We start from the raw sequence: 57671 nt of genomic DNA, 5'->3' as shown, positions 1-57671 counted from the left end.
TCCTTCCAACATGGTCTGGAGAGCTTTTAGATAATATTATTGATTATGTAACTTATGTTTTAATTCCTGCTTTTGCCCTTTATCAAAGTGGTTTTATGGGGGTAGGGTTATCATTTGCATTGAGTGCAATCATTGTTATTTCATCGGCTATTTATTATGCCGATACTGGTATGAAAACCAAAGAAAACTTTTTTAAAGGATTTCCTGTTGTTTGGAATATGATGGTTTTTACACTTTTTGTCGTAAGACCAGAGGAATGGATTACTTTTATCATCATTGTTTTATCAGCAATTATATCTTTCTTGCCAATTTATTTCATCCATCCTGTAAGAGTCCTTCGTTTACGGAGAATTAATTTTCCAATTTTTCTTTTATGGTGTTTCTTTGGTATTGCAGCCTTCTTTTATCAATTAGAGGCTCCATATTGGGTTAAAATAGGGATTTCAATAACAGGAATTTATATATATTGTATTGGCGCGATCATGCAAATATTTCCTCAACTTGGGGCAAAAAATATAAAAAAAATAATAGATTAATTGTTTTTAAGAAGGGTGTGAAATGCAAATTGATTTTGGAGCGGGGAATGATATTTCTTTTACGAAAGAAGGGTGTGCTGGAATTATAAAACTCTCACGCCCTTTAGCATTAAACGCTCTTAATCAACGAATGGTTTCCGCTTTAAAAAAAGCTCTAAAAACTTGGGAAACAGATAATGATATTTCTTGTGTTTTAATTGAAGGGGAAGGACGTGCTTTTTGTGCTGGTGGAGATGTTGTAGAAATCTATCATATGGGGAAAAGTGCCTCTGCTTATCAATATTTTAGGGATGAATATAGTTTAAATGCTTATATCAAACGTTTTTCAAAGCCTTACATTTCTTTCTTAAACGGTATTTGGATGGGAGGAGGGGTAGGCATTTCTCTCTATGGTTCACATCGAATTGTTACAGAAAAGACCGTTTTTGCTATGCCAGAATCTGCGATTGGATTTTTTCCAGATGTTGGTGCAAGTTTTTTCTTACCATCTCTTCCCAATCATTTTGGCATTTATCTTGCATTGACTGGTGCCCATATAAAATGGGGAGATTGTTTAAATTTAGGATTAGCAACACATGCCGTTCCTGAAATTGAATTTGATACAATTAGAAAAGCTGTTATTGAGCAAGGAGATCCTACTTTAGCTTTAGAGGAGTGCGCAATTACAAAAGACTATGAAACGACTCATGAAATACGTTGTATCATTAACACTTGTTTTAGTGCTCAGACATTAGAAGAATGTCTTGAATTGCTTCATAAAAAAAGTAATGAAGGCATTTTATTTGCTAAAGAATGTTATGATATTTTGCTGTCACGTTCTCCGATAAGTTTGAAAGTAATCTGGAAACAGATGAAACAAAATACACCTCGAACTTTAGAAGATTGTATAAAAATTGAAAACCGCATTGCACACCATATGATTAGTGCACATGATTTTCATGAAGGGATACGAGCTATGTTAATCGATAAGGACAAAACGCCTCAATGGCAGCCAGATAAACTTTCAAATGTAACAGATGAAGTGGTCAATTCTTACTTCCAACCTATTGAACAAGAGCTATTATTGTGAAAAATAGTGCACAAAAACGGATTTCAAAAATCGACTTAATTTATAACTGTTATTTACGATTTTTGGCGCTTATTTGCTTAAGTTTGAGTATTTTTTATTGGATACGCCTTGTTGGTGTTTTTCCAGGTGTTCTATGGCGCTTTGACCTTATGCCTTGGCAGTGGCAATGTGCATCAGCCATGTTGGCTATTCTCTATCCTGTTGCTTTGATCGGACTTTGGATGTATTCGCTATGGGGCATTATTTTATGGTGTAGTGCAGCATTGATTGAAACAATAACAATCTATTATTCCAATTTTATTGATCAGCCATTTGTACCATTATTTCATGGAATAATGTTTTTAGCTTTCGTGATCCTACAAATTATGATGATTTTTTTTAAAAGAGTAAAAAATAAAAAATGAGTGTGATCAAAACTTTCTAGCCAGAATAAAACAAGATCGATTTTCAATCTAAATCATCAAGTTTTTAAAATTTAAAAAGATAAAAGATACGCGCTACAATTGTCCAACAACTCATATGTTTAATGGAAAATATTCATAGAGGAATGATCCATTCATTTTCCAATTCCAAAGTGCTGATGCTATAAAGCTCTCCAAAAAAAGTTCCATAATATATATTATGCGATAATATGACATAAAAATAAAGCTTCTAACCCTCATAAAAACATCCAAACTCTAACTCTAGAACATATATATCCTTCGCCAAAAATTTATGAAAGATTTGGAGAAAATGGCAAACGAATTTGACTATATTTTTTAAAGAGCGTTACTGCTTAAGCTTTAAAGTATATCTCTTAAAGACCAAAATAGTTATTTGGTTCTGGGGCTGGAAGATCAAAACCTTCTTGTTTACAACGTTTCATACGCGCAAGATCATTCAAAACAGCATTACGATTATCTAAAGCTGGAATTTTATTACTTTCGCTTGATTTTACATCCATTAAAGCTACGTTTTTGTTGTTTGATTTAGAACGCTCTACAATTATATCATTAATCTGACGTTTATTAGCAAAAAACTCTCGTTGAATATCGGCACAACTCATTGTTCCGTCATGCAATGTTGTCGTTGAAATATTTTTTTCTAGACGCTCCCCACATGCTGTCAAGGAAACTGCTAAAGCCACAATATATACAGCCCGCTTAAAATTCTTATACATAAAAGCCCCACTTTTAACATAAATTAATTTAGATAATGTTTTTTCAGAAAATTCACTAACATCTGTACAAATAGGCAACATTCCCAATACGAAAACCTAAGGAATGAATGTTTCCGTGGTATTGTAAATGCGTATTAACGCTTATTGCTCCATCCTGCCTGCCCCTGACTGAATCATAAATTGGCTATCTTCATCGATAAGATGCTCTTTTAAGATAGGTGAATAAAAGAATCTTTTTATGTTGGAAAACAATATCCGAAAGCATTTTTGAGATTCTTTTAAACATTTTTGTGCAAGTGCATAGCTACTAAATCATCAATACCGTGATATGATCTGCATGAGAATGTGTATAAAGAGCAGCATCAAGATGGCTTACACGCATGCGTATCGATCATTTGTGAGCAAAAGTTTGGACCTGTATCAATAACGACCGTTGTTTTTATATTGTACAATTCACTTATCATTTTAAAATTTGGTCTTTAAAATTAGTTTTTTCAAAGACCAAAATTAATATTACCTATAATAAAATCAGAAAATCATTGCATTATTTTACAACGTTTCATACGTGCAAGATCACTCAAAACAGCATTACGATTATTTAAAGCTGAAATTTCATTACTTTCGCTTGATTTTACATCCATAAAAAACAAAGCAGGTACAAATACAACACCTGCGGCTGCTAAAGCTACATTTTTGTTTCTTGCTTTAGAGCGCTCTGCAATTGTATCATTAATCTGACGTTTATTAGCAAAAAACTCCCGTTGAATATCGGCGCAACTCATTGTTCCGTCATGTAATGTTGTCGTTGAAATATTTTTTTCTAAACGCCCCCCACATGCTGTCAAGGAAACTGCTAAAGCCACAATACATACAGCCCGCTTAAAATTCTTATACATAAAAGCCTCATTTTTGACATAAAAAAGTACCAATTACGACAAAAATGAAACAAAATAAAGGATAATTTTTAAAAAGAGTTTTTATTGAACGTGAAATATTGCGTTATAATAAGCTTATGCATCCGTTTCAAAAATAAGCCCTTGATATGCCGGCTGAACATGTGATGGAATGTAATTGACAACCTCATTGTAATCTAGCGATCTATCCATATGTGTGAGCACGGCTTGTTTTGGCTTTAAATATTCTATCCATTGTAATGCTTGATCAACAGAAAAATGACTCGGGTGAGATTTAAATTGCAGGGCTTCAATAATGAGAACATCCAAGTCCATTAATTTAGATAATGTTTTTTCAGGAAACTCACTAACATCTGTACAATAGGCAACATTCCCAATACGAAAACCTAAGGAATGAATGTTTCCGTGATATTGAAGATGTGCATTGACGCTTATTGCTCCACCCTGCCCCTGAATCATAAATTGGCTATCTTCATCGATAAGATGTTCTTTTAAGATAGGTGAATAAGATGAATCTTTTGCTGTTTGAAAACAATAGCCGAAAGCATTTTTGAGATTCTTTAATGTAAACTTGTCTGCATAGATATCGATTAAACATTTTTGTGCAAGTGCATAGCTGCGTAAATCATCAATGCCGTGGATATGATCTGCATGAGAATGCGTATAAAGAGCAGCATCAAGATGGCTTACACGCGCATCGATCATTTGTGAGCGAAAGTCTGGGCCTGTATCAATAACGACCGTTGTTTTTTTTCCTGATGGTTTAATGCGTTCAACTAATAAAGAACTTCTGTAGCGTTTATTTTTAGGATTATTCGGATCACAAGCTCCCCAATCACCATTAGGTCGCGGGACTCCTGGAGAGGGACCACAGCCTAATATTGTAAATCGGTACTGATCATCCATAGCTTTTACCTTATTTCATTTTGCTAAATAAACGAAAAGCATTACGCGTTGTTATTTGAGCTGTTTCTTCAATGCTTAAGCCAATTGTTTCAGCTAAAATAGCTGCTGTATAGCATACAAAAGATGGTTCATTGGTTTTTCCCCGATGAGGAGTGGGAGCTAAATAGGGTGCATCTGTTTCCACTAATAAATATTCATGAGGCACAATTTTTGCTATTTCACGAATTTCACATGCGTTTTTAAAAGTAAGAATACCTGAAAAAGAAATATAACCACCAAGTTCAATGCCAGCACGAGCAAGCTGCATTCCAGACGAGTAACAATGAAGAATAAAGGGAAAAGCTCCTTCCTTTATCTGTTCGCGTAAGATTTTCTCCATATCGATATCTGCATTGCGTGAATGTATAACAAGAGGAATCTGTGTTTCTCGAGAAGCAATGATATGTTCTTGGAAAACTTTCTTTTGCTCTTCTGGTGTAGAATAATCATAATGGTAATCAAGTCCCCCTTCCCCAAACGCAACTATTTTAGGGTGATTCGAGAGCTCTATAAGTTCTTTGGCTGTAATATTTTGTTCTTCATGTGCATGATTGGGGTGTGTTCCAACGGAACAAAAGACCTGATCATAGCTTTGGGCAATGGCTAACAGCTTATCTAACTTACGAACATGAGTTGAAATTGTTATCATCCGTCCAACATCAGCATCTAAAGCTCGCTGGATAACATTATCCAAATCTTGTGAAAAATCTTCAAAATCAAGATGACAATGTGTATCAATAAGCATGATGAGAATCTTCTTTCTTCAAGATATAACGAGGAAAAATTGGTTCTGGTGGTGGAAGATCAAGTCCTTCTTGAATTTTTGCATGACTTATATGATACAACAACCGATCATCTTCAGCAACCGCGAGGCTATCAAGAAGCTTTGCTGCTGATTGGGGGATGAAAGGCAAAAGCATAATTCCTATTCGTCGCAAAATTTCGACAGTTATATAAAGAACTGTAGAAAATCGTTCTGGATCTGTTTTTCGTAAACTCCAAGGTTGTTCGTTGGCAAAATAGCGATTGGCATCTGCTACAGTTGAAAAAATAGCTGAAAGAGCCAAATGCATACTATGAAAAGACATCGCTTGGTGTACCGTTTCAAGCACTTGAAGAGATTGTTCTAAAAGCTGTTGATCTTGAACTAAAAATGCAGCGGGTCTAGGAACCTTTGCATCACAATTTTTGGCAATCATAGATAAAGAACGCTGTGCTAAATTACCAAGATCATTAGCAAGATCGGCATTAATACGGTTTACAAGGCTTTCATGGTTATAACTACCATCTTGTCCAAAGGGGACTTCACGCAGAAGAAAATAACGAACCTGATCAAGACCATAATGATCAATCATTTCAAAAGGATCAACGACATTTCCAACAGATTTTGACATTTTTGCACCACGATTAAGTAAAAAACCATGAGCAAAAATATTTTGAGGCAATTCAATTCCAGCAGACATTAAAAATGCTGGCCAATAGACGGCATGAAAACGAATAATATCCTTACCAATAATATGCGTATTTGCAGGCCAAAAATCCCGTTTTTTTGAATTTTCATTGAAGAAATCAATTGCTGATAGATAATTTGTAAGCGCATCAACCCAGACATACATCACGTGTTTTGGATTCTCAGGAACAGTAATTCCCCAATTAAAACTTGCCCGTGAAATAGAAATATCTTTTAAACCTGATTTGATAAAACTTATAATTTCATTACGTCGCTCAAGGGGAGCAATAAAATCAGGATGTTTTTCATAATATTCAAGAAGTGCTTTTTCATAACGAGAAAGTCTAAAAAAATAACTTTCTTCTTCATTCCATTCAACGGGAGAACCTAATTCTTTCTCGCGACGGATATTATCTGATCCAACTTCCGTATCTTTTTCTTCATAATAGGCTTCTTGGCGAACGGAGTACCATCCCTTATAACGGCCGAGATAAATATCGCCATTTTCTTCCATTTTCTTCCAAATTTTTTGACAAGCTTGATAATGGCGCTCTTCTGTCGTACGAATAAAATCATCGTTAGAACAATTTAATACCGCAAGCATTTTTTTAAACACAGCACTATTACGATCTGCAAGTTGTTGAGGTGTCATGCCCAATGCTGCTGCGGTTTGTTGCATCTTTAGACCATGCTCATCTGTCCCAGAAAGGAAAAATACCTTTTTTCCGTTTAATCGTTGAAAGCGAGCTAAGACATCACTTGCAATGGCACTATAGGCATGTCCAATATGCGGATTACCATTAGGATAAAAAATAGGAGTTGTTATGTAATATGTGTCACGCATGTCATACTCATTGTAAAACGCTATAAATAAAAGATACAATGACATAACGCCTGTTCATCACATTGTCACGGAAAAACTAATCCTCATGAATGATCTTATGAACTCTAAAAAGCAAGTTAATAACAAACTGCTTCTTATCAAGATTAAACAGTTGTATTTCCTCTATTTCCTGATGAATCTCCTGCCATTTTTGCGCATATTTTTTTGAGAGAAATAAATTTCCTTTTTCAACGAGCATGATCGCTTTTTGTTGAATTTTATCAAGAATTTCATCACAAAATTGTTGAAATTGGAAGGGGGAAGAAACAGATGAGAATGTTTGTGCAAGCGTGTGTACAATCGTTGCGTTACAAACAGGTTGTTTTAGAAGAGCATCAATCGTTTTAATAATTTCAAGACCGCCATGGAAAATAAGTAAAGCAGCTTTTCGAGGACTTCCTTTGGATTTTGCAATAATCATTTCAATTATTTTTTCATCAGGTAAATCCTGATTGGCAAAAATATGTGTAATGACTTTTTTCATTTCATCATGATTCAACGGGCGAAAGGAAATTTTTTGACACCGTGAATGGATTGTTGGAAGCAATTTTCCTGAAGAATGTGCGATAATAATAAAGAGCGTCTTTGCAGGTGGTTCTTCAAGTATTTTAAGAACTGCATTTGCTGCATTTCTATTCATATCATCTGCAGAATCAATAATAACAATACGCCATCCATTGTCTTGCGATGTTCGGCTTAAAAAATGCATAATATCACGGATATCATCAATGAGTATTCCTGTTTTAAACTTTTGTGTTTTTACATCAAATCGACGTGAAATATACAAAAGACCAAGATGACTTCCTTGTGTAATTTGGCGCCATGAAATAGAATGAGGATCGGGTTTCAGAAAATTTTCCTTTTGAGAACTTAAAATATTCCAAGCAAGATGAAAAGCTAATGTTGCCTTTCCAATTCCATATTCTCCTTCAAATAATAAAGCATGGTGCAAACGCTTTTCTTTAAGCATTTGGGCCAAAAAGTAACGAACATCTTCATGACCAAAGATAACATTATTCTGGGACGGAGATAAAATTGTATCAATATCATCATATTGTCGTAAGATATTTATTACATCACTCATGAAAATTGATCCAACAATACCTGATGACAAATATTTTTTATTTGATGGGCAATAACTTCCACTGAGCCAGTAGCATCAATGACGCAAAACCTCCGTGGCTCTTGTTTAGCCAACTGAAGAAAAGCTTGACGCCTTTGTTCTTGAATTTCCAATGAGTTTTTTTCAAAATAGTCAATTTCTTCAGTTTTTTTTCTTCGCAAATTTGCACGTTTGATAGCACACGCTGCTGGCATATCTAACAAAAATGTTAAATGAGGCATAATACCATTGAGCGCAATACACTCTAAAACAGAAAGAAGAGAAGAATTGACGGTCTCATTGAGTCCTTGATAAACGCGTGTAGAATCAATAAAGCGGTCACATAAAACGATTTTACCTTTTTGCAAGGAAGGCGCGATAATTTCAGTAACATGGTCAGCGCGTGCCGCTGTAAACAGAGCGGCTTCAATCAACGGTCCATATTGTTGTGCCTGCCCTGATAACAAAATATGCCGGATTGCTTCTGCTCCTGCCGTTCCTCCTGGTTCTCGTGTTGTAACAATATTATAACCTTGGTAAGAGAGATATTCAGCAAGTAAAGCAATCTGCACTGTTTTTCCTACCCCGTCCCCTCCTTCGAATGTAATAAAATAACCTGACACGTATGATCCTTAATCTTATGAGCGCGTAACTACAAATATTTCCGTAACCATCCAATTGTTATTTCATAGAATGCATCTTTTACTTTTGTAAAGAAACTTCCTTCCTGAACATTCACTTTGGCAAAAACTGGTTTTTCCAAAAGAACCTTTTTACCTTCTAATATTTGAATGACGCCAACGGGTTGTCCTGCAACGATGGGAGCTCTCAATGGACCATGATATTTAATTTTTGCTTTAATGTTGATTTCTTTTTCATTTGAAAGCATGAAACTTATTGGTTTTTTAACAATAAGTGAGACAAAATTTTTCTTCCCACCGTAAACAGAAGCACGACCAACCGTTTCTCCTTTTGTGAAAATTGTTTTGAGATCAAAAGCCGCCATTCCCCATTGAAGAATGCGCTCTATTTCCGTTGTATGTTTTTTGCCATCTTGTAAACCATTGATTGCTAAAAAAAGACGCCGATGATTTTTATAAATGGTAGCAACCATTGAAAATCCTTCTTTTTCGCTGTAGCCAAAACCAAATCCTTCTACACCAATTTCCTTAGAAATAAGAGGGTTTTTATTTCGTTGAAAAATATTGTTCCACGTAAAATGAGGCTCACGATAAAGTGCATAGTAATCTGGATATTCCTGAACAATATGACGCGTTAATATAATCATATCGCGTACTGTTACAAATTGCCCCTCTTCGGGAAGCCCTGTTGCATTAACAAAATGGCTCTGAGATAAGCCAATTATTTTAGCGCGCTGATTCATCAGTTGTGCAAAATGGGCCTCATCTCCCGATATCCCTTCAGCCAGAATAATAGCAGCATCATTTCCATTGACAATAATTAAACCACGCAAAAGATCAGAAATACTGATCTCTGTCTTTATTTTTGCAAACATAGTGGTTGTACCAGAAGGAGCCCCACCCTTGCGCCAAGCATTTTCACTGACCTTAAATTTTTGGGTATTCTTTAACAATCCTTCTTTTAATTGATGAAAGACGACTTCTGCCGTCATTAATTTTGCTAATGAAGCAGGAAAAAAAGGAGTATCTCCTTGTTTTTCATAAAGTATCGTCTCTGTATTATCATCGAGTAACAACACTTGTGAGGCAGAAGTTTGAAAATCTTGCGCTTTTCCCCACGTATTAAATGCCAATATCCCCCATAAGATCAATAAGATTCTTAATGCTGTACACATAGCTGCTCCTCCCATTCAAAGATCAGCATAAAGAATCATTATATAGGAAAAAACTTTTTTATTTCCGCACATTGAGGAATTATTGACAACTCAAGAAAAAATTTTATTTTCATTCGGCATGAGTAAAAGTAAAATGATATACTTTTTATCTTTTGTATTTCTAATACATTAAATTATTATTTTTTAGTTTTAAGCTTAAAAAATACTGTGAGATTCTCTCATTTTCTCCCCTCTTTTAAGCAATTTAAATTGCTTTTTCCCTTCAGAAGTAAATTTATTATAGAAATGGAGCTTAAGATTATTAAGGAGAGAGTAAAAATACTTTTTATAAACCTCTCAAAGTCTCAAGGATTATTACAAAGCATAAGAGCTTTTGCAAAGTTTATGATGGCGACGATTTATATTTTCACAGACGTAAAGAGGACGATATCCAATGGCTTTAAAGTTATATTCTTTACGAATGGCTGTCATAAATATGGGCTTGAGAGCCCGATATATCTCTTTAAAATGAGCACTTGTGAACTGGCACATACAAAAATGTATTTTGTTTTCAGTATTTAATTTAACTGAAGGGCATTACTCTACTAAGAAATCGATAAAAAAGCATGAAGCAATGCGTAATCTCTTCATAAAATACTCCCCTAAAGGCTTTCGAAGACTGCAAAGCCGAATTACAAGGAGATATTTTTTCTTTTTAGACTTTATATTTTTCCCAATTAGATTCTATAGCCATTTCAGAGATTACACAAACAGATTCACACAGTTTGCTTCCCTCATTTGGCAAAAGCTGTTACAACAAAAAATACGTAATCTAATTATTAGAAAATATTGTCAAAAAGCAAGAAGATAGGCAATAGATTGGAGAGACATATTAATTCACTATTAATAACACTCAACTCCAACTTTTTTTATCACTTTTTATTTGAAAATGATATCGATTTAAAATCAATACACTGTTCCCTAAAACAACTGTAGCCAATTGACTTTTGTTCTTTTGTTTAGCTTACTTATAGAAGCAACTTGATCAAATGGTACCGGCTTATCAACCATGATAGGACCAATTTCTGGTAATTTTACTACAATAGTTTTATTGCGTTGCTCCTGTGAAACAGAAGCTGTTTTAGCCAATTCTTCTTTGTTTTCTATATTGCTCGCCTTAAACAAAACAGTTTCTCTTTTTTTCGAAACATTTTCTGACGCTAATGAATATGGGGCAGCATTTCCAGGAGTATAAGAGGCCATTAAATATGCACTATCATAATAGCCAACGGGGGCTTCAGCAATATATTCTACTTTAACATCTGCAACCCCCTTATCTACATAACCAAGTATTGTCGCAGCTTGTTTTGATAAATCAATAATACGATCTTTCATAAAAGGTCCGCGATCATTCACCCTAACAATGAGTGAAGATCCATTTTTCAAATTAGTAACACGAGCATAGCTAGGTAAGGGCATTGTAGGATGAGCAGCAGTCAGAAGATTCATGTCATAAATCTCACCGTTGGCTGTTAAACGCCCATGAAAATCTGAACCATACCATGATGCTTCGCCAACACGTTTATACGTCGGATCATTTTCAGGATAATACCACTTTCCCTTTATTTGGTAAGGCTTACCAACAACCGCCCTCCCATACTTCTTTGCTTCTGGTTGATTTTTCTTATTGGATATTTGTTTTGGTAGAGCAGAAGTATTTACGTCAACGGGTTTATTATGATAGGAATCTTTTATTGAAAAATGCGCGGTTTCGCTTGCGCAACAAGATACCAATGACTGAGAAATAACGATCATAGAAAATAATTGAAATGTCGGCTTAATAATAGAAATAAATTTCTTTTTACTATTTGAAGGCATATATTCAGTCCACTTATTTTTGTTAAGCACTACTGTAACAATCACGTCACGCTTTTTGTACGCGAGAGGAGGATTCGCGTTTTCAAATGATGATATCTCTCACGCATATACCACCCTTAGATTCGCTCCTTCTATCAAAAATTTAACATATTGTTAATTTTTTTATGGTTGCCATAAAAAATAAATGCACTATATAGAAGCGTCAAAAAATAAAAAATATATAAATCAATATATTATAGAAAATCATCTTATAATATAAGCTGTGAATAACTATGATGATTTTATCAGCTTGTTTCATGTAATGCGGCGGATATTAAAAAACAGCCTATGAATTCGAAAACAAGCAGGCACACCTTACCATCAATGCAGGTGTAATTATATCACAAGTTCAAAGAAATTTTGGAGTGGATAGGAGAATAATCCGCACCACAACAGCCGATAGAAAACAATTGGCTATAAAATCAACAAAAAAATCCCAAAATAATCAAACCAACAAAGATTCTCAAATTTTGTACAGCCTATTGATTTATTCAAAGTTGGTGAGCGCGCAGGGATTCGAACCCTGGACCTACTGATTAAAAGTCAGTTGCTCTACCAGCTGAGCTACGCGCTCTCACACAAGCTATCTAGTTCATAGACTATCTAATTTGCAGAAAGTGAGGGGAACATACGGTTGACTTTTCATTTGGTCAACACTTTTTAAAAAAATATTATTATTTTTTTCGGTTATCAATAAATTTCCGTTTTTGCTTCTTTCCTCGTCATTGTAGAGTTAGTCTATGATCTTCTTTTTGAAATCTCTATACAAACATCATCTAATTATAAAAATATCTTATAGATTCGAAGGGTAAAATTATAAGAAATAACTCCCCTCTTCCTTCTTACATGGGTTATTGAGAATCATGGGTAGAACAGAAAAAATACTTTCTACGATGGTTTATTTTTATCTTTACGTTTTAGTTTTCAATTTTCAAATATAAATAGAAGTTTATAATATAACATATTTATTTATAATATTTTTCTCACTTTAGCGATAGATCTGAATATCGTAAGATTTTTCATTTTAAATTCTTTTGTTCTTTCATATCAAATTTATAAAAATCATTTTCTTGCTCAACACAAGGAGCAAAATAAAACGCTTAAAAAAGAAATAAAAATGCCTCTTGTATTTTCTTTCAATAAGCAAAAATTATAGCAACATGAGGGGTGAGTAAATTAAGTATGGTGGTGTAGATTGTCGAGATGTGAAGATAGTATTTACTCAATAGATTTTAATTATTTGCAAGATCATCTTGATGAAAGAAAGTGTATTAGAACTATCTTTTTAAAAATAAGTATGTAAATGAGTAATAATGGTATCTTGAGGATGTGAGTTTTATTCACGCACAGTGATTCTATAGAATAAAGCAGACATGACTATAAATGATGCTGCTTATTGTAACTGACAATAATTAAAAGAAATATACAAAATGATTCTAAATACACATAAAGTGATCTATCGCACGATTAAAAGGATGCATTCTATTTAACTTTTTATACAAGAAATGATAAAATACGCAGATATATTTAAAAAACAGAAGGATAATACTAACCATAAAAATTAGTATCGCATAATTCAGGCAAATTTATAAAATATTTTATATATATACTGTTTAATATTAATGTAATTTTATATTATATAAAGCGATACTATGATAAACTTACTAAAGTAAAATTTCATACTTATCATAAATTAAATATGTCTCTAAATAAACATATTGCCTACTTGTAAGATCAAAATAGAGAAAATAATTTTGATTTGGCAAAAAAATTGTAGAAATATTATATATACACGTATTTTTTACTGTAATATTTTTTATCCTCTTGATTGGAACATTGAATGCTAACATGTAAACAATATGAGCTACTCTTGTTTATTCACAGTCATATAAAGGAAATAGGTGTTCCTCCTTCTTTTGAAGAAATGAAAAATGCTTTAGAACTTTCTTCAAAGTCTGGCATCCATAAGCTCATGATAGCCTTAGAACAACGAGGTTTTATACGTCGTTTGCCCAATCGCGCTCGTGCGGTAGAGGTGATTCGACTTCCTGAGAAAATAACATTCAACCTTTCTTTAGCACGTAAGATTTCTCCCAGTATGATAGAAAAAAATAAATGGGAAATATCAGAAAACTTGACTAATCTTGGAAACTTTGAGGCAAAAGAAAAAAAAAATATCACTATTCCCATTATGGGACGTATTTCTGCGAGCGTCCCCGCCTCTGCTATACAGCAACAAACAAGCACACTGTCTCTCCCACACGATATGGTTAATACAGGTGAGCACTACGCATTAGAAGTTAAAGATAATTCTATGGTGGAAGCTGGTATTCTTGATAAAGATACGATTATTGTGAAACGTCAAAATACAGCAATATCAGGTGAAATTATTGTCGCGTTTATTGATAAAAAAGAGGCAACATTAAAACGTTATAGACGCAAAGGAACCTCTGTTGCATTAGAAGCCGCTAATCCTCACTACGAAGTACGTACATACAAATCGGAGCGCATAGAAATACAAGGCAAACTTACCGGACTTATTCGAAAATATTAAAAAACAACCCTATATACATACGCTAATAAAGTGCCGTTAAAAAAGATTATCGAGTATTTTTAATTATGCTACACGCAATTGACTTTCTCCTCACAGCCAAAGGGTGGGCTCAATTCGGTCTATAAACAATTCCAAATCCTTATCGAGCAGATTTCACTTCCCCTTCCCTCTTATATTTTTCACTGATGCAAAGCTGAACAAGTAAGCTTAAAACTATTCACCAAGTCCTTTTAAAAGGACTTGAAGGCTTTGAAGGAGTCTGTCTTATATCATTGCCTTCAATAACAGTATTTGGCAGTATAATAAGATAAAATTGTAAGCATACACAAAATATTGTAGCAAAAAATCAAATAAATTTGTAATGGATTGTTATATATAAAAAATAAAGAGCATTTCTTACTTTTTTAAGTCAATAAAAGCGGGACTCAATCGTTCGTAGTAATTATAGGATTATCATGGCAGCACCTCGTATTAGTTTTGTCTCTCTCGGATGCCCAAAAGCACTCGTAGATTCTGAGCGAATTATTACAAGCCTCCGCTCTGAAGGGTATGAAATTTCACGTCAACATCAAGGAGCTGATGTCGTTATTGTGAATACCTGTGGTTTTATTGACTCTGCCAGAAAAGAATCATTAGCCAATATTGATGAAGCTCTCAAAAAAAATGGAAAAGTTATTGTAACAGGGTGTCTTGGTGCTGATCCTGATGTTATTCGCCAAACATACCCGAATGTATTGGCCATTACAGGACCACAAGCTTATGAAAGTGTTATACAAGCTGTTCATACAGCAATTCCTCCTATTCATGATCCTTTTCTTGATTTAGTTCCTCCCCAAGGTATTCGTTTAACACCTCGCCATTACGCCTACTTAAAGATTTCTGAAGGATGCTCTAACAGATGTAGTTTTTGTATCATCCCTACACTGCGTGGTGATCTCACTTCACGCCCCATTAGTGATGTTCTTCGCGAAGCTGAAAAACTCGTACAAGCGGGTGTAAAAGAACTTTTGGTTATTTCACAAGATACGAGTGCTTATGGTATTGATCTTAAATATCTCGAAAACTCTTGGAAAGATCGTACAATTAAAACGAAGTTTTTTGATCTTTGTCGCGAACTAGGCAATATGGGTATTTGGGTGCGTATGCATTACGTTTATCCTTATCCCCATGTGGATGAAGTTATCGAACTTATGGCTGCGAAAAAAATTCTTCCTTATCTGGATATTCCTTTTCAGCATGCATCACCGACTGTTTTACGTCATATGAAACGTCCTGCTCTTATGGAAAAAACAAACCGTAGAATTGAAAAGTGGCGAAAAATATGTCCAGATCTTACTTTGCGATCAACATTTATTGTTGGATTTCCAGGTGAAACAAATGAAGATTTTAATATGCTGCTAGAATGGCTAGAAGAAGCAAAAATTGAACGCGCTGGATGCTTTAAATATGAAGAAGTAAAAGGGGCCATTGCAAATGATTTGGGATTAGAAAATATTCCTGAAGACGTGAAAGAAAACCGCTGGCATCGTTTTATGGCAAAACAACAACAAATTTCGACACATCTTTTAAAGAAAAAAATTGGAAAAAGACTCCAAGTTCTTATCGATGAAAGCCAAGGAAAAATTGCTAAAGGACGGAGTCAATATGATGCTCCAGAAATAGATGGTGTTGTCCATATATCATCACGACGTCCCTTGCGTGTTGGTGAATTTGTTACCGTTAAAATCGAACAATCAGATGCTTATGATCTTTATGGTATAGCAGTTTGAAAAAATTTAATTTATTCCCAATGACGAAGTTTCTCATCAGAGACAGTTTATAAAAAAGCAACTGTTCATAGGGCACGATCGCTTATGTGATTCACTTCATGAGGATTCACGGAGAATCCTTATCCTTCAGTGCTTGCTATACACTCTAAAAATACTTACTTTTATCAAAAACTTAATATAATTTTGGTTCGCCGTCTTAAATGACGAAACATTTTATTGTACAGTAGGATAAGATAAAATCTAAAAGGCTCTTTCATTTTTACTTAAAATAAAGAGCAAACCAATAATCATGTTATTTTTTCATATCGCGATAGTCATTGGTTATTTAAAGGAAGCTTTTTACATTGTGTTTTATGCATACAAGAGCCTTACTTGTGATATGCAGGGAGATGTTTTTTATGGATGCAATAATGCAATATAAGAAAATTTGAAATAAAACACCTATGCTCGTTAAATTGCAAAGCAATAAATTATCATTATAAATGAGTCTCTTATCTTAAAATCTTCAAACTTATTTTTTATAAAATATCTCATTTTTATTAACACGTTTTAAAATCAAAGAATTTCTTATCAAGCAAATGACTTGGGCGCACATTCGTTAAAGCGCGAATCATTGTATCTTTACGTCCTGGCATTTGTTTTTCGATATTTTTTAGCATTTCTTTCATTGCATTACGTTGTAGGCCATCTTGACTACCGCAAAGATTACAAGGAATAATCGGGAATTGCATTGCTTGAGAAAACTTTTCCATATCTTCCTCAGCAGCATAGACAAGAGGACGTAATACAAAAAGATCTCCTTCGTCATTTTTAAGTTTTCCAGGCATAGCGGCTAATCGTCCACCGTGAAACAAATTCATAAAAAATGTTTCCAAAACATCATCACGATGATGTCCTAAAATTAATGCCGAACAGCCCTCCTCACGTGCAATGCGATAAAGATTACCACGCCGCAATCGAGAACAAAGTGAACAATATGTCTGCGTTTCTGCTAATTTATCTGTAACAATGGAATAAGTATCTTGATATTCAATACGATAGGGAATTTGATAAGAACTCAAAAAGTCTGGAAGAATATGTTTAGGAAATCCTGGTTGTCCTTGATCAAGATTACAAGCAAGAATTTCAACGGGTAAAAGACCACGCCATTTTAAATCTAAAAGCAGTGCTAATAAACCATAAGAATCTTTTCCCCCCGATAAAGCGACAAGCCATTTTTTTCCAGTAGAGAGCATAGAAAAATCATCCAACGCTTGTCGCATATGACGCAAAAGTCGTTTACGCAATTTATTAAATTCCACACTTGAAGGAGCACGCCGAAATATTGGATGACAATCATCTGCTTTGCTTGTCAAAAGATCATCTTTCTCTTCGTTTTCTTCTATTGCCTGATATTCAACGGAGACATCATTCATAAGACCATATCCTGCACAAGTAATAGCTCATTTTGCAAAGACAAAAACGAATATAAAGCAAACTTACATTTATGTTTTTTAAATTTATAAAAACAGATACGAAAAAAAGAAATGGAACTACATAAGCTCATTACACAAGAATAGTGTAATAAACCTAATATAGAACCATTCACAAAATATTTGTTCACTTCAAAGATTATAAAACCAACACGATAGTTTGAAATTATAATAATAGAGAAGCAACTTTTTCATAAAAATTATCGAGAATAAAATTCAACGACCAAATTAGGTTCCATTTGCACAGCATAAGGAACATCTGCAAAAGCAGGAATACGTGTAAAGGTCGCTTTCATTTGTTTATGATCTGCTTCAATATAATCAGGGACATCACGTTCTGCCAATTGTACCGATTCTAAAACCAAAACAAGTTGTTTTGATTTTTCCCGCACCTCAATAACATCACCTGGCTTACAACGATACGATTGAATATTTGTGCGTCGCCCATTTACATTCACATGACCATGATTAATAAATTGGCGAGAAGCAAAAATCGTAGGAACGAATTTTGCACGATAGACCACAGCATCCAAACGAGATTCCAACAGACCAATAAGATTTTCACCCGTATCACCCCGCCGACGAGCAGCTTCCACATAAGTTTTATGAAATTGCTTTTCCGAAATATCGCCATAAAAGCCTTTCAACTTCTGTTTAGCGCGCAATTGCACCCCATAGTCAGAAAGTTTTCCTTTACGGCGCTGCCCATGCTGTCCTGGACCATAATCACGACGATTGACAGGAGATTTTGGACGACCCCAAATATTTTCTCCCATACGACGGTCAATTTTATACTTTGTTGTTTCGCGTTTACTCATCGCATTTCCTTTAAAATAAAACACGAGATCTTTAAGACCCCAAGGAAACGCGCCCTCCTCTGCCTTTAAATACAAAAGACTGACAGAATAGCCAAACATACCAATATGTAAAGCTATTCACGGGACACGTCAATTAATGCCATTTTCTTGAAAGAAAAAGCTGAAGCATCTTTATTGATCTCGTATTGCAAAGTCAACTCTTTTCATAAGTTTTAAGCCAAATCCTTTGAACAAATGCTGCGTTGAAGAAGTAATATTTTTCGACGTCAGCAATGCAAAATCTTGATATTGCTTTATGGGTTTCTGATATATTTTTTCCGACAAGGGCAATAATGATCTGATATGTTTGGCGATCGCTTTTGCCGGATCAATCCATTCAACGGACCATAAAGCTTGTTCACGAAAGAGATTAATCAAAAAAGGATAATGCGTGCAGGCTAAAACAATAACATCAGTATATTTGCCATTTTTTTTCACAAAACATGGCAGAATTTCTTTTCTTAAGGCTTCTGAATCGATAGATTTTCCCCGTAAATAATCTTCAGCAAATCCAGCAAGCTTTTCACTTCCTACAAGCTGAACATGACACTGTCCAGCAAAAGAGTTAATTAATTCATTTGTATAGGCCCGTTTAACTGTTCCAGGAGTTGCTAATACGGAAATAAAACCAGATTTTGTTTGTTCAGCAGCAGATTTAATTGCAGGAACCGTTCCTACAAAAGGGACATGAGGAAAGTTTTGTCGTAAATCTTCCATCATCAGTGTAGAAACAGTGTTGCAAGCAATCACACATAAGATAGGATTATAGCGTGTTAAAAGATTTGTAAAAATCTTTAAAACGTGCTCTTTCAGAATATTTTCTTCCCAATTACCATAAGGGAATCCAGCATCATCAGCCACATAAATAAATTGTATTTCAGGGATAAGAACACGCGCTTCCCTCAATACTGTCAAGCCACCAATACCACTATCAAAAAAAAGAACAGGCCGTTCATCCATTAGTTTTCACACTTGTTTTTAATTTTTTGACGATCGCGCTCTTGGGGCGCTCTACTCCCCCGTGGATATTGTGGAGAAAAATGATCCAATGAAGATATAACGCCTCGCAATAAGCGAACCTCAGATTCACTAAAGTTGGCGCGCGTAAACACAGAGCGCAAATTTGCAAGCATAACCTCTTTTCGTTCTCGGGGTCTAAAATACCCACGAATATCCAAAGCCTCTTCTAATTGAGACAAAAAACCATGAAACACTGTTTTATTTGCAGGCTCCATCTCTGGTGCACGAAATGCTGTATCGCTCACATTTTCTAGACCTGTTTTCATCCATTCATAAGACATCAAAAGAACCGCTTGCGCAATATTAAGTGATGCAAAAGCAGGATTAACTGGAAAAGTGATAATTTCATCAACAAGGCTGATTTCATCATTTTCTAGTCCCCATCGCTCTCTTCCAAAGACAATACCTGTTTTATGTCCGATATTTTCACGCTGACGGAGTACATTTGCAGCTTCGACAGCACTCTTTACAGTTTTAAATCCACATCTTTCACGTGCTGTTGTGGCAAAAACATAGTGTAAATCTGCAATTGAATCACGCAATGTGTCAAAAATCACGGCATTATTAATGACATGATCAGCTTTACTTGCCGCAGCTCTAGCTTTTTCATTTGGAAATGTTTCTCGAGGTTTGACAAGCCGAAGCTTAGAGAGACCAAAATTTGCCATTGCCCTTGCGACCATACCAATATTTTCAGGAAGTTGCGGTTCAACTAAAATAATAATGGGACCATTTGTTAAATTTTCACGATTCTTATTCGTTCCAGCCATCAACTTTCCCTAGTTTCACTTAAACTATCTCCCTCTCTACTATTTTTTAATGCAACCTTTTTCATATTACTCTAATGTTGTTTAATAATAAATTATAGACAATCTTATTTTCTCACTCAAAGAGTGTAGACTTCCTCATAATGAATTTTAAAAGCCATTAAAGTAAACGGTGGAGTTTATAAAAATTTATATAAGATATCGTAGCGTTTTTTACATCAATTTTATCTTTTTTAATAAAGAATAGCTCCTACAAATCATAATCTCAGTTGAATTATAAAATCATAAACCCTAAAAAAGAATATGCACTTTACTCCCAAACTTTTTCCTGCAAAGCTTATCCGTCGTTATAAACGCTTCCTTGCAGATGTTGAACAAGATAATCAACATGTCTTTACCGTGTCTGTGCCAAATACAGGATCAATGCTTGGATTGACAGCTTCCAACGCCAATATTTGGCTTTCATATCATGAAAACACCAAAAGAAAATATGCCTATCAATTAGAAATTGTTGAATCCGATAATACTTTGGTGGGCATTAATACCACTTTACCCAATAAGCTTGCGTTAGAAGCAATTCAAGACGGATTATTGCCAGAATTAAGTGGATATAAAACAATTTTAAAAGAACAACGCTATGGAACACAATCACGCATTGACTTTCTTTTACAGGATGGCATTCTTTCTGATTGTTACCTAGAAGTCAAAAATGTTCATTTTATTCGTCAAAAAGGATTAGCAGAATTTCCTGATACTGAGACAAAACGTGGTGCCCGTCACCTTGAAGAACTCATGCAAGTCGTAAAACAAGGAAAACGAGCTGCTATGCTTTATGTTATTCAGAGAGAAGATTGTGTAGCTTTTACAATCTGTCATGATCTTGATCCTCTCTATGGACGTAAGTTTGATTTAGCATTAAAATCAGGGGTAGAATGTTATGCTGTAAAGTGTCACGTAAGTGCAGAAGGCATTTTTCCGATTCAGAGAGTAAAAATAGAAAACAGAAAAAACAATGATTGAGTATATTGAATATAATAAAACCCCTTTAAAATTTAACGGGAAAATCCGCATTTTTGATGACTATGCTTTTGCTAAAATGCGTGAAGTTGGTCGTATTGCTGCAGAATGCCTTGATGCACTTACGGATATTATTAAACCTGGTGTCACGACGCAAGAAATTGATGATTTTGTCTTTACTTTTGGTGCACAAAAAGGAGCTCTTCCTGCTGATCTAAATTATCATGGATACAGCCATTCATGCTGCACATCTATCAATCACGTTGTTTGTCATGGTATTCCCAATAAAAGGCCCTTGCAAGAAGGCGATATTGTGAATGTTGATGTGACCTTTATTCTTGATGGTTGGCATGGTGATTCAAGCCGCATGTATCCTGTTGGAAAAATCAGACGTGCTGCAGAACGTCTTTTACAAATAACTTATGAAAGTCTTATGAGAGGGATTGCTGTTGTTAAACCTGGAGCAACAACAGGTGATATTGGTGCAGCTATTCAACGATATGCAGAATCTGAACGGTGTTCAATTGTGAGGGATTTTTGCGGACATGGTATCGGTCAAATTTTTCACGATGCCCCCAATATTCTCCATTATGGAAATTCTGGAGAAGGCATCGAATTAAAACAAGGGATGATGTTTACCATTGAGCCTATGATTAACCTTGGTAAGCCACAAGTTAAGATTTTATCTGACGGTTGGACTGCTGTTACCCGTGACCGCTCTTTGACAGCACAATATGAACATACAATTGGTGTCACAAATGAAGGGTATGAAATATTTACACAATCGCCCAAAAATATTTTTTATATTCCAAATTCGCAGACCTAATGCACTTGTAGAGATGTTATGGCTAAAAAATTAAATCAAAAGGAAGATATTCAAAGTAATCACTTTGCATTAACATCAAGTTCTCCGTTCACTCCAATATCAGAAAGAAAAAGTAAAGAGCCTAAAAAAAACGCACAGCTTGATAAACATTATCAAGGACATCGTGAGCGTCTTCGGAAACGCTATTTAAAGTCAAAAGGAAATGCAATTGAAGATTATGAATATCTTGAATTATTGCTTTTTCGCACCATTCCCCGTGCAAACACAAAACCTATAGCTAAAAATTTGATAGCACATTTTGGTTCATTAGCTGATGTATTAGGCGCTGATATTCATCGACTTCAAGAGATTCAAGGATGTGGTCCCGCAACTGCAATTGATTTAAAAATTATTTCAGATGTTGCTGGACGCCTTGCTCGTGCACAATTGTTTAAACGCGATATTTTTTCATCATGGGATAAAGTATTAGCTTATTGTAAAGCGGTTATGGCTCACGAAACACGTGAACAATTTCGTATTTTATTTCTTGATAAGAAAAATGGCTTACTTGCCGATGAGGTACAACAAATTGGAACCATTGATCATACCCCTGTTTATCCTCGTGAAGTTATTTCTCGAGCTTTAGAGTTATCCGCATCAGGACTTATCTTAGTCCACAATCATCCTTCTGGTGATTCTACCCCCTCTGATGCAGATATAACAATGACATACAGATTAAAAGATGCAGCAAATGCATTAGGTATTACGATCCATGATCACCTTATTATTGCACGACACAACCATACAAGTTTTAAAGCATTAAAACTTATATAAATCTTATGGGAAAAAAGGATTCATTTAAGGATGAATAGAAAATCAATTTTCTAAATCAATATCCAATATAGCCATTGAGAAATTATAGGATAGCTCATCTTCATCTTCATCTCGATAGATAACGCCTAAAAACTCATCCCCCATATAAACCTCACAAGAATCATCCTTTTTAGGCCGTGCTCTGACTTGCAATGCTGAGTTTTGGAATGTATTTTTTAAATAATTATCAAGTTTTTTTATTTCATCAGCATTCACTATGCTCTCCTGTTTTTTTGAGACGATTAAAAATAATTGCAGATTGCGCGAATAAGACACTTCTCTGATTCTGTAAAGCCAGTAAAAAAGCTTAATCTAAATATTGACTTAATATTACATATATTTACAGCTCTTTCTTTATATCTTCATAAAGAACTTTTATAAAAGGATTCTACCATTATTAAATATACCCGTATAGATAAAAAAATGGCAGAAAACTGTATATTTTTAGTAATTTTACTTTGTCTCCAATTTTAGCACCTGCATTCATGATGCATGTTGAGAACAAAAAATAATCAATGATTTATAATTTTGTTCCTTCTATAACAAATAAAATAATAATAATTTTTTATTTAAAACGATATTTTTTAGCCAAAAATATTATTACATCATGCAAAAATAATTCTTTTTACTGAATTTTAAAATATATTTATCTAATCTTAAAAGAACTATACGTCTTTAAAAATATACAAAAATAGAAACTCTCTTAAATAAAATTTTCAGTTTATATGCAAAAAATATTGGGTATTTTTGTAAATGCCAAAACCTATGAAAAATTTTTATTTTATAGGATAACGAGAAAGAAAATCGATAACACCTTTTTTATAAACTTTATCGCCTACAGCGAGCATATGATCTCGATTGGGAATTGATAAAGCTTCACCACAAGGCAACAAAGCTGCTAATGGCTCTGCAGCACCGCCAATCTCATCTAATGAACCAACGGCAACAAGTGCAGGTTGTGCAATTTTATAAATTTCAGATGCCGTTAATTCTTGTTTTGATGTGATAATACAAGCAGCCAGAGCACGTCTATCACTTTTCGTTTGATCAGCAAATTTACGAAACATTAAACCACGCGTATTGGTAATGCTAGAGGGATCTTCTGCTAAAAGAGCTTCAGCAACAGGCTCCCAATTTCCTGCTCCCGTTACCATACCAATCCCTAAACCACCAAAAATAACGCTATTCACATATGTTGGATATAAAAGAGCCATAAAAGCACTAATACGAGCTCCCATAGAATATCCCATAACATGGGCTTTAGATAACTCTAAATGCTGTAATAGTCTTACTGCATCGCCAGCCATAGCTTGAGGTGTATAAAAGCTAGGATCATAACTTTTAACTGAATCTCCATGCCCCCGATTATCCAGAGCAATAACACGATACCCTGCTTCAGTGAGAATACGAAACCAACCCGTTGCATACCAATTCACCCGTGCAGAAGAACCAAAACCATGGATCAATAAAATAGGTGCGCCCTGCCCTTCTTCTCGATAAGCAAATCGCAAACCATCATATTCGAAAAAATGAACATCTTCAGCTGTCATTTTTCATTGCACTTTCCACAAACGACAGGGTGAATAACACGCTGCCCTTTTTGTATCTGTTTTTCAGAAACCTCACCAGCGTTAACCTCAAGCGCAAAAGCTGCAGGGACACCTGATGAAATAGTCTTTTTTGAAAACGGAGAAGTGTTCTCAATAATCGATACAATAATCCCTTCAGAGTTTAAAAAAATCATATCTAAGGGTAAAGGTGTATTGGCCATCCACATAAAAAACTTCTGTTCATCTCCCGACGAATAACTTTCCTGCTGCTTAAAAAGCATTGCACGATCGCGTGGAAAGTCAGTCCGATACATTAAACCAGCTGCTGCTTGAGAGGGTGTAAAAGCAATCTCTACTTTATAAGAAACCGTACCGTTCTTTGTTTGTATTTCTAAAGGAATCGGATGAACAGGGACCTTCATGGGCTCCTTCGCGACAACAACGCGCATTTCCAACATAAAAAGTATTGCCAATAAAACAATATGCCCTTTTTTAAAAGGCTTTAACATTCTTGTTCTCCACCACAAAAAAATTTTAAATTTTGTTTCTAAAATAAAAAATATCAGAGTTCAAAAGCTAAAAAACAAGAAAGTTGTTCTCCTGTTTTTATTTATTCTTTTCAATAGAATACGCATACCTTTTCATTTAGTTTCTAGACTCAAGAGAGCCATAAAAAACTACAGATACTTATACAATAACTACCCTAAAAAAAACACAGAAAAATACTGATTTCACGCGTAAAGTCCAATGAGAAGTGATTTAATGTGTTGCAAAAGGAAACCCTATATCTGGATAAATTTCTGCTGTCATCAAACCTTTTTCCCCTTTACCAAAACGGACAAGAACAACTTGTCCTGAACGAAGCTCTGCTAAACCAAAACGGCGCAACGTTTCCATATGAATAAAAATATCTTCTGTCCCCTGCCCACGACTCAGAAAACCAAAACCTTTGTCACGATTGAACCATTTAACAATTGCACGTTCTAGTCCACTTTCTGGAGTAACAACAACATGAGTACGGGCTGGAACTTCTGATGGATGAACCGCTGAAGAACAATCGATGGATTTCACCTGAACGCACTTTAATCCTCGTTCGGTTTTTTCCACAGCACAAATAATCTTAGCACCCTCCAAAGCCGTTTGGAAACCATCCCTTCGCATGACTGTAACATGCAATAATATATCGGGAAAATGAGGTAAATCAGGTACAATAAATCCATAGCCCTTACTACCATCAAACCACTTAATGACACCACTGATTTCGATAATCTCTCCACAAGCACCTATACTATCCTCAGATAGGGAACAATCCTTTAATGCATCCTTACTCGTCATAATAACGTGATCCTGTAGCTTATAAATTGCACGATATTGATTCTCTAGGTTTAAGTAAACATTGCTCTTGTATCAACACGCAAGCCCCAAGATAAGATTTCCCCATATTGTCGTATTTCTTACATGTTAATATCAAGATGAAACTTATAAAAAATATTGATAAAACTATTTGATTGTGCGCTTTACATATCTTACAAGGGGTGCCCTATAAAATAAGGTCATATAAATTTTTTTACATAATGATATTTTCATTAATGTGTAACTTGATTAATGTGAACTTGCATGATGAAGAAGTTCAATATAAGGTGCAAAAATAACAATTCAATTAAGGAAAATGCGCAATGCAATTGAAGAAAATCCTTACGACAATCACAGCTTTCATGGCACTTACAATAAATGTTTATGCGAGTGAACCTATCAAAATTGGTGTTTATCTTCCATTAAGTGGTCAAAATGCTTTTGGAGGTCAGCTTGAAATTCGAGGTATCGAATTAGCGCATAAACAAGTCCCAGAAATTTTGGGACGTAAAGTGGAACTTGTTATTATTGATAATAAATCTGATAAAGTGGAAGCAGCTAATGCTGTTATGCGTTTAACAGCAAGTGAAAAGGTAAGTGGAATCATTGGTAGCTATGGTTCTTCACTCTCGTTGGCAGGTGGTGAAATATCTGAAAAAGCAAAGACTCCAACCATTGCGACTTCTTCAACGAGTCCCCTTGTTACACAAGGTAAAAAATATTACTTCCGTGCTTGCTTTATTGATTCTTATCAAGGAGTAGGAATCGCAACTTATGTAAGTCAAGTTTTACATGCCAAAAAAGCTGCTGTCCTCAAAGATATTTCAAGCGACTATGCCATTGGTCTTGCAAGTTATTTTACGCGTGCTTTTAAAAAATTAGGTGGTGAAATTATCGCAAATTTAAATTATAATTCTGGAGATCAGGATTTTTCAGCCGTTCTCACGCAAATTATCGCACAAAAACCTGATATCTTATTCATTCCATCTTACTTTTCTGAAGGTGCCATCATCATGAAACAAGCGCGTGAATTAGGGGCCAAGTTTCAAATTATGGGTGGAGATGCCATGGACAACCCAGAAACCATTATGATTGCAGGAAGTTCTGCAGAAGGTTTCTTACATACGACACTCCCCTATAGTGAAGATATGCCAAACATGTCAGCAGCTGCGCAAAAATTTACAGAAGAGTGGAAAAAAGCTTATCCTGACAAAGAACCAAATATCAATTCAGTTTTGGGATACACAAGTTATATGATGTTTATGAAGGCTATTGAAAATGCTGGTAGCGCTGACCGTGAAAAAATTACAATTGAATTGAGCAAATTAAAAGATTTTCCAACGCCCTTTGGTGATATGTCAATGGATGAAAATCATAACCCTAAGATCCCGATTGGTATCATTAAAATACAGGATGGAAAACGTGTTTATTTAGAAGAGGTTAAACCTGCTTTTTAATGTAAGAGTTATCGTTATTAAAATGTAAGAATTGGTTGAGAATATCTTTCTCAACCAAAAACTCAAAATTTTCTTATTATCCTATGTAAATTAACGAATGTGGAAGGATGAGAGATGAGCACTGAAATGTTCATCCAGTATTTTTTTAATGCACTGGCATTGGGATCTCTTTATGGGCTTATCGCTATTGGTTATACCATGGTCTACGGTATATTGAGGCTGATTAATTTTGCTCACGGTGATATCTTTATGCTGGGAGCTTATTTTGTTTTCTTTTCCACAATTAGCTTTATGCCTGCGTGGGCAGCACTTCTTCTTTTGTTCCTTGCTGCACTTATTTATTATTCAGTCTTTATAGGGTTTAAAAGGCGCCCTCCCATTTATTGGATCGCTGTTTTTTTAATTCTTGCGCTAGGGTTTATTTATTATTTTAAAATTTCCCCACAAGATTTTACACCGATCTGGGTTTTAGCTCTTTGTTTTTCCATTTTTATTACAAGTGCAGTGGGGATTATCGTTGATCAACTTGCTTATAAACCTCTACGCCATGCGCCGCGTATTTCGGCACTTATCGGTGCAATTGGTGTTTCGTTTTTTATTGAAAATCTTTCTACGGTACTCTTCAGTGGTGTTCCCAAAGGTGTAAAACAACCGGATTTTTTAGTAACACCATTTTTATGGCATTTAGGATCAGAAGCAGGGGGTATCATTAGAATTGCTCCCATGTCTTTGATTGTTCCCATCGTGTCATTGATTCTTATTGTCTTACTGTTATGGATTATCCATAAAACGAAACCTGGTCTTGCTATGCGTGCAATCTCTCATGATATTGAAACGACGCGTTTAATGGGAGTTTCTGTTAATAAAGTCATTGCATTTACGTTTGGGATAGGTTCAGCACTTGCCGCTATAGCAGGTATTATGTGGTCATTGCGTTATCCTCAAATTCAGCCTTATATGGGCGTTCTTCCTGGTCTTAAGGCTTTTATTGCTGCCGTTATCGGGGGTATTGGTTCGATACCAGGAGCAATGTTGGGAGGATTGTTATTAGGGTTTATTGAAATTATGATTATCGCATTTTTTCCCGCGCTATCTGGATATCGTGATGCCTTCGCTTTCATTTTGCTGATTCTGATTTTATTGGTATTGCCCACGGGATTAATGGGTAAAAAAAGTCAGGAGAAAATCTAATGGCAAAGTCAGCGACAACTTTTTTATCGTGTATCAGTATTTTCGTTCTTATCGGTTTTTTATTCTATGCAGATAACCATTTTAATGATTATACACTCCGTATCATAAATTTGATTGCGATTAATGCGATCTTAGCAATTTCGCTTAATTTGATTTACGGCTTTACAGGTATGTTTTCCCTTGGACATGCTGGATTTATGGCTATTGGTTCTTATGTCTGTGCAATTTTACTTCTTTCCCCTGAACAAAAAGAGATGATGTGGATTCTTGATCCTATCGCTGAACCATTGTCTCATCTACAACTCCCTTTTTTCATCGCTGTTGTTGTAAGCGGTTTGTGCGCTGCAATTATCGGTTTATTGATTGCTTTACCAATATTGCGTCTTGGTGGCGATTATCTTGGAATTGCAACATTGGGTTTTGCAGAAATTATCCGCATTGTCATTACGAATGCAACATCGCTTACAAATGGTTCTTTGGGAATCAAAGGAATACCTCAAAATGCAACGTTATGGTGGAACTATGGTTGGTTAGCATTTACAGTTCTCTTTATTGTCTTCTTACTGCGAAGCAATACTGGTAACGTACTGCGTGCTATTCGTGATGATGAAATCGCTGCGAAAACCATGGGAATTAACGCTTTTTTCTACCGCAGTTTTTCTTTTACTGTTGGAGCATTTTTTGCAGGTATAGGTGGCGCATTAATGGCTGCTCTTATTTCAACCATCGATCCGAAAATGTTTAATTTTCTCCTAACTTTTAATATTTTAATGATTGTTGTCGCTGGTGGTCTTGGTTCAATTACAGGAAGCATTATTGGCAGCATTATTATTACAGTTATGCTTGAATGGCTTCGTATTATTGAAAGTCCACTTGACTTAGGTTTTATACATATTCCAGAAACACCAGGACTTCGCATGGTTGTTTTCTCTCTTTTATTACTGATAATTATCTTATTTTGGAGAAAAGGGTTGATGGGACAACGGGAATTCTCATGGAATGGAATTTATAGCTTTTTGACACGCAAAAAACTTTCTAATACTGAGGGAAAGCTATGAACAACACCATTCTTTCACTCAATGATATCGTAATGCGTTTTGGCGGATTAATTGCTGTCAATAATGTTAATATGGCCATTAAACGAGGAAGTATTACAGGGTTAATTGGTCCCAATGGTGCTGGAAAAACAACAGTTTTCAATATGATTTCTGGGTTTTATGCCCCTACAAGCGGCACCATTCTTTTTGATGAACAAAAAATTTCTGGAGAACCTCCTTATATTATCTGTAGGCGTCATATTGCCAGAACATTTCAAAATATTCGCCTTTTTTCAGGGTTAACAGTTTTACAAAACGTTATGGTAGGCGCTCATGTCCGTCAAAAATATCCTTGGTTTTCTTCAGCTCTCTTTTTTTCAAAGGCAATGAAAGAAAAAAGAGAAGTTTATAAAAATTCCATGGAGCTTCTTGAACGCTTACAACTTGATCACCTTGCTAATCAATCAGCAACAGCTTTACCTTATGGTGTACAACGACGTTTAGAAATTGCACGTGCGTTAGCTACAAAACCTAAATTGCTTCTTCTCGATGAACCTGTCGCTGGCATGAACCCACAAGAAAGTGAAGATCTTAGAAAGTTCATAGCAAAAGTGCAAAAAGACTTTGATCTTACAATTCTTCTTATTGAGCATGATATGAAAGTGGTTATGGGACTTTGCCAAAATATTTTGGTCATGGAATATGGCTGTTGCATTGCCAATGGCACACCAGATGAAATTCGTAATAACCCTAAAGTTATTGAAGCTTATCTTGGCGGAGATGTTTATGAATATTCTTAAAATAAAAAATCTTCACGTTCATTATGGTGCCATTAAAGCTGTCCAAAATCTTTCTATGTCCATAAAAAAAGGAAGTATTGTCACTTTAATTGGGGCCAATGGTGCTGGAAAAAGCAGTATTGTACGCTCTATTACAGGACTTAATCGCTCTGTTTACGGAGAGATTACTTATAATGGCGAGTCAATTATTAAAAAATCACCAGAAGATATTTTACGATTAGGGATTGCACTTAGTCCTGAAGGGCGACGTATTATGCCTCATCTCACTGTTTTAGAAAATCTCTATCTAGGTGCTTATATCCGTCATGATAAACAGGGAATTTCTCGTGATATTGAATGGATATTTGATCTTTTCCCGCGCTTACGTGAAAGATCAAAGCAGTTGGGCGGAACAATGTCAGGTGGGGAACAACAAATGGTTGCTGTAGGGCGTGCACTTATGAGCAATCCTGATATGGTTATATTAGATGAACCCTCGTTGGGGTTAGCTCCCCTTCTTGTTCGGGAGATTTTTTCGATTATCCGAAAAATTAATGATATGGGAAAAACTGTTCTTCTTATTGAACAAAATGCATTTGCTGCACTTTCCATTGCTGATTATGCTTATATTTTAGAGGTAGGACATATTTTATTTCACGGTGAAGGAAAAGCGATGCTTTCTGACCCACGTGTTAAGGGAGCCTATCTTGGTGGATAAAGGTAAGAAATTAAGGAAATAGAGTTTATTCCTTCCCTTTTAAAAAAGCATTTCTCACCAGTTATGAGAAATGCTTTTTTGTAAAGTTTGGGTGATTATTATAGCCACCATTTTTCTGCACAGAATATTCCTGCGGCTTGTTCAATAATGTGTGCTATTTGAAAAATGACTTCTTCAGCAAAAGGTTTACCAATCAGTTGTAATCCTAGGGGTAAACCATCTGATGATAGACCAGCAGGAACAGAAATTCCTGGTAACCCAGCCATATTTACGGGTACGGTAAAAATATCATTAAGATACATTGCAACAGCATCATTTTTTATTTTTTCATCAGCAATACCAAAGGCAGGTGTTGGTGTTGCTGGTGTAAGAATAGCATCAACGCCTGCATCAAAACATTGATCAAAATCACGTTTTACAAGTGTTCTTACTTTTTGAGCTCTTAGATAACCAGCATCATAATAACCTGATGAAAGAACATAAGTCCCTATCAGAATACGCCGTTTGACTTCATCACCAAAACCAACAGAACGCGTATTTTCATACATCTCAATGATATCTTTTCCAGGTACACGCAAACCAAAACGCACACCATCATAACGTGCTAAATTAGAAGAGGCTTCTGCAGGCGCTATAATATAATAAGAAGGTAGAGCGTATTTTGTATGAGGCAAAGAAACATTGTGTATTTCAGCTCCTGCTTCTTTTAACCAATTTATTCCCTTTTGCCAAAGATCAATAATTTCTTGAGACATCCCATCGAGGTAGTATTCTTTTGGAATACCAATTTTCATTCCTTTGATTGATTGTCCAAGATAACTTTCATAGTCAGGAACTGGTAAATTCACGGAAGTAGAATCTTTTTCATCAAAAGAGGCCATTGATCTGAGTAAAATAGCACAATCACGAACATTTCTAGCAATAGGTCCAGCTTGATCAAGAGATGAAGCAAAGGCGACAGCGCCCCATCGCGAACAACGTCCATAAGTTGGCTTTATTCCTACAGTTCCAGTAAAAGCTGCGGGTTGACGTATTGATCCACCTGTATCTGTTGCTGTTGCTCCAGCACAAATTTGTGCGGCAACAGCGGCTGCCGATCCCCCCGAAGAACCACCGGGGACAAGTCTCTCATTTGAGTCTTTTTTTCTCCATGGACTAATAACGGGACCATAATATGATGTCTCATTAGAAGAGCCCATAGCAAACTCATCCATATTAAGTTTTCCCAACATCACAGCACCATCTTGCCATAAATTAGCCGTAACGGTTGATTCATAGTTTGGTTTAAAACCATCAAGGATATTTGAACAGGCTTGAGTATGAACACCATGGGTTGCAAAAAGATCTTTAATCCCCAAGGGAATTCCTTCCAAAAGCCCCCCCTCTCCTTTCGCCAAACGGCGCTCTGATTCAGCGGCCATTTTTCTTGCTTGCTCTGCTGTTATTGCTACATAAGCATTCAAAGTTGGATTCGCCAATTCTATTGCTTTTAAATAAGCTTCTGTTAATTCTGTTGCTTTGAGCTTTTTCTTTATGAGAGCATCACGAGCTTGTGCAATTGTGAGGGTTGTTAAATCAGTCATATTGGTTCTCAAATTTCAAAAATATAAAAAGTTACTCAACAATTTTTGAGACAAGAAAAAAATTTTCTTCTGTAACAGGTGCATTGGCGACAATATCTGCTGCTTTATTGCCATCTGTAACATTATCTTCACGCATTCGTAGAGTCATCGGTATCACAGATGTTAATGGCTCAACTTCACTGACATCAACTTCATTCAATTGCTCTACAAAGCCTAAAATAGCATTGAATTTTTTTGTCATAGGTTCCACCTCATTATCGTGGATAGCAATCCGCGCTAAACGTGCAACCCGTTTGACGGTCTCTTGATCAACAGACATATTCTTTACGCCTTTCTGTTTTTTTGTTTATTTATTGATCTTTATCTGGCTATACAAGGCTGCACTTGCAAGCGCAAGAATATTAGATAAGATGAATAGATAATATAATTATAGATCTGAAATATTAAAAAACGTATTATAATCCCTATGGCTGTTATTAATATAAATGAAATTATGACACATCTTTTGCCTGGACAAACAATAGCAGGCTTAGATTTAGGGACAAAAACGATCGGAATTGCGATTTCTGATATGGGGCTGACTGTTTCAAATCCACGCCCTGTGCTCCAACGAAAAAAATTTACAGAAGATGCCAACACACTTATTAAAATTTTTGATCATGAAAATGTAGGCGTTATTGTCATTGGCTTACCTCTTAATATGAATGGAAGTAGCGGCTCTCGTGTTCAAGCAACCAGAGCTTTTGTGAGCAATATGAAAGCTTATACAAAAATTCCTTTTGTTTTTTGGGATGAACGCCTATCAACAATTGCCGCAGAGCGTTCTCTTTTAGAAATGAATGTATCACGGACTAAAAGAGCAAGCAGAATTGATTCGGCAGCCGCCGCTTTTATATTGCAAGGTGCTCTCAATAGAATTCAAAACTTTCATCATATGGAAGGATAGAGGACATTAAGCAAATGCCCTGCATTATAACGAGCAATGAGCATCCCGTAGGAAGATCTCCATTGTCCACCAAGACGGCTTTCCATATAGGCATTTGCAACATGTTCTATATCCGTAGAACGTAATGACGCAGCAGCAGCTGCATAGGCTACTTGTTCAACAAAAAATCTTCCTGCACCTTCATTTGCCGTGGCCATATCACCAGCAGACTTAATAATTTCAATGGCTCTTGGTCCTGCTGGGCCAATATCAAGAGCAATTTTTTCTAATAATTTCTGAAATAATCCTGGAGCTTTTTCAGCAATAAGAATGGCATCCTTTACCAATTGATTAGCAGAACCATTTCTCACAATTCGTGCAGGCCCATTATGCAACATTTGTGATAATGGATTATTCTCTATAAAACTTTCAATACCAACTTGTGCAATAATTTCGCCAATAATAGGCAGAACCAATTGACTGACGTGATAAGTAATAATAGGTGTCATAATGCGCGCAAAAGCTGCTTCAGAACGGTCATTTGCTGCATTGTCAAACGCTCTTGCTAAACGCAAAACCAATGCTTGTGAAGCAGCAATATCTAAGGCAATATCTGCAAAAATCCGTTCTGTCAGGGGTGGCAAAGGCTGATTTGGCATTTTTTTCCGGAAAAAATCTATACCAAATTGTAGAGCAGCTCGCAAAACACCTGCCGATATGACAGATTGATCAAAACGCATCATCGTCTCAATATCTTTAATAACTTTAAGACCTTCTCCAGCATTTCCTAAAAGCCAGCCATAACTGCCTTGAAAATCAACAATCCCCTCTGGTGTTAAAAGTTCTCCAGAACGCTGAATTAAATGACGAATCGATATCAATCCATTTAATGCACCATTTTCCTGTATGCGTGGAACAAAAAAGCAACTTAAGTGACCATTTAAATCTGCACTAACGAGATATCCATCAGCTGTAGGATTAATAACATTGGTTTTTACAACATTTAAACGATACAGATCTCGTTCCATATTTTCATCGAAAGAAATTTTCTTAACACTTGGAAAATTGAAAGCGTATTGTTCAATGTCATCAAAAGCACACGTCAGAGACGCAGATTTTTTATGATGAATAGGCTTTGATGAAGAATCATATTGGCGTGACAAAAGCACATTTTGCCATTTTTTAAAAAGCTCACTATCACTAATTAAGACAGCAATCGCTGCACTGGTTATAGTAACCTCATTCAAATGCCCTGTTTCTAAACCAGCAGATAAAGCCAAACGAATCGCACGCGCTTGATAACGTACCCCATTTTCTGAGCTCGTATTTTCCCAAAGCGAGGTAACCAGCCCCGCTTGTCTAGAATATTGCTGAAGGTCTTGATAGGAAGAATGTATTTCTAATTTTTCTGCCTGCTTTCCCCATTCATCGTTATAACGCAGTAAAGGCTTATAATGATTCGCTGAGCAAGAAAGATTCCATGCTTTTTGACTCGCAGCAAAATCCCCTATTTCTTCAAAGCTTGCTAATAAAGACTTAGGCAAAGTAGAGGCCATACGAAACATAAGCGTATCACTAAGAAATGTATTTTTTCGACGAGCATTTTGCGCAGAGACAGCACTCATAGGTCTATTCCTATATTCATATCATTCATATCATAGACTATTTGTCTTTTTAGAGTTAAGAAACATTTATCATATTCAAACAAATGCTTGTTTAACCTGTTTAGAGAGAGATAAAGAAGAATGCTATGATTCAAGATAAATTTTTTCCACTTTTCCCTCATGAACATCTTTTAGCTATTAAAGATCTGAGTGTACAAGACCTTAATACATTGCTTGATCGTGCAGAAGCAAACGTTATCCTTTCTAACAAAATTGATAAAACAAAATCTATTTTGCGCGGACGAACTCAAATTAATCTCTTTTTTGAAGCCTCGACACGAACACAATCTTCTTTTGAATTAGCCGGTAAAAGGTTGGGAGCAGACGTGATAAGTATCGCGATCGGCAACTCATCTGTAAAAAAAGGGGAAACATTACTTGATACAGCTGCAACGCTTAATGCAATGAAACCAGATATACTGGTTTTTCGTCATAGCAGTGCGGGAGCAGCAGCTTTATTAGCGCAAAAAGTTGATTGTTGTGTCATTAATGCAGGTGATGGTGCTCATGAACACCCAACCCAAGCTTTATTAGATGCTCTCACCATTAAAAGAGCAAAAGGTCGTATTGAAGGATTAACTGTTGCCATTTGCGGAGATATCTTGCACTCACGTGTTGCACGTTCGAATATCCTTAGTCTTAATGCTTTGGGGGCTCGCGTTCGTGCTGTTGCCCCTTCAACGCTCTTACCCAGTAAAATTAATCATATGAGTGTTGAGGTTTTTAACACCATGAAAGAAGGCCTTAAAGGTGCTGACGTTATCATGATGCTACGCTTACAACATGAGCGGATGACAGGCTCTTTTATCCCCTCCACGCGTGAATATTTTCACTATTTTGGCTTACATAAAAAAAATTTAGCCTATGCCAAAAATGATTGCATTATTTTGCATCCTGGTCCCATAAACCGTGGTGTGGAAATTGCATCTGATATAGCCGATGGACCACAAAGTATGATTCATACACAAGTAGAAATGGGAATTGCAGTGCGTATGGCGGTCATGGAGGCTTTATTAGATTCACGTTTGAAGATCAATGGAGAAAAAAAATGATAAAACCACTTGTTTTTCAAAAGGCTCGTATTATTGATCCTTCACGCGCGATCGATGAAATCGGTACAGTTATTGTTGAAAATGGGCGGATTATAGCCGCTGGAAAAGAAGCTCTAAATCAGGGGATTCCTGAAGGCGCAGAAGTTATTAATGCACAAAACAAAGCAATTCTCCCTGGTCTTGTTGATGCACGTGTTTTTGTTGGGGAACTAGGAAATGAAAATCGTGAAACAATTGCATCTGCAAGTCAAGCAGCCGCAGCAGGTGGTATTACTTCCTTTCTTATGATGCCAGACACCCACCTAGTTATTGATAATATTGCCCTCGTTCAATTTATTAAGCGTACAGCAGGGGAAATGTCATCGGTCAGTATTTATCCCGTTGCGGCAATCACACAAGGTTTCAACGGACAAGAAATAACCGAATTTGGTTTGCTCAAGGATGCAGGAGCCGTTGCTTTTAGTGAAGGAAAAAAAACACTTCAAAATTCATCTGTTATGCGACGTGCAATGACTTATGCAGGCGATTTTGATGTTCCATTGATACACGAAACGCAAGATAAAGATCTTACAGGACAAGGCGTAATGAATGAAGGACTGCTCGCCAGTTGGCTTGGTCTTTCTGGCATCCCCCGCGAAGCAGAAGTTATCCCCCTTGAAAGGGATCTGCGCTTAGCAGCATTAACGCAAACACGCTATCATGCCGCCCAGATATCAACAGCACTCTCTGCTGATGCGCTTCGCTTAGGCAAGAAACGCAGTGAGAAAATTTCAGCCGGTGTCTCGATCAATCATTTATCTCTCAACGAAAATGATATTGGTGAATATCAAACTTCTTTCCGCCTCACGCCCCCATTGCGTACAGAAGAAGACCGTATCGCACTGATTGAAGCAATAAAAGACGGGACGATAGATGTCATTGTCTCTTCCCATGATCCTCAGGGTATTGACACAAAACATTTACCATTCAATGACGCAGCAGCTGGCGCTATTGGTATGGAAACCTTATTAAGTGCGGCTTTGCGTCTTTATCATGATGAAAGCCTATCTCTTCTACGGATAACTGAACTTTTGTCAACAGCGCCTGCAAAGCTCTTTGGAATCGATGCAGGAACACTAAAGAAAGGTGCTTATGCAGACCTTATTGTGGTTGATCTTGAAGAGCCATGGGTTGTGTCGACAGATAAGCTCTATTCACGTTCAAAAAATACCCCTTTTGAGAATGCACGTTTTCAAGGACGTGTGCTCCAGACCTTTGTGAAAGGGAAATCCATTTTTAAATTAGATCAACAAACTTAATGAGATTCTTAATGAATGAAGTAAAAATATTTTTCCAATTCACTCCATGGTTTATTTTTCTCGTATCTTATCTCATTGGCTCGATCCCATTTGGTCTTCTATTGACGAGATTGGCCAAACTTGGCGACATAAGAACAATCGGTTCCGGCAATATTGGAGCAACAAATGTTTTACGAACAGGAAATAAAAAAGTTGCTGCTCTAACACTTCTTTGTGATATGTTGAAAGGAGCTATTGTTGTCTTCATTATAAAATTCTTTAGTGATCCGCTCAACAATAGTATCCTTATTTCTCTAGCGGGTTTTTTTGCTTTCTTAGGACATCTTTTTCCCGTATGGCTTAAATTTAAAGGTGGCAAAGGTGTTGCTACCTATCTAGGGGTTTGCTTAGGTGTCTATTGGCCCGCAGCAATTATTTTTATTATTGTATGGAGTGCAATTTTTCTTCTCATGCATTATTCTTCGTTATCTGCGCTTGTTGCAGTTACGATCACGCCGATATTTGTTTTTTATTTTTCCGATACTTATTTCTGTTGTATGCTGATCGCGATGAGCCTATTTGTGTTCATAAAACATTCTGCAAATATCAGTAGATTACTCATTGGGGAAGAAAATAAGATTGGGACACAAAACAGAAATAAATAAAGGAATCCTGCTTACTGATCATCAACGTCTAAACTGGTTACGGTTATTGCGCAGTGAAAATATTGGAGCTGTTAGCTTTCGCAATCTTATTGATTATTATAAAACAGCTGAAAATGCTCTAGCAGCATTGCCAGAGCTTAATAGAAAAGGAGAGGGGACTGCATCACTTAAAATAGCAAGCTTAGAAGATGCAGAAAAAGAAATACAAGAAGCTGAAAGATCAGGTGTTCGGTTTATCGGTATGGGAGAACCAGATTATCCAGCTTTTCTTAAGGTTACAGATTCCCCTCCCCCGCTTATTGCTATCAAAGGTAATGTTTCAATTTTTCAAAGAACTTCGGTTGGAATTATAGGCTCTCGAAATGCTTCAGCAGCTGGAAAAAAGCTTACAGCTCAATTTGCACATTTTCTGGGAAAAGCAGATTTTGTAACAATTTCTGGTCTCGCTCGTGGAATTGATAGCGTTGCGCATCAAGCAAGTTTAAAAACAGGAACAGTTGCAGTTATGGCAGGGGGAATTGATCATATCTATCCGCCTGAAAATAAAAAGCTGCATGAAGATATTATCGCTAATGGCGGAGCCATCATCAGCGAAATGCCTATCTCTTGGAAGCCACGTGCTATCGATTTTCCAAGGAGAAACCGTATTATTGCTGCTCTATCACTTGGTCTTTTGGTTGTGGAAGCAGCTTTGCGCTCAGGATCCTTAATTACCGCACGTCAAGCAGCTGAAATGGGACGGTTAATTTTTGCTATTCCCGGTTCCCCACTTGATCCAAGATCTGTTGGCACAAACAACCTTATTAAGGACGGAGCTCTTCTCACCACACATCCTTCTGACATCATAGAAACACTTACGCCATTAATTTCACCGCTTCCAAATTCCCAACTCAATTTTTTTGAGGAACCATCCTCTTTTAAAATTGAAAAGGAGAATTTTAATTCAGCCTCCGAAAAAAATTCTCATCCCTCTTTAACAAGTGATGATGCAGCACGCGCAGCAGTCCTTTCTGCTCTTTCAACAACGCCAATCGACTTAGACACACTCAGTACCCACTCAGGTGTTTCACTCCCAACTCTCTACCTCTTGTTGGTGGAACTAGAGCTTGCTGGAAAGCTTATTCGACACTCTGGTGGTTGTGTGTCATTGTCGAATCTTGATCTTCCCCAAGAGCCTCTGCACTATTAATAATGCTTTGTCCTTCTTTGGCAACCATATCCAAAAGCAATGCTAAAAGCGGACTATGCGCCTGACGCGCCATCTGATTCATCTGCTTTGACATGTCTGTAATATATTGGATAACTTTCAAATGATTTATAAACATAATCCTCTATCCTTGAGCATTTCCCCTCCTAGCTACCTCTCAATAGACGTTATCTTAGTATTTCGCCGTACATTTTTGTAATAACAGTGGAAAATAAATCGTGTAATTCTATATAGGGTGCGTTTTAATAATAACAATCACAAGTTGTACAACATTCATGTTTTTTATATGGCTAATATTTTTTTTATATGTTCTTAAGCAATTGCTATTAGCTATTCGTGTGAAAGGCGTTTATAAAAAAGTTTTTTATTTCAATATTCGGGTAAAATTATGAATATCGTTATCGTTGAATCTCCAGCAAAAGCAAAAACAATTAATAAATATCTTGGGTCTCAATACAAAGTTGTCGCATCATTTGGACATGTTCGTGATTTACCTGCAAAAGATGGTTCCGTTTTACCGGATCAAGATTTTTCGATGAAATGGGATATGGATTCTGCGGCTGCTAAACGTTTAAATGAAATAGCAAAAGCCGTTAAAGAAGCCGATAGCCTTATCTTAGCGACAGACCCTGATCGCGAAGGAGAAGCTATTTCATGGCATATTCTGGATGTTCTTCGTCAAAAAAAAGTTTTAAAAGATAAACCTATTAAAAGAGTTGTCTTCAATGCCATCACTAAAAAATCTGTGCTTGATGCCATGAACAATCCACGTGATATTGATACATCACTTGTTGATGCTTATCTTGCACGTCGTGCCCTTGATTACCTCGTTGGTTTTACACTTTCACCTGTTTTATGGCGTAAACTCCCTGGTGCACGCTCGGCTGGGCGTGTGCAGTCAGTTGCTTTGCGTATTATTTGTGACCGTGAATCAGAAATAGAACGTTTTATCAAAGAAGATTATTGGTCCATTACAACACAGTTAAAAACCATCAGAAATGATCATTTCCAAGCAAGATTGACAATGTTTAATCAAAGGAAGATTGGCAAACTTGATATTCAATCTCAAGAACAAGCAGATCAAATTCGCCTCATGTTGGAGAAGGCTCAATATCATACACTCAGTGTTGAAGCAAAACCTACAAAAAGAAATCCTTTTCCTCCGTTTACAACCTCTACACTTCAACAAGCTGCTTCTTCAAAATTAGGCTTTTCAGCTTCTCGCACGATGCAAATTGCCCAAAAGCTTTATGAAGGGATTGAAATTAACGGTGAAATGGCAGGACTTATTACTTATATGCGTACCGATGGTGTACAAATAGCGCCAGAAGCCATTGATTCTGCAAGAAAAGTCATTCATGAATCTTTTGGAAAGGACTATATTCCTGAAAAACCGCGTTTTTATTCAACAAAGGCAAAAAATGCCCAGGAAGCGCATGAAGCAATCCGCCCAACAGATTTTCAACGCTCCCCCAACCAAATACGAGATTTTCTCGACAATGATCAGGCAAAGCTCTATGAACTGATATGGAAGCGCGCTATTGCCAGCCAAATGTGTTCTGCTGAGATTGAACGTACAACCGTTGAAATTGAAGCCCAGCAAGGAGACAACCGTGCAAATCTTCGAGCAACAGGATCTGTTGTTCGTTTTGACGGATTTATTTCCGTCTATACGGATCAACGAGACGAAGAAAATAATGAAGAAAATGAAACGACACGTTTACCACAAATAAACACGGGCGAAGCACTTACAAAAGAAAAAGTTGAATCTCTACAACATACCACAGAGCCTCCTTCTCGTTATTCTGAAGCCTCATTAATTAAAAAGCTTGAAGAATTAGGAATTGGTCGTCCTTCAACTTATGCCTCTACATTGGCAACATTGTGTGATCGTGGATATATTATCATTGATAAGCGCAAACTTATTCCTGATGCTAAGGGGCGTATTGTTACAGCTTTTCTTGAAAATTTCTTTAATCGCTATGTAGAATATGGTTTCACAGCAGATCTTGAAGAAAAGCTGGATCTTATCTCTGATGGCAAACTTTCTTGGAAAGACGTATTACGCGATTTTTGGGATGGATTTAATGCATCGATTAGCAATATCCAAGAACTCCGTATCGCCAATGTTCTTGATGTTTTAAATGTAACATTAGCGCCTCTTGCCTTTCCTGAACGCGAAGATGGAAGTGATGTACGTTCCTGTCCTCTCTGTAAAAATGGTCAATTATCATTAAAACTTGGTCGTTATGGTGCTTTTGTTGGTTGTTCCAATTATCCTGAATGTAAATACACACGCCAACTTGGTACAGAGACAGAAGAAGAAAATAAAACTGTAAGCAATGACGAACCTGTTATGCTTGGGATTGATCCTGAAACAGAAAAAGATATCTCTCTTCGCAATGGTCGTTTTGGTCCCTATGTTCAACGAGGTGAAAGTAAAGAAGCCAAACGTGCAGGACTACCAAAAGAATGGCAAGCAGAAAATATAACCCTTGAAAAAGCCTTGGCTTTACTATCCCTTCCCCGTGAAATTGGAATCCATCCTGAAACTGGCAAAATGATCACAGCAACAATTGGACGATATGGTCCCTACCTTAGTCATAATGGAAAATCGGCGCGCCTTCTTCATTCGGATGAAGTTTTTGATATTGGTATCAATCGTGCTGTTACAGTATTGGCAGAACAACAAGAAAATAAAACCAAGCAAAGCAGAACAACATCTGCAGCATTGGCGACATTAGGGGAGCATCCAGAAGGAGGAACTGTCACTGTGCGCAATGGGCGTTATGGTCCTTATGTCAATTGGGGTAAAATTAATGCAACATTGCCAAAAGATAAAGATCCCATTAGTGTAACACTTCTAGAGGCATTAGAACTTATATCGGCTAAAGCATCGAGTAAAAAGACGACTTCAAAAAGAGCTTCTTCCAAAACAAAAGCAAAAACAAAAGAGACATAAATTTTGGCTAAAGGTGAAAAAAATGTAAAATATCTCTCCTCATTCAAGGGAGAAAAATTGCCCAATAAGGAAGACATTCTTTCCTTTATCAATGAGAACCCTGATCGGTCAAGTAAACGAGAAATCGCTAAAGCTTTTAACTTAAAAGGTGATTCTCGTATCTGGCTTAGAGATATATTATGTGCGTTAAAAGATCAAAATCTTATATCTAAACAGCATAAAAAGCGAATAAACAAAGGAAAGTTGCCTCCTGTTGCTTTAGTAAAAATTAGTGGACGTGATAACGATGGCAGTTTTATTGCACAACCTCTTGAATGGGAAGAAACGCCAAAACCCAATATTGAAATTCACTCTTTTCGTCACATAAAGGGAGGGAGTATTGGTGTTGGAGATCATGTTCTTGTAAAAGTTTTTCGAAATAAAAATTCTCAAAATTCCCCTTATACGGGGCGAATTATTCGTAAAATTGAACTATCCCCAAAGAGCACATTTGGTGTTGTACGAAAGTTAGAAAATAATCAATGGCGCCTCGATCCTATAGACCGCAAAACCAATGAGCTCATCGTTGAAATGTCTCCAGAAATGAAGATCGAAACGGGTGATCTCGTTGAAGTTGAAATAAAAAAAAATACTGGATATGGACTAAAAAGTGCGCAAATAAAAAATGTTTTAGGGCATATTAAGAGTGAGAAAACACTTTCAATGATTGCTCTTCTTTCAAAAGGAATTCCTTATATTTTTCCTGAAAACGTTCTTGAGCAAGTTAAACATATCAAAACTGCCAATATGGATAATCGCGAAGACTGGCGACAATTACCATTTATTACGATTGATCCACCAGATGCCAAAGACCATGATGATGCAGTTTACGCAAGCAAGGATAATGACCCTACAAATAATGGTGGTTGGATTATTATTGTGGCCATTGCAGATGTCTCTTACTATATTCAAACAGGAAGTGCTTTAGATAAAGAAGCATTAAAACGCGGAAATTCTATTTATTTTCCTGACACCGTTGTGCCAATGCTGCCTGAACGCCTTTCTCATGATTTGTGTTCTCTGCGTGAAGGAAAAGAAAGACCAGCTCTAGCTGTTCGTATGATTTTTGATGCAAACGGTAATAAACAACAACATAGTTTTCATCGTATTATGATGCGTGTAAGAGCTAAACTCTCCTATCAAGAAGCACAATTGGCAAAAAAGGGACATATCCATAAAAAAAGTGCGCCCCTGCTTGAAAATATTTTGCACCCCTTATGGGAAGCCTATGCATGCCTTAAAGCAGCTCGGGATCGTCGACAACCACTCGAATTAGAAATAGCAGAAAAAAAGATTATTCTTGATAAAAATGGATGCATCCAAGATGTTGTGAGTGAAGAACATTTAGAAGCCCATCGTTTGATTGAAGAATTTATGATACAAGCCAATATTGCGGCCTGTGAAACATTAAAAAAACATCATCAACCCCTCATCTATCGTGTTCATGACAAACCCTCTCTTGCCAAACAAGAAATATTGCGAAATTTCCTTCAAAGTTTAGGGATACCGCTCTCCAAAAGTGCTGAATTAACATCAGCACGTCTTAATAGAATTTTAGAAAAGGTTGCTCGTACTCAACAACAAGAACTGGTCAATCAAGTTATTTTGCGTTCACAATCACAAGCAGAATACAATCCTAAAAATAGTGGCCATTTTGGTTTGAATTTGCAGAACTATACACATTTTACATCGCCAATTCGCCGTTATGCTGATCTCATTATTCATCGAGCACTCATTAAAGTGCTTAAACTAGGAAATGATCAATTAACTGACACGCAAGAACAAAACCTTGCAGAAATTGCTACGCAAATTTCTTTATATGAGCGTCGTGCAATGGTCGCTGAAAGAGAAACGATTGATAGGCTTGTTGCTCACTATTTAACGAATAAAATTGGCCGTGTTTTTACAGGGCGCATTTCTGGAGTCACAAAAGCGGGTCTTTTTATCTCTCTTGATAAACTCAATACAGATGGTTTTGTCCCTATTTCTACACTTAAAAATGATTATTACCACTTTGATGAAGCGCGACATGTTCTTGTAGGACAACATAGCCATAAAGGCTACCAGCTCAGTGATATTGTAGAAGTAAAACTTATAACTGTACAACCTTTTGCTGGTGCTTTAAGCTTTGATCTCTTAACAGAGCCTCGTCCAATCCAATTTTCATCGATATCTTACCATAAAAACAAATTAAAAAAACAAAAGCGTAGTTTTTATGGAAGAAGAAAATATTAAACTTTTTATTTACTCTTCAATATTTAATAATAAATAAGATAACAGCGAGTTAAACTACGAAATTATCTATAATATAGAGTATATATATTATTTTATGTATACAATATTATTTCTTTATCATATAATAAAATATATTTTACTTTATATGAAAAGTCCTGCAGAGTTTTTTATACTCAATGAAATGAAAGAAACTGAAAAAAATGGTTTGATCTTTCTTTCATTTCGGATCATCTTTTCGTTATTTGAATAAACAAAAGTACCTTATACCACTCTCATGAAAAAAAAAATTGATTCCCAAAATAATTCTTTGCGTGCAATTATTGCCGCTATTGCAACCATTGGCACTGTTGGAACAGCATTGGCAATGGGAACACAACTTGTCTCTCTTCTTATGGCTGAGAAAGGACTTTCTAATAGTATGATCGGCTATAGTGGAACAGTTGGTGGAATCGCCACAATTATTGCAGCTATTTTTACGTCTCGAATTGCCTTATGCTTAGGCATCACTCAAACAATATTATTTATGATGGCGATAGGATCTTTAAGTTTTTTAGGATTCTATTTTTTTGATCCCATATGGGTTTGGTTTATCTTAAAGTTTATATTACATTTCACCGTGACAGTTATGTTTATCCTGTCAGAGTTTTGGATCAACAGTTATGCTCCCCCCAAAAAACGCGGTTTAGTTCTTTCTATTTATGCTATTGTCTTAGGATTAGGGTTTGTGATAGGTCTAGCGCTGCTAGCAAAAGTGGGCACACAAGGATTTATTCCTTTTGGCGTTGGCTATAGCCTTATTATACTTGCTACTATACCAATTCTTGCAGCTTGGAAATTAAGTCCAGAATTTCAAAAAAACCAATATACACCATTTTTTCGTTATCTTTTTCACGTTCCAAGCGCAATGATGGCAGTCCTTGTTTATGGAGCCATTCAAATGGGCGTATTAACTCTTATGATACCTTTTAGTTTATCCATTGGGTATAATGAGAATGAAGCAGCACACTTTATGGCAACCCTTGCACTTGGGAATATTTTCCTCTTAATTCCTATCAGCATGATAAGCGACTATTCCAAAGATCGACGTTATCCGCTAATAGGTTGCGCTATCTTAGGTTTTGTCGGAACTTTTATAGTACCATGGATTATTCAATATCCATGGATTTTGATGTTTGATCTGTTTCTTCTGGGGGGGGTATCAGCGAGCCTTTATACAATTAGTCTTGCACATTTAGGGGCACGTCTTAAAGGTCAAGAACTTGCTGCTGCTAATTCTGCATTTATTTTTTATTATGGAATTGGTATGCTCATTGGACCAACCTTTATTGGAAAATCAATGGATATTTTTAACCCCTTTGGTTTTTCAATCGCTATGGCTGTTTTTTTCGGTTTATATGTCATTTTAGTGTTTGTCCAACTTATGAGAAAATTAATCAGCTCTTGACTTTTTTGAGAACATCCGTAGTGTTGCGGGAAAATCTGATGATGTCGGAAATAAATTTTGACAGCGATAATATTTTTTTCAGTATAAATAGGATTTTTACATTATGGCGAAAGCAGCAACCATTAAGATTAAGCTTTTATCAACTGCAGATACTGGCTTTTTCTATGTAACAAAGAAAAACAGCCGTACAATGACAGATAAAATGAGCAAACGTAAATATGATCCAGTTGTAAAAAAACACGTTGAATTTAAAGAAACAAAAATTAAATAAGTAAGCCAATCATTCTTGATAGGTTTTATACTCCAAAAGAAATGTGGCCTTATTGCTCTTCAAAGTTATTTTTTGGAGAGTGTTTTTTTGTATCTTAAAAAATTTACTTTAAAGTTTGTGCAACTTTAAATTTGGATGTTCTATACAGATTTGGCTTGAGTTGATTTATTTTTTAAGTTGCTTACATATTATACTGCATGGGCATTTGATTGTTGTGATATCTGATAAAAGTTTTATCATTAAAACGGAATGTTATTTCGTCATGTGAATGAAATTTTTGAAAGAGTTATAAGCGATACTCAACAGAATGCGTTATAATGAACGATAGTAGCAGTTTCTTTATTTCATGAAAAAATTTCTTTCTCATTTTCATCGAAGAAGCTTTAAAAAAAATATCGGTTTTAGTCTTTTTATTATCACTGCTAGCATTCTTATCATTATGGCAACTTATTTTAATCAGACTCAACCGTTGCCTCAAAAAGAAAAATTTTCTTTTCAAAATTCTGTTGAAGGAAAGGCATCAATCACTGATGGCGATTCCATCACGATTTCTTCCATTAAGATTCGACTGGTTGGAATTGATGCTCCTGAACTCCATCAATTTTGTGGAAAAAAAGATGCACGATACCCTTGTGGACTTGAGGCAAAAAGATTTTTAGAACAACTACTCGAAAATCAAACTGTCACATGCTATTGGTATAAAACAGATAAATATCGCCGTATCCTTGCAACATGTCAAACAAAACAAATTAGCAATATCAACGCAACACTTGTACAAAATGGTTGGGCTGTAAGCTATTATGAATACCCCAAAGAAGAGAAAGAAGCCCGAAGAAAAAAAAAGGGAATATGGGCATCAAGTTTTCAACGACCAAAAGAATGGCGCAAAGCAAATCCTCGCACAGAATAAGAAAAATATTTTCAAATTTTATTGATCAATGAAACAACGTAATCATATTATCAAACTTGAAAAAAAAATCTATTCCTGTCGGGTTTGTATCCAACAACCACATTATTTTCCTCCTCTTCCTCATGATCCAAATCCTGTCATTTATTTATCTGATACGGCTTCGATTGCAATCGCAGGACAAGCACCAGGATTGCGTGTCCATGAAACATCTATCCCTTTTAATGATCGCTCTGGCGAAAGATTACGTGATTGGCTTAATGTAACAAAAGAAGAATTTTATAATCGATCTCTTTTTGCATTTGTTCCTATGGGATTTTGTTTTCCAGGTTATGACAAAAATAAAGCTGATTTACCACCAAGACGTGAATGTAGAGAAATATGGCACGAAAAAATATTTCAAGCCATGCCTCAAATAAAGCTTGTTCTTGCTATTGGTAGTTATGCGCAAAAGTGGCATATTACAGAATTAAAACATAAAACTGTTTCAGCAACCGTTCGTGATTGGAGAAATATCCTTTCCATTTCCCAACCTCGAGGCTATAATGTTATGCCTTTGCCTCATCCATCATGGCGAAATACTTCTTGGTTACAGAAAAATCCATGGTTTAACGATGAGCTTATTGTATATCTACGTCGTTTAGTGCGTAAATTTTTATGAATTAAGATATTGAGAAAAAATATGGATCGTCTTGACCGAAAAATTTTACATCTTCTTCAAGAAAATGCGACACTGTCTGTCGCTGATATTGCTAAAAAAATAGGACTTTCGACCACCCCTTGCTGGCGTAGAATTCAAAAACTTGAAGAAGATGGCGTTATTCAGCGTCGCGTTGCCGTTCTTTCTCCAGAAAAAGTAAATGCGCACGTTACTGTTTTTGTTTCTATTCGAACAAACACCCATAGTCATGAATGGTTTAAGCGTTTTTCAAAAATTGTGCAAGAATTCCGTGAGGTCATTGAATTTTATCGAATGAGTGGAGATATCGACTATTTATTGCGTGTCGTTGTTCCCGATATTGAAGCTTATGATCTTTTTTATAAAAAATTAATTTCTAAAATTGACATCCGTGATGTTTCATCTTCTTTTGCAATGGAACAAATTAAATATACAACAGAACTTCCACTTAATTATATTAAATTACACGAAAAGGCGAATGAACAAAGTTCTTAAGAGTTTTGTATATCCTTCTCATCATCCTTTAGGTATTCAAACTTTCTTGTTCCCAAACCGCCATTTGCGCATGTGTTAAAACAGCAGCTTTGACGATACCAGCAGCCATAGCGGCTCCTGTCCCTTCACCAAGGCGCATTCCCAAATCCAGAAGTGGTTCTTTGCCAATTTTTCTTAAAAGCTTCCGATGAGCTTTCTCAGAAGAAGCATGTCCAACAAGGGTATGTTCAAGCGCTCTTGGATGCATTTTATAAAGGATAGCAGCTGCTGCTGTTGCTACAAAACCATCTAAAATAACGGGTATTTTTTCCATTCTTGCAGCTAAAATAGCACCGACCATAGCAGCAATTTCACGTCCTCCTAAGCGACGCATTATCTCAAAAGGATCATTAAAATGCTCCTTATGTAAAGCAACGGCTGTCTTAATCGCTGCTATTTTACGCTGATAAAAATCACCTTCCGATTCCATACCATTTCCTGTCCACTCTTCAACTTCGCCTCCAAATAATGCTAAACATAAAGCTGAAGCTATTGTTGTATTGCCAATCCCCATTTCACCGATACATAAAAGGTCTGTCCCACCAGCAATAGATTCCATACCAAATGCCATTGTAGCAGCCGCACTCCGCTCATCCATTGCGGCATCCTTTGTAATATTCATTGTTGGATATTCCAATGCTAAATCAAATATTTTTAATCCAAGATCATAAGCTATACAAATTTGGTTGATAGCGGCACCACCAGATGCAAAATTTTCTACCATCTTTTGTGTCATAGATTGTGGAAATGGCGTAACATTCTCTTCTACGATACCATGGTTTCCAGAAAAGATAGCGACCAAAGGTCGCGTTACAATAGGTTTTTCTGTACCTCTCCACCCCGCATACCAAACAGCAATATCTCCCAGTTTCCCTAATGCTCCTCGCGCTTTTGTTAAGTTTTCTTGCCGCTTTTTAGCCAAAATTATAGAAAACTCATCAGCAACAGGTAAATTTGTAAGCAAAGCACGAAAATCATCAAATGGACTAACGGTCATGAAGATACCTTTTAAAATCTACAATGTTTAATGAAAATCACGTCATATAGATAGGGTATGAATAATTTATTGCTTTTTTAGACAGTGTTTTAAAAATATTAAATATTATAAAAGCGATGATTTTTATATTCTATTTTCTACAATAAACATGCAAGATTCTAAATATCATCAATATCTTATAATTGCCTTTACACGATATCCTTTACCTATTTTCTATCTAATAAGCGCAATCAGCATGCCGCTTAAATAAATTACTATAACAAAAGAGTTATAAAATCGAAGTGCCTAAAATCCTTGCAAAAGAAACAAAGCACAAAGGACATCAACTTTAACATATATTAATTGCTGAGCTGTTATCCAATGAGAGCGGAAAAAGCTTCTTTTAAAATATATATATCCGCATTTGGTTTTGTTGCATCATTTGATAATATTTGCCGCCATCGACGTGCCCCACTCCGCCCATGAAATAAACCAATCATGTGACGTGTCACATGAGAAAGCCGCCCTCCTGATGCAATATGTCGCGTCGCATAATCACACATGGTTTCAATAAGATCACTTTCACTCAAATTATTCTGCGACTCCCCATAGAGTTCAAGATCGATATGTTTTAACAAAGTTGGATCATGATAAACTTGGCGACCAACCATGGCAGCATCACAGAAAATCAAGTGTTCTTTGATTTCATCAATTGATTTAATTCCACCATTTATCCCAATGAATTTATGAGGATATTTACGTTTTAATTTATAAACTCTTTCATAATTAAGGGGCGGAATATTGCGATTTTCTTTCGGGCTTAATCCTTTTAACCACGCTTTGCGCGCATGGACCCAAAGGGCATCACACCCTGCATCCCAAACTTTATCCGCTAAAAGATCTAACGCTAATTCTTCATCTTGTTCATCTACTCCAATTCGACATTTGACCGTTACAGGTATCATAACCACTCGTTTCATTGCCTCTACAGCATTTGCTACAATATCAGGATGTAACATCAAACAAGCCCCAAATACACCTGCCTGAACACGATTTGATGGGCAACCAACATTGAGATTTATCTCGTTATAACCAAAATCTTCAACAATCCGTGCAGCCTCTGCCAACTTTTTCGGATCTGCCCCCCCTAATTGTAATGCAACTGGACATTCTTTATGGTTAAAAGCCAACAATTGTTCGCGAACACCATAAATGATAGCATCTGCTACCATCATTTCCGTATAAAGGAGCGCTTTTTTTGTTAAAAGGCGATAAAAAAATCTGCAATGCCGGTCTGTCCAGTCCAACATTGGTGCTACTGCAAACTTTACAGGCGATGGAAGATTATAAAATATCATAAGGGCACTGTTCTTATATCCCTATAGCTCTCTCTTTATACAGAAAAAAATACTTAAACTTTAGTTTATAAAAAGTTTGATTCTCTGAGACCATTATGAGATAATAACAGTCCCTTTATTCAATTTATATAAAGGATTATAATAATCAACCATATTAAACGATACTTCTCATAGAGTCATGCTCAGATATATAAACATGACAAAAGAAATCATTTTCTGTAATATAAATAAACATTTGAAAGTTCTTGTTACAGCCCATTAATCTTCTATCGTTATATATTTCAGCACAAAGTTTAAAATAATAAACTAAAACATTAACAACCTTTCATGGTAGGCTTAATTTTCTTTAGCCTTTTCACTTTATTGTGAAACAAAAGTGCTTTTATTTCTCCTCTAATAAAAACAAAGATTTCTTATTCCATACGATCCGATTATAAATTACCTTCTTTCAATGCGTTTTTCGTAGTAATATTTCTTGGATTTTTCTTTCATAGGATAGGCAAATTTCATTCTAAATATTCCACCCAATTTTGCTACTTTATGATTGTTGCAAAAAATTAAATTAAAACTATAGACAATCACTGTCTTTTTAACCTGTATGGCTTATATCGATATCTTCTAAAGAAAAATATACAACATCGCAGATAAAATCTGTAAAGCTAAACGACTATAAATGTTTTTCAATTTCTTTTTGGCTTTTCATATAGGAAGAAAGAGTATCAACCTCTTGCTCATTAAAGAAAAGTCCAAGTTTTGAACGACGCCATAACACATCTTCACATGTTTGAGCCCATTCCTTTTCCATCAACCATTTTACTTCTATTTCATAAAGCCCATGCCCAAAATCTTTTCCTCTATCGGCCTTACCATTTGCAAATATCATCAATGCTTCCGTACCATAGGAACGTGCAAGTCTGCGATGTGTAAAAGCATCTAAATCTGGCGTCAAAAGAGCAATCCTATTTTCGATCGTATTTAATTGGTTATAAGGGAAATCACCTCCTGGAAGTACTGCATTAGCCGTCCATGATGCTCCCTTTTTACCAAGCGCTTTCTCAACAAATTTCATCGCATCTTCAGCTAATTTACGATAAGTTGTAATTTTTCCACCATAAAGATTAAGAATCTTTGGTGTATTTTCTGTTCCCATTTCTTTTAAAACATAATCGCGCGTAATTTCTTGTGCTTTTGAAGATCCATCATCATAGAGTGGACGAACGCCAGAGTAAGACCAAACAACAGTTTTAGGCGACACTGGTTGTATAAAATATTCACTGGCTGCTGCGCAAATATAACGAATCTCTGTATCAGTAATATGAACGTCAGCTGGATCGCCACGATAATTACAATCTGTTGTTCCAAGCAAGGTAAAATCTTCTTGATACGGAATCGCAAATATAATACGTCCATCGCCATTTTGAAAAATATAAGCACGATCATGCGTATAAAGCTTGGGAACCAAAATATGAGAACCTCTAACAAGCCGTACTGGTGGATGTTCTTTACAATCTAATACGCTTGTCAAAACATGATCAATCCATGGGCCTGTCATATTCGCAATATAAGAAGCTGTAACACAGTATTCTTTACCATTTAACTTGTCTTGTAAAACAATACGCCATTTTTCGTCTTCTTTTTTTAAAGAGAGAACTTTTGTCCGTACTTTTATATCGGCTCCGCACTTTTCTGCATCACGCGCATTGGCAATAACCAAACGGGCATCATCTACTCTTGCATCGGAATATTCAAAACCTCTCTGATATTCTTTCTTTAATATAGAGCAGAACTTTTTTGAAAAATTAATCGTTTTACTGCGCCATAATTTCTGATTCCATTTTCCTAAATAATCATAAATAAAAAGCCCAAAACGCAACATCCAAGCAGGACGCAATTCCTTATGATAAGGAAGAAGAAAACGCAAAGGACGTACAATATGGGGAGCCATACGTAAAATGATTTCACGTTCTTTTAGTGCTTCACGAACAAGTTTGAACTCATAGTGTTCAAGATAACGAAGACCACCATGAATAAGCTTTGTTGATGTACTTGATGTTCCCGATGCAAGATCATTCATTTCAGCTAATCCCACTTTAAAACCGCGTCCAGCTGCATCTCTTGCCAATCCACAACCATTTATTCCTCCCCCAATGATAAACAGCTCATAATGTGTTGTGGTTTTCATAATTTTACTTTTCATTATTTAATTTTGTTTTACACGACTCAACAAAGCAACAGTAAAAGTGCGCTTTATTGTATTATCAACCTGCTTTTCTCCACAATCAATAGGCATAAAAAGCTTTTTGACCCCCTTTTATCAAAACAACATTTGACAAATTAAAAAGAATTTTTTTATCCTCCAGAGGCATAATCTTTGCAAATGTGCATCATATAAAGTTTTTTAGAGAAAAATTGATGTTTTTGCTCATTCGTGAATGCACACTATAGCTAATGCTTTATTGCACATAGATAACGCTTTTCATATAGTTCACTCAATAACACAATAGAAAATATGAAGGGATACAGATGACTCACCAACCTCAAAACTCAAAAGTAACACTTGTTTCAAAAATTTTAGTCCCTGTTACATTGAGCATTTTATTTTTTTTCCCTTCTTTATCAAACGCAACATCACACCCTAAAACAGTAAACCATTTGAATTTAGAAAATTTAAAAATACAACTTCTGGAAGATTCTAATTTTTTATCTAAGCTTAAAGAAAAAGTTACACCCCATATTGATTCGCAACATATTCAACAAATTGTGAGAGAGTATCTTCTTACTCATCCAGAAATTATGATTGAAATGCAGCTTATCCTTCAAGACAAACTAGAAAAACAAAACGAATACGAAAGACAAAGACAAACCTCTGTCATCCATTTATTAGAAAAGGAGATTTTTCACTCTCCTCATGACGCTGTTTTAGGCAATCCCAATGGTAAAAAAATCCTTGTTGATTTTTTTGATTACAACTGTCAGCATTGTAAAAGTTCCTATTCAGATATAGAAAACTTGATAAAAGAATACCCAGATTTACAGGTTATTATCAAGGATTTGCCAATTTTAGGACCCGATTCTATAGCGGTTCATACTGTTGCTTATGCATTTCGAAAACAATTTCCAGAAAAATATCCACAGTTTCACAAAGCTCTTTTAATGCATCAGGGGCGAATGAATGAAGCTAAAGCTATAAAAATAGCTGTTTCATTAGGAGTAGATGAAAAAAAACTCCGTAACGCAATAAAAGATCCTGATCTGCAAAACGCCTTTAAAAAAAATATTCAAATTGCCTCTAAACTTCATATTACGGGAACACCTTCTTATATTATCGGTGATACAATACTCATCGGTGCAGCCAGCCAAGATATGCTAAAACAAGCGATAGACAATACACAGTGAAGAGCTATTCTATACCTGATCCGTTTTAGAAGAATACTGTAAATGAAGTGATTTTATGCTTTCTCTTTTTTGACAACAGGCTTATAAGTGCAATTTTACGTAAAGCAGATACGAGTTTAAAATTGCAAAGTATAATGACTTAAAGGAAATAAATATCTTTAAAGCCTTAAAAGATATCATCCCTAATCTAGAGATATTCAGTCATAAAATGAGATAATATGACGATCTTCATTGATCAAGGAGTTAGAAATAAAATGGCAACAAAAAAAATAGATTCGGCAAAATATACCGCAATTGATACGAAAATTATTCGTGATCTTGCTGAAATTTTGAATGATACAAATTTAACGAATATTGAAGTTGAACAAGGAGAGCTTCGTATTTGTGTTTCACGCCAAAATACCTCAACTTCTTCCGAACGAACAATTTATTCACCTGTTGCTACCCCTAGCTTTTCTGTCACATCTTCAATCCCAACAACCGAATCTCCCATACAACCTTTCCAAGAAGATAAATCAAAAAATACAATAACCTCTCCAATGGTTGGAACAGCTTATCTTGCTCCTTCACCAGGTGCGCAACCATTTGTAGAAGTAGGGCAAAATGTTTCTGAAGGAGAGACATTACTGATCATTGAAGCCATGAAAACGATGAATCAAATTTCATCACCGCGCTCAGGCAAAGTAACAACTGTTCTTGTCAAAGATGGCCAACCTGTTGAGTTTGGTGAACCACTTATTATTGTTGAATAAAGCGAGGGGCAACTATGATTCGAAAAATCCTCATTGCCAATCGAGGAGAAATTGCTCTTCGTGTTTTACGCGCATGTAAAGAACTTGGCATAAAAACCGTAGCTGTTCATTCGACAGCTGATGCAGACGCAATGCATGTTCGTCTTGCTGATGAAAGTGTCTGTATTGGCCCTCCTCCCGCTCGCGATTCTTATTTGAGTATTCAGCAAATTATTGCTGCTTGTGAAATTACAGGAGCTGATGCAGTTCATCCAGGTTATGGCTTTCTTTCTGAAAATGCAAAGTTTGCAGATGTTTTAGAAGCCCATGATATTACATTCATCGGTCCAACAGCCGCTCATATTCGAATCATGGGTGATAAAATTGAGGCAAAAAAAACTGCCAAAAAACTTGGTATTCCTGTCGTTCCTGGTTCAGATGGAGCTGTTAGTGAAGAATCAGATGCTTTACGCACTGCTCGTGAAATTGGTTATCCCGTTATTATCAAAGCATCTGCCGGTGGTGGTGGACGTGGTATGAAAGTCGTTCATTCAGAACAGGAATTTTCTATAGCTCTTAAAACAACGCGTTCAGAAGCAAAAGCAGCTTTCGGTGATGATGCTGTTTATATAGAAAAATATTTAGAAAAACCCCGTCATATTGAAATTCAAGTCATAGGTGATGGTGTGGGAAATGCTATTCATTTGGGAGAACGCGATTGTTCTCTTCAACGACGGCATCAAAAAGTATGGGAAGAAGCTACATCACCTGCTCTTAATGAAACTGAACGGAAAAAAATTGGTAGTATTGTTGCAGATGCCTGTGCGCAGCTTGGATACCGTGGGGCTGGCACCATTGAATTTCTTTATGAAAATGGTGAATTTTATTTCATTGAAATGAATACGCGTTTACAAGTTGAGCATCCTGTAACTGAAGCAATTACAGGTATAGATTTAGTTCATGAACAAATTCATATTGCATCAGGCTGTAAGCTTTCAGTGACACAAGATGATGTTTGTTTTTCGGGTCATGCCATTGAATGCCGTATTAATGCTGAAGATCCTCTTACCTTCACGCCATCACCGGGAACCATTACACATTTTCATACTCCTGGAGGGTTAGGAATTCGTGTTGATTCAGGTGCTTATTCAGGTTATCGGATTCCTCCTTATTATGATAGTATGATTGGAAAACTGATTGTTCATGGACGTACCCGTTTAGAATGTATGATGCGTTTACGGCGTGCTTTAGATGAATTTGTCGTTGATGGGATCAAAACCACATTACCTCTCTTCCGCGATCTCATTAATAATCAAGATGTTGCTGATGGTAATTATAATATCCATTGGCTAGAGAAATATCTTTCTCAGCAACCAACTTCTTCAGATTCTTAATTCAAGAATGAAAATATCAGTTATCATCAGATTCTATAAGATATCAACATAAGGATAATTCAAAGTTGCTGTAAAAAGTGCTAAAAAAGAAATAGGCTGATTATTTTTATTTTTTATATAATTTTCTTTTAATATGTACAAAAATTGATAATTTTCTGTTTTCCTTTTTGTGAGTTTGTGCTAACTCCTACGTGGTTGCGCCCTTATAGCTCAGTTGGTAGAGCACCTGATTTGTAATCAGGGGGTCGGGAGTTCGAGTCTCTCTGGGGGCACCATTTTTTGTCCTTAACGTATTAAAATATATAGATTTTCCTTTAAACAGTAATTTTCAGACCACCTTTTAGACCACCTCTTGTGGTTTATACAATTTTACTTAATTTGTTGTTATTTGTTCCGTATTTTTCTTTGGAGTAAAAGCTAGAATCTCTTTTTTTCTCCATCTTACTGCTCTCCCTAGTTTATAAGGTTGAGGAAACTCCCCTTGAAGCACCCAATTGCGAATCGTTGTGGTTGATACACTAAAAAGCTGTGCACATTCACGGGTTGTTACATATCTATCGCCATCATCAAATATCATCTCATTATCTTTCTATTTTTATATTACTTATTACTTAAATGGGTGGGGGTGCTGGGAGGAGAGCCCCCCCATAAAGTTAAGCGGCTTTTGTCAAAATCTTTTGCATCTCTTGTTCTATTTCTGCTAAAAAAGCTTCGACCGCTTGATTAATCTGTTCAATGTGTTCTTCATCACGGTGAATGCGTTTGATTTTCATGCGCAAGTATGTTGATTGCCTCGTGAAACGCGGGTCATAACTGATAAAATCACACCATTTTCGTCCCGTACAAGCCATTTGGAATTGCATTTGCGCGCGATATTCAGGCTTTATATTGTCATCTATAAAGAAGCGTAAATGGTTTGGTGATTGTGGGCATTTGACTTCAACTAAACCGTCATCACCAACAAACCCATCAGGACTAGCACCAGCCATTTTGATTGTGGGGTGTTGGATAAAACCACACCCTGTGACCTCTGTATCATAAATGAATGCATATTCTTTTAGGGCATCTTCTTCATGTTCAATGCCCCATTGCATAGCAGGCGTTGTATAAAATTGGCTTACTTCTTCTGTTAAACGCTCTGTAATGAGTTTAATTTTATAGTCTTCATATTTGCTTGTAGGAGTTCCCTTGGCTGTTTTACTAATAACGTTGTAAATATTTGAAGCGGTGACTTTTCCTAGCCTTGCTTGAAACCATTGTGCTGTTCTTTGTTCCATTTCACACCGCGGTTTGTTGTTGAGTTGGTGCATATTCAATATCTTGGATATGAATATATTCGGCATCTTGTATAGACGCGTTTATTTGCTCTTGTTTAGGGTGAGA

General features: G+C 36.1%; 54 protein-coding genes, 2 tRNA genes and 2 pseudogenes (1 of these 58 running past the window's edge). 29 read left to right on the top strand and 29 right to left on the bottom strand.

Annotated elements, in window-relative coordinates:
* The 3 genes in view from pcsA to CER18_RS06110 are tightly spaced (at most 22 nt apart) and all read left to right on the top strand, a layout consistent with a single transcriptional unit that may run on beyond the window.
* Positions 1 to 536 carry the 3' portion of a phosphatidylcholine synthase gene (gene pcsA, locus CER18_RS06120; protein WP_100129176.1) on the top strand. Its footprint begins 283 nt before the window's first position, so only the last 536 of its 819 coding nucleotides appear in the window; its start codon lies off the left edge, out of view; its stop codon occupies positions 534 to 536.
* A 22-nt stretch (positions 537 to 558) separates the two neighbouring features.
* On the top strand, positions 559 to 1605 hold the full coding sequence (locus CER18_RS06115) for an enoyl-CoA hydratase/isomerase family protein (protein ID WP_100129175.1): 1047 nt from the start codon (positions 559 to 561) through the stop codon (positions 1603 to 1605).
* Positions 1602 to 2009 carry a DUF6163 family protein gene (locus CER18_RS06110; RefSeq protein ID WP_100129174.1) on the top strand — a complete coding sequence of 136 codons (408 nt, stop codon included), beginning with the start codon at positions 1602 to 1604 and terminating at the stop codon, positions 2007 to 2009. Before CER18_RS06115 ends, CER18_RS06110 begins: the two co-directional genes overlap by 4 nt.
* A gap of 392 nt (positions 2010 to 2401) precedes the next feature.
* On the opposite strand, the gene CER18_RS06105 is transcribed toward CER18_RS06110, so the two are convergent.
* The 11 genes and pseudogenes from CER18_RS06105 to CER18_RS06050 all read right to left on the bottom strand — a co-directional run bounded on the left by CER18_RS06105 (position 2402) and on the right by CER18_RS06050 (position 12344).
* A complete protein-coding gene (locus tag CER18_RS06105) occupies positions 2402 to 2764 on the bottom strand; it encodes a hypothetical protein (RefSeq protein ID WP_100129179.1) in 363 nt (120 codons plus the stop codon).
* A 21-nt stretch (positions 2765 to 2785) separates the two neighbouring features.
* Positions 2786 to 3204, bottom strand: a pseudogene (locus CER18_RS06100) (MBL fold metallo-hydrolase); the annotation flags it as partial.
* A 96-nt stretch (positions 3205 to 3300) separates the two neighbouring features.
* Positions 3301 to 3660: a hypothetical protein gene (locus CER18_RS06095; protein ID WP_100129173.1), complete on the bottom strand. Its 360-nt coding sequence runs from the start codon at positions 3658 to 3660 to the stop codon at positions 3301 to 3303.
* Between the two features lie 114 nt (positions 3661 to 3774).
* Positions 3775 to 4584 (bottom strand): MBL fold metallo-hydrolase, encoded by an 810-nt coding sequence (locus CER18_RS06090; protein WP_100129172.1) that lies wholly within the window; start codon positions 4582 to 4584, stop codon positions 3775 to 3777.
* Positions 4585 to 4594: 10 nt separating this feature from the next.
* On the bottom strand, positions 4595 to 5368 hold the full coding sequence (locus CER18_RS06085; RefSeq protein WP_100129171.1) for a TatD family hydrolase: 774 nt from the start codon (positions 5366 to 5368) through the stop codon (positions 4595 to 4597).
* Positions 5358 to 6917, bottom strand: a complete 1560-nt coding sequence (metG, locus tag CER18_RS06080) for a methionine--tRNA ligase (protein ID WP_100129170.1) — start codon at positions 6915 to 6917, stop codon at positions 5358 to 5360. The genes CER18_RS06085 and metG overlap by 11 nt, the downstream gene beginning before the upstream one ends.
* Before the next feature lie 76 nt (positions 6918 to 6993).
* A complete protein-coding gene (locus CER18_RS06075; protein ID WP_100129169.1) occupies positions 6994 to 8040 on the bottom strand; it encodes a DNA polymerase III subunit delta' in 1047 nt (348 codons plus the stop codon).
* Positions 8037 to 8681, bottom strand: coding sequence for a dTMP kinase (gene tmk / locus CER18_RS06070; RefSeq protein ID WP_100129168.1), 645 nt, complete (start codon positions 8679 to 8681; stop codon positions 8037 to 8039). Before tmk ends, CER18_RS06075 begins: the two co-directional genes overlap by 4 nt.
* A gap of 29 nt (positions 8682 to 8710) precedes the next feature.
* Positions 8711 to 9874: a D-alanyl-D-alanine carboxypeptidase family protein gene (locus tag CER18_RS06065; RefSeq protein WP_100129167.1), complete on the bottom strand. Its 1164-nt coding sequence runs from the start codon at positions 9872 to 9874 to the stop codon at positions 8711 to 8713.
* Between the two features lie 960 nt (positions 9875 to 10834).
* The gene (locus CER18_RS06055; protein ID WP_100129178.1) at positions 10835 to 11731 is read right to left on the bottom strand and encodes a septal ring lytic transglycosylase RlpA family protein; all 897 of its coding nucleotides are present in this window, start codon (positions 11729 to 11731) and stop codon (positions 10835 to 10837) included.
* Between the two features lie 537 nt (positions 11732 to 12268).
* Positions 12269 to 12344, bottom strand: a tRNA-Lys gene (locus tag CER18_RS06050).
* A 1266-nt stretch (positions 12345 to 13610) separates the two neighbouring features.
* Between CER18_RS06050 and lexA the strand changes: the two genes are divergently transcribed.
* Positions 13611 to 14324 (top strand): transcriptional repressor LexA, encoded by a 714-nt coding sequence (gene lexA, locus CER18_RS06045; RefSeq protein WP_100129165.1) that lies wholly within the window; start codon positions 13611 to 13613, stop codon positions 14322 to 14324.
* Between the two features lie 455 nt (positions 14325 to 14779).
* Positions 14780 to 16093, top strand: coding sequence for a 30S ribosomal protein S12 methylthiotransferase RimO (gene rimO / locus CER18_RS06040; protein ID WP_100129164.1), 1314 nt, complete (start codon positions 14780 to 14782; stop codon positions 16091 to 16093).
* 539 nt (positions 16094 to 16632) lie between these two features.
* Here the strand turns inward: rimO and ttcA are convergent.
* The 4 genes from ttcA to CER18_RS06020 all read right to left on the bottom strand — a co-directional run bounded on the left by ttcA (position 16633) and on the right by CER18_RS06020 (position 20212).
* Complete coding sequence (ttcA, locus tag CER18_RS06035; protein WP_100129163.1) at positions 16633 to 17508, bottom strand: tRNA 2-thiocytidine(32) synthetase TtcA; 876 nt, start codon at positions 17506 to 17508, stop codon at positions 16633 to 16635.
* Between the two features lie 257 nt (positions 17509 to 17765).
* Complete coding sequence (gene rpsD / locus CER18_RS06030; RefSeq protein WP_012231733.1) at positions 17766 to 18383, bottom strand: 30S ribosomal protein S4; 618 nt, start codon at positions 18381 to 18383, stop codon at positions 17766 to 17768.
* Between the two features lie 171 nt (positions 18384 to 18554).
* The gene (murI, locus tag CER18_RS06025; protein ID WP_100129162.1) at positions 18555 to 19382 is read right to left on the bottom strand and encodes a glutamate racemase; all 828 of its coding nucleotides are present in this window, start codon (positions 19380 to 19382) and stop codon (positions 18555 to 18557) included.
* Positions 19382 to 20212: an RNA methyltransferase gene (locus CER18_RS06020; protein WP_100129161.1), complete on the bottom strand. Its 831-nt coding sequence runs from the start codon at positions 20210 to 20212 to the stop codon at positions 19382 to 19384. Before CER18_RS06020 ends, murI begins: the two co-directional genes overlap by 1 nt.
* A 300-nt stretch (positions 20213 to 20512) precedes the next feature.
* Between CER18_RS06020 and sfsA the strand changes: the two genes are divergently transcribed.
* Genes sfsA through radC form a run of 3 tightly spaced genes read left to right on the top strand, consistent with a single transcriptional unit; the run spans position 20513 to position 22865 of the window.
* A complete protein-coding gene (sfsA, locus tag CER18_RS06015) occupies positions 20513 to 21229 on the top strand; it encodes a DNA/RNA nuclease SfsA (RefSeq protein WP_100129160.1) in 717 nt (238 codons plus the stop codon).
* Entirely contained in the window at positions 21222 to 22052 is an 831-nt protein-coding gene (map, locus tag CER18_RS06010; RefSeq protein WP_100129159.1) for a type I methionyl aminopeptidase, read from the top strand. The genes sfsA and map overlap by 8 nt, the downstream gene beginning before the upstream one ends.
* 18 nt (positions 22053 to 22070) lie before the next feature.
* Positions 22071 to 22865 (top strand): RadC family protein, encoded by a 795-nt coding sequence (gene radC / locus CER18_RS06005; protein WP_100129158.1) that lies wholly within the window; start codon positions 22071 to 22073, stop codon positions 22863 to 22865.
* A 42-nt stretch (positions 22866 to 22907) separates the two neighbouring features.
* Here radC and CER18_RS06000 read toward each other — a convergent pair whose 3' ends face one another.
* The 4 genes from CER18_RS06000 to CER18_RS05985 all read right to left on the bottom strand — a co-directional run bounded on the left by CER18_RS06000 (position 22908) and on the right by CER18_RS05985 (position 25789).
* Positions 22908 to 23120: a DUF3126 family protein gene (locus CER18_RS06000; RefSeq protein ID WP_005773530.1), complete on the bottom strand. Its 213-nt coding sequence runs from the start codon at positions 23118 to 23120 to the stop codon at positions 22908 to 22910.
* Between the two features lie 560 nt (positions 23121 to 23680).
* Positions 23681 to 24454 (bottom strand): alpha/beta fold hydrolase, encoded by a 774-nt coding sequence (locus tag CER18_RS05995; RefSeq protein ID WP_100129157.1) that lies wholly within the window; start codon positions 24452 to 24454, stop codon positions 23681 to 23683.
* Positions 24451 to 24963, bottom strand: a complete 513-nt coding sequence (locus tag CER18_RS05990) for a DUF192 domain-containing protein (protein ID WP_100129156.1) — start codon at positions 24961 to 24963, stop codon at positions 24451 to 24453. The genes CER18_RS05995 and CER18_RS05990 overlap by 4 nt, the downstream gene beginning before the upstream one ends.
* 250 nt (positions 24964 to 25213) lie before the next feature.
* On the bottom strand, positions 25214 to 25789 hold the full coding sequence (locus tag CER18_RS05985; protein WP_100129155.1) for a cold-shock protein: 576 nt from the start codon (positions 25787 to 25789) through the stop codon (positions 25214 to 25216).
* A gap of 341 nt (positions 25790 to 26130) precedes the next feature.
* Between CER18_RS05985 and CER18_RS05980 the strand changes: the two genes are divergently transcribed.
* The 5 genes from CER18_RS05980 to CER18_RS05960 all read left to right on the top strand — a co-directional run bounded on the left by CER18_RS05980 (position 26131) and on the right by CER18_RS05960 (position 30989).
* Positions 26131 to 27264 carry an ABC transporter substrate-binding protein gene (locus CER18_RS05980; RefSeq protein WP_100129154.1) on the top strand — a complete coding sequence of 378 codons (1134 nt, stop codon included), beginning with the start codon at positions 26131 to 26133 and terminating at the stop codon, positions 27262 to 27264.
* Between the two features lie 114 nt (positions 27265 to 27378).
* Complete coding sequence (locus tag CER18_RS05975) at positions 27379 to 28455, top strand: branched-chain amino acid ABC transporter permease (RefSeq protein ID WP_100129153.1); 1077 nt, start codon at positions 27379 to 27381, stop codon at positions 28453 to 28455.
* The gene (locus tag CER18_RS05970; RefSeq protein ID WP_100129152.1) at positions 28455 to 29513 is read left to right on the top strand and encodes a branched-chain amino acid ABC transporter permease; all 1059 of its coding nucleotides are present in this window, start codon (positions 28455 to 28457) and stop codon (positions 29511 to 29513) included. Before CER18_RS05975 ends, CER18_RS05970 begins: the two co-directional genes overlap by 1 nt.
* Positions 29510 to 30292: an ABC transporter ATP-binding protein gene (locus CER18_RS05965; RefSeq protein WP_100129151.1), complete on the top strand. Its 783-nt coding sequence runs from the start codon at positions 29510 to 29512 to the stop codon at positions 30290 to 30292. The genes CER18_RS05970 and CER18_RS05965 overlap by 4 nt, the downstream gene beginning before the upstream one ends.
* Entirely contained in the window at positions 30279 to 30989 is a 711-nt protein-coding gene (locus CER18_RS05960) for an ABC transporter ATP-binding protein (protein ID WP_100129150.1), read from the top strand. The genes CER18_RS05965 and CER18_RS05960 overlap by 14 nt, the downstream gene beginning before the upstream one ends.
* 98 nt (positions 30990 to 31087) lie before the next feature.
* On the opposite strand, the gene gatA is transcribed toward CER18_RS05960, so the two are convergent.
* Together gatA and gatC are read right to left on the bottom strand one after the other, a co-directional pair.
* Positions 31088 to 32572 carry an Asp-tRNA(Asn)/Glu-tRNA(Gln) amidotransferase subunit GatA gene (gatA, locus tag CER18_RS05955; RefSeq protein WP_100129149.1) on the bottom strand — a complete coding sequence of 495 codons (1485 nt, stop codon included), beginning with the start codon at positions 32570 to 32572 and terminating at the stop codon, positions 31088 to 31090.
* A 31-nt stretch (positions 32573 to 32603) separates the two neighbouring features.
* Entirely contained in the window at positions 32604 to 32891 is a 288-nt protein-coding gene (gene gatC / locus CER18_RS05950) for an Asp-tRNA(Asn)/Glu-tRNA(Gln) amidotransferase subunit GatC (protein WP_100129148.1), read from the bottom strand.
* A gap of 147 nt (positions 32892 to 33038) precedes the next feature.
* Between gatC and ruvX the strand changes: the two genes are divergently transcribed.
* Complete coding sequence (gene ruvX, locus CER18_RS05945) at positions 33039 to 33518, top strand: Holliday junction resolvase RuvX (RefSeq protein WP_100129147.1); 480 nt, start codon at positions 33039 to 33041, stop codon at positions 33516 to 33518.
* Here the strand turns inward: ruvX and CER18_RS05940 are convergent.
* On the bottom strand, positions 33503 to 35122 hold the full coding sequence (locus tag CER18_RS05940; protein ID WP_100129146.1) for an acyl-CoA dehydrogenase family protein: 1620 nt from the start codon (positions 35120 to 35122) through the stop codon (positions 33503 to 33505). The genes ruvX and CER18_RS05940 overlap by 16 nt on opposite strands.
* Before the next feature lie 125 nt (positions 35123 to 35247).
* Between CER18_RS05940 and CER18_RS05935 the strand changes: the two genes are divergently transcribed.
* Genes CER18_RS05935 through dprA form a run of 4 tightly spaced genes read left to right on the top strand, consistent with a single transcriptional unit; the run spans position 35248 to position 39344 of the window.
* Positions 35248 to 36213, top strand: a complete 966-nt coding sequence (locus CER18_RS05935) for an aspartate carbamoyltransferase catalytic subunit (protein WP_100129145.1) — start codon at positions 35248 to 35250, stop codon at positions 36211 to 36213.
* Complete coding sequence (locus CER18_RS05930) at positions 36210 to 37511, top strand: dihydroorotase (protein ID WP_100129144.1); 1302 nt, start codon at positions 36210 to 36212, stop codon at positions 37509 to 37511. Before CER18_RS05935 ends, CER18_RS05930 begins: the two co-directional genes overlap by 4 nt.
* Before the next feature lie 11 nt (positions 37512 to 37522).
* A complete protein-coding gene (gene plsY / locus CER18_RS05925) occupies positions 37523 to 38155 on the top strand; it encodes a glycerol-3-phosphate 1-O-acyltransferase PlsY (RefSeq protein ID WP_100129143.1) in 633 nt (210 codons plus the stop codon).
* Positions 38130 to 39344, top strand: a complete 1215-nt coding sequence (gene dprA, locus CER18_RS05920) for a DNA-processing protein DprA (protein ID WP_180299394.1) — start codon at positions 38130 to 38132, stop codon at positions 39342 to 39344. Before plsY ends, dprA begins: the two co-directional genes overlap by 26 nt.
* Here the strand turns inward: dprA and CER18_RS05915 are convergent.
* Positions 39274 to 39480 (bottom strand): hypothetical protein, encoded by a 207-nt coding sequence (locus CER18_RS05915; RefSeq protein ID WP_005773510.1) that lies wholly within the window; start codon positions 39478 to 39480, stop codon positions 39274 to 39276. The two genes, dprA and CER18_RS05915, sit on opposite strands and share 71 nt — an antisense overlap.
* 270 nt (positions 39481 to 39750) lie before the next feature.
* Here CER18_RS05915 and topA point away from each other — a divergent pair, with 270 nt between their 5' ends.
* The 7 genes from topA to CER18_RS05880 all read left to right on the top strand — a co-directional run bounded on the left by topA (position 39751) and on the right by CER18_RS05880 (position 48394).
* Positions 39751 to 42324, top strand: coding sequence for a type I DNA topoisomerase (topA, locus tag CER18_RS05910; protein WP_100129141.1), 2574 nt, complete (start codon positions 39751 to 39753; stop codon positions 42322 to 42324).
* Positions 42325 to 42327: 3 nt separating this feature from the next.
* Positions 42328 to 44598, top strand: coding sequence for a ribonuclease R (rnr, locus tag CER18_RS05905; RefSeq protein WP_100129140.1), 2271 nt, complete (start codon positions 42328 to 42330; stop codon positions 44596 to 44598).
* 274 nt (positions 44599 to 44872) lie between these two features.
* Positions 44873 to 46042 (top strand): MFS transporter, encoded by a 1170-nt coding sequence (locus CER18_RS05900; RefSeq protein ID WP_100129139.1) that lies wholly within the window; start codon positions 44873 to 44875, stop codon positions 46040 to 46042.
* Positions 46043 to 46145: 103 nt separating this feature from the next.
* The gene (gene rpmG / locus CER18_RS05895; RefSeq protein WP_004864083.1) at positions 46146 to 46313 is read left to right on the top strand and encodes a 50S ribosomal protein L33; all 168 of its coding nucleotides are present in this window, start codon (positions 46146 to 46148) and stop codon (positions 46311 to 46313) included.
* A 346-nt stretch (positions 46314 to 46659) separates the two neighbouring features.
* Positions 46660 to 47223 carry a thermonuclease family protein gene (locus tag CER18_RS05890; protein WP_100129138.1) on the top strand — a complete coding sequence of 188 codons (564 nt, stop codon included), beginning with the start codon at positions 46660 to 46662 and terminating at the stop codon, positions 47221 to 47223.
* Positions 47224 to 47251: 28 nt separating this feature from the next.
* The gene (locus CER18_RS05885; protein ID WP_100129137.1) at positions 47252 to 47881 is read left to right on the top strand and encodes a uracil-DNA glycosylase family protein; all 630 of its coding nucleotides are present in this window, start codon (positions 47252 to 47254) and stop codon (positions 47879 to 47881) included.
* Between the two features lie 21 nt (positions 47882 to 47902).
* Entirely contained in the window at positions 47903 to 48394 is a 492-nt protein-coding gene (locus CER18_RS05880) for an Lrp/AsnC family transcriptional regulator (RefSeq protein WP_100129136.1), read from the top strand.
* Between the two features lie 28 nt (positions 48395 to 48422).
* On the opposite strand, the gene cobT is transcribed toward CER18_RS05880, so the two are convergent.
* The 3 genes from cobT to glpD form a co-directional block, all read right to left on the bottom strand.
* A complete protein-coding gene (gene cobT, locus CER18_RS05875; RefSeq protein ID WP_100129135.1) occupies positions 48423 to 49430 on the bottom strand; it encodes a nicotinate-nucleotide--dimethylbenzimidazole phosphoribosyltransferase in 1008 nt (335 codons plus the stop codon).
* Positions 49431 to 49783: 353 nt separating this feature from the next.
* The gene (gene dusA, locus CER18_RS05870) at positions 49784 to 50767 is read right to left on the bottom strand and encodes a tRNA dihydrouridine(20/20a) synthase DusA (protein WP_100129134.1); all 984 of its coding nucleotides are present in this window, start codon (positions 50765 to 50767) and stop codon (positions 49784 to 49786) included.
* A 667-nt stretch (positions 50768 to 51434) separates the two neighbouring features.
* Positions 51435 to 52964: a glycerol-3-phosphate dehydrogenase gene (gene glpD / locus CER18_RS05860; RefSeq protein ID WP_245410058.1), complete on the bottom strand. Its 1530-nt coding sequence runs from the start codon at positions 52962 to 52964 to the stop codon at positions 51435 to 51437.
* Positions 52965 to 53290: 326 nt separating this feature from the next.
* Here glpD and CER18_RS05855 point away from each other — a divergent pair, with 326 nt between their 5' ends.
* From CER18_RS05855 to CER18_RS05840, 4 genes are all read left to right on the top strand, one after another.
* Positions 53291 to 54163, top strand: coding sequence for a DsbA family protein (locus tag CER18_RS05855; RefSeq protein ID WP_100129132.1), 873 nt, complete (start codon positions 53291 to 53293; stop codon positions 54161 to 54163).
* A 254-nt stretch (positions 54164 to 54417) separates the two neighbouring features.
* Entirely contained in the window at positions 54418 to 54915 is a 498-nt protein-coding gene (gene accB, locus CER18_RS05850; protein WP_100129131.1) for an acetyl-CoA carboxylase biotin carboxyl carrier protein, read from the top strand.
* A 14-nt stretch (positions 54916 to 54929) separates the two neighbouring features.
* The gene (gene accC, locus CER18_RS05845; protein WP_100129130.1) at positions 54930 to 56288 is read left to right on the top strand and encodes an acetyl-CoA carboxylase biotin carboxylase subunit; all 1359 of its coding nucleotides are present in this window, start codon (positions 54930 to 54932) and stop codon (positions 56286 to 56288) included.
* A gap of 199 nt (positions 56289 to 56487) precedes the next feature.
* A tRNA-Thr gene (locus tag CER18_RS05840) sits at positions 56488 to 56563 on the top strand.
* A 98-nt stretch (positions 56564 to 56661) separates the two neighbouring features.
* Here CER18_RS05840 and CER18_RS05835 read toward each other — a convergent pair.
* The 3 genes and pseudogenes from CER18_RS05835 to CER18_RS10475 form a co-directional block, all read right to left on the bottom strand.
* Positions 56662 to 56865, bottom strand: a complete 204-nt coding sequence (locus tag CER18_RS05835) for a helix-turn-helix transcriptional regulator (protein ID WP_100129129.1) — start codon at positions 56863 to 56865, stop codon at positions 56662 to 56664.
* Positions 56866 to 56941: 76 nt separating this feature from the next.
* Positions 56942 to 57565 (bottom strand): lambda exonuclease family protein, encoded by a 624-nt coding sequence (locus CER18_RS05830; RefSeq protein WP_100129128.1) that lies wholly within the window; start codon positions 57563 to 57565, stop codon positions 56942 to 56944.
* A 1-nt stretch (position 57566) separates the two neighbouring features.
* Positions 57567 to 57671 (bottom strand): annotated as a pseudogene (locus CER18_RS10475) (recombinase); the annotation flags it as partial.

It is taken from the genome of Bartonella tribocorum (assembly GCF_002777915.1).
Lineage (GTDB): Bacteria > Pseudomonadota > Alphaproteobacteria > Rhizobiales > Rhizobiaceae > Bartonella > Bartonella tribocorum_A.
Note: the sequence above shows the minus strand (reverse complement) of the source record. Positions and strands in the feature narration are given on the sequence as shown.

Bases quoted from the DNA above. Each gene is read 5' to 3' on its own strand.
- rpsD (WP_012231733.1), bottom strand. From the start codon at position 18,383: ATGAGTAAACGCGAAACAACAAAGTATAAAATTGACCGTCGTATGGGA.
- CER18_RS06075 (WP_100129169.1), bottom strand. From the start codon at position 8,040: ATGAGTGATGTAATAAATATCTTACGACAATATGATGATATTGATACA.
- CER18_RS05980 (WP_100129154.1), top strand. From the start codon at position 26,131: ATGCAATTGAAGAAAATCCTTACGACAATCACAGCTTTCATGGCACTT.
- CER18_RS06085 (WP_100129171.1), bottom strand. From the start codon at position 5,368: ATGCTTATTGATACACATTGTCATCTTGATTTTGAAGATTTTTCACAA.
- CER18_RS06065 (WP_100129167.1), bottom strand. From the start codon at position 9,874: ATGTGTACAGCATTAAGAATCTTATTGATCTTATGGGGGATATTGGCA.
- topA (WP_100129141.1), top strand. From the start codon at position 39,751: ATGAATATCGTTATCGTTGAATCTCCAGCAAAAGCAAAAACAATTAAT.
- CER18_RS05940 (WP_100129146.1), bottom strand. From the start codon at position 35,122: ATGAGTGCTGTCTCTGCGCAAAATGCTCGTCGAAAAAATACATTTCTT.
- CER18_RS05990 (WP_100129156.1), bottom strand. From the start codon at position 24,963: ATGTTAAAGCCTTTTAAAAAAGGGCATATTGTTTTATTGGCAATACTT.
- plsY (WP_100129143.1), top strand. From the start codon at position 37,523: ATGAATGAAGTAAAAATATTTTTCCAATTCACTCCATGGTTTATTTTT.
- ruvX (WP_100129147.1), top strand. From the start codon at position 33,039: ATGGCTGTTATTAATATAAATGAAATTATGACACATCTTTTGCCTGGA.
- CER18_RS05930 (WP_100129144.1), top strand. From the start codon at position 36,210: ATGATAAAACCACTTGTTTTTCAAAAGGCTCGTATTATTGATCCTTCA.
- rimO (WP_100129164.1), top strand. From the start codon at position 14,780: ATGGCAGCACCTCGTATTAGTTTTGTCTCTCTCGGATGCCCAAAAGCA.
- CER18_RS05885 (WP_100129137.1), top strand. From the start codon at position 47,252: ATGAAACAACGTAATCATATTATCAAACTTGAAAAAAAAATCTATTCC.
- CER18_RS05900 (WP_100129139.1), top strand. From the start codon at position 44,873: ATGAAAAAAAAAATTGATTCCCAAAATAATTCTTTGCGTGCAATTATT.
- CER18_RS05985 (WP_100129155.1), bottom strand. From the start codon at position 25,789: ATGACGAGTAAGGATGCATTAAAGGATTGTTCCCTATCTGAGGATAGT.
- murI (WP_100129162.1), bottom strand. From the start codon at position 19,382: ATGGATGAACGGCCTGTTCTTTTTTTTGATAGTGGTATTGGTGGCTTG.
- lexA (WP_100129165.1), top strand. From the start codon at position 13,611: ATGCTAACATGTAAACAATATGAGCTACTCTTGTTTATTCACAGTCAT.
- radC (WP_100129158.1), top strand. From the start codon at position 22,071: ATGGCTAAAAAATTAAATCAAAAGGAAGATATTCAAAGTAATCACTTT.
- gatA (WP_100129149.1), bottom strand. From the start codon at position 32,572: ATGACTGATTTAACAACCCTCACAATTGCACAAGCTCGTGATGCTCTC.
- CER18_RS05855 (WP_100129132.1), top strand. From the start codon at position 53,291: ATGACTCACCAACCTCAAAACTCAAAAGTAACACTTGTTTCAAAAATT.
- CER18_RS05965 (WP_100129151.1), top strand. From the start codon at position 29,510: ATGAACAACACCATTCTTTCACTCAATGATATCGTAATGCGTTTTGGC.
- CER18_RS05880 (WP_100129136.1), top strand. From the start codon at position 47,903: ATGGATCGTCTTGACCGAAAAATTTTACATCTTCTTCAAGAAAATGCG.
- CER18_RS05935 (WP_100129145.1), top strand. From the start codon at position 35,248: ATGATTCAAGATAAATTTTTTCCACTTTTCCCTCATGAACATCTTTTA.
- ttcA (WP_100129163.1), bottom strand. From the start codon at position 17,508: ATGAATGATGTCTCCGTTGAATATCAGGCAATAGAAGAAAACGAAGAG.
- CER18_RS05890 (WP_100129138.1), top strand. From the start codon at position 46,660: ATGAAAAAATTTCTTTCTCATTTTCATCGAAGAAGCTTTAAAAAAAAT.
- glpD (WP_245410058.1), bottom strand. From the start codon at position 52,964: ATGAAAAGTAAAATTATGAAAACCACAACACATTATGAGCTGTTTATC.
- CER18_RS05995 (WP_100129157.1), bottom strand. From the start codon at position 24,454: ATGACAGCTGAAGATGTTCATTTTTTCGAATATGATGGTTTGCGATTT.
- CER18_RS06115 (WP_100129175.1), top strand. From the start codon at position 559: ATGCAAATTGATTTTGGAGCGGGGAATGATATTTCTTTTACGAAAGAA.
- CER18_RS05975 (WP_100129153.1), top strand. From the start codon at position 27,379: ATGAGCACTGAAATGTTCATCCAGTATTTTTTTAATGCACTGGCATTG.
- gatC (WP_100129148.1), bottom strand. From the start codon at position 32,891: ATGTCTGTTGATCAAGAGACCGTCAAACGGGTTGCACGTTTAGCGCGG.
- sfsA (WP_100129160.1), top strand. From the start codon at position 20,513: ATGCACTTTACTCCCAAACTTTTTCCTGCAAAGCTTATCCGTCGTTAT.
- dusA (WP_100129134.1), bottom strand. From the start codon at position 50,767: ATGATATTTTATAATCTTCCATCGCCTGTAAAGTTTGCAGTAGCACCA.
- CER18_RS05960 (WP_100129150.1), top strand. From the start codon at position 30,279: ATGAATATTCTTAAAATAAAAAATCTTCACGTTCATTATGGTGCCATT.
- CER18_RS06055 (WP_100129178.1), bottom strand. From the start codon at position 11,731: ATGCCTTCAAATAGTAAAAAGAAATTTATTTCTATTATTAAGCCGACA.
- CER18_RS05830 (WP_100129128.1), bottom strand. From the start codon at position 57,565: ATGGAACAAAGAACAGCACAATGGTTTCAAGCAAGGCTAGGAAAAGTC.
- CER18_RS06095 (WP_100129173.1), bottom strand. From the start codon at position 3,660: ATGTATAAGAATTTTAAGCGGGCTGTATGTATTGTGGCTTTAGCAGTT.
- cobT (WP_100129135.1), bottom strand. From the start codon at position 49,430: ATGACCGTTAGTCCATTTGATGATTTTCGTGCTTTGCTTACAAATTTA.
- CER18_RS06090 (WP_100129172.1), bottom strand. From the start codon at position 4,584: ATGGATGATCAGTACCGATTTACAATATTAGGCTGTGGTCCCTCTCCA.
- rpmG (WP_004864083.1), top strand. From the start codon at position 46,146: ATGGCGAAAGCAGCAACCATTAAGATTAAGCTTTTATCAACTGCAGAT.
- map (WP_100129159.1), top strand. From the start codon at position 21,222: ATGATTGAGTATATTGAATATAATAAAACCCCTTTAAAATTTAACGGG.
- CER18_RS05915 (WP_005773510.1), bottom strand. From the start codon at position 39,480: ATGTTTATAAATCATTTGAAAGTTATCCAATATATTACAGACATGTCA.
- CER18_RS05835 (WP_100129129.1), bottom strand. From the start codon at position 56,865: ATGATATTTGATGATGGCGATAGATATGTAACAACCCGTGAATGTGCA.
- CER18_RS06020 (WP_100129161.1), bottom strand. From the start codon at position 20,212: ATGGCTGGAACGAATAAGAATCGTGAAAATTTAACAAATGGTCCCATT.
- CER18_RS05970 (WP_100129152.1), top strand. From the start codon at position 28,455: ATGGCAAAGTCAGCGACAACTTTTTTATCGTGTATCAGTATTTTCGTT.
- CER18_RS06105 (WP_100129179.1), bottom strand. From the start codon at position 2,764: ATGTATAAGAATTTTAAGCGGGCTGTATATATTGTGGCTTTAGCAGTT.
- metG (WP_100129170.1), bottom strand. From the start codon at position 6,917: ATGCGTGACACATATTACATAACAACTCCTATTTTTTATCCTAATGGT.
- accC (WP_100129130.1), top strand. From the start codon at position 54,930: ATGATTCGAAAAATCCTCATTGCCAATCGAGGAGAAATTGCTCTTCGT.
- accB (WP_100129131.1), top strand. From the start codon at position 54,418: ATGGCAACAAAAAAAATAGATTCGGCAAAATATACCGCAATTGATACG.